This is a genomic window from Paenibacillus sp. J5C2022 (assembly GCF_025567625.1).
Lineage (GTDB): Bacteria > Bacillota > Bacilli > Paenibacillales > Paenibacillaceae > Pristimantibacillus.
In genome coordinates this window covers 1-51,144 of sequence record NZ_JAOQJC010000052.1, presented here as the reverse complement: position 1 = coordinate 51,144, position 51,144 = coordinate 1, and the positions used below count along the sequence as shown (strand labels likewise).

The 51,144-nt window shown below is 44.1% G+C and carries 37 protein-coding genes and 2 pseudogenes; 12 read left to right on the top strand and 27 right to left on the bottom strand.

The window, feature by feature from the left end:
- The 4 genes and pseudogenes from M6D81_RS28030 to M6D81_RS28015 all read right to left on the bottom strand — a co-directional run.
- Nucleotides 1-205: pseudogene (locus M6D81_RS28030) on the bottom strand (ABC transporter substrate-binding protein); the annotation flags it as partial.
- A gap of 259 nt (nucleotides 206-464) precedes the next feature.
- On the bottom strand, nucleotides 465-1,502 hold the full coding sequence (locus M6D81_RS28025; protein ID WP_262680566.1) for a LacI family DNA-binding transcriptional regulator: 1,038 nt from the start codon (nucleotides 1,500-1,502) through the stop codon (nucleotides 465-467).
- Between the two features lie 427 nt (nucleotides 1,503-1,929).
- On the bottom strand, nucleotides 1,930-2,124 hold the full coding sequence (locus M6D81_RS28020; RefSeq protein WP_262680564.1) for a hypothetical protein: 195 nt from the start codon (nucleotides 2,122-2,124) through the stop codon (nucleotides 1,930-1,932).
- A gap of 182 nt (nucleotides 2,125-2,306) precedes the next feature.
- On the bottom strand, nucleotides 2,307-6,128 hold the full coding sequence (locus M6D81_RS28015) for a DUF4838 domain-containing protein (protein WP_262680562.1): 3,822 nt from the start codon (nucleotides 6,126-6,128) through the stop codon (nucleotides 2,307-2,309).
- A 172-nt stretch (nucleotides 6,129-6,300) separates the two neighbouring features.
- On the opposite strand from M6D81_RS28015, the gene M6D81_RS28010 reads away from it, so the two are divergent.
- On the top strand, nucleotides 6,301-7,176 hold the full coding sequence (locus M6D81_RS28010) for an AraC family transcriptional regulator (RefSeq protein ID WP_262680560.1): 876 nt from the start codon (nucleotides 6,301-6,303) through the stop codon (nucleotides 7,174-7,176).
- Between the two features lie 196 nt (nucleotides 7,177-7,372).
- On the opposite strand, the gene M6D81_RS28005 is transcribed toward M6D81_RS28010, so the two are convergent.
- Complete coding sequence (locus M6D81_RS28005; RefSeq protein WP_262680559.1) at nucleotides 7,373-8,899, bottom strand: glycoside hydrolase family 31 protein; 1,527 nt, start codon at nucleotides 8,897-8,899, stop codon at nucleotides 7,373-7,375.
- A gap of 113 nt (nucleotides 8,900-9,012) precedes the next feature.
- On the opposite strand from M6D81_RS28005, the gene M6D81_RS28000 reads away from it, so the two are divergent.
- From M6D81_RS28000 to M6D81_RS31930, 8 genes and pseudogenes are all read left to right on the top strand, one after another.
- The gene (locus tag M6D81_RS28000) at nucleotides 9,013-9,882 is read left to right on the top strand and encodes an AraC family transcriptional regulator (protein WP_262680557.1); all 870 of its coding nucleotides are present in this window, start codon (nucleotides 9,013-9,015) and stop codon (nucleotides 9,880-9,882) included.
- An 84-nt stretch (nucleotides 9,883-9,966) separates the two neighbouring features.
- A complete protein-coding gene (locus M6D81_RS27995; RefSeq protein WP_262680555.1) occupies nucleotides 9,967-10,515 on the top strand; it encodes an RNA polymerase sigma factor in 549 nt (182 codons plus the stop codon).
- Nucleotides 10,508-11,215 (top strand): hypothetical protein, encoded by a 708-nt coding sequence (locus tag M6D81_RS27990; RefSeq protein WP_262680554.1) that lies wholly within the window; start codon nucleotides 10,508-10,510, stop codon nucleotides 11,213-11,215. The genes M6D81_RS27995 and M6D81_RS27990 overlap by 8 nt, the downstream gene beginning before the upstream one ends.
- Entirely contained in the window at nucleotides 11,202-12,056 is an 855-nt protein-coding gene (locus M6D81_RS27985) for an ABC transporter ATP-binding protein (protein WP_262680552.1), read from the top strand. The genes M6D81_RS27990 and M6D81_RS27985 overlap by 14 nt, the downstream gene beginning before the upstream one ends.
- 1 nt (nucleotide 12,057) lies before the next feature.
- Nucleotides 12,058-13,254 carry a hypothetical protein gene (locus M6D81_RS27980; protein WP_262680551.1) on the top strand — a complete coding sequence of 399 codons (1,197 nt, stop codon included), beginning with the start codon at nucleotides 12,058-12,060 and terminating at the stop codon, nucleotides 13,252-13,254.
- A 2-nt stretch (nucleotides 13,255-13,256) separates the two neighbouring features.
- Nucleotides 13,257-13,913: a hypothetical protein gene (locus M6D81_RS27975; protein ID WP_262680550.1), complete on the top strand. Its 657-nt coding sequence runs from the start codon at nucleotides 13,257-13,259 to the stop codon at nucleotides 13,911-13,913.
- Between the two features lie 129 nt (nucleotides 13,914-14,042).
- Nucleotides 14,043-14,297 (top strand): hypothetical protein, encoded by a 255-nt coding sequence (locus M6D81_RS27970; RefSeq protein ID WP_262680549.1) that lies wholly within the window; start codon nucleotides 14,043-14,045, stop codon nucleotides 14,295-14,297.
- A gap of 212 nt (nucleotides 14,298-14,509) precedes the next feature.
- A pseudogene (locus tag M6D81_RS31930) lies at nucleotides 14,510-14,671 on the top strand (transposase); the annotation flags it as partial.
- 60 nt (nucleotides 14,672-14,731) lie between these two features.
- Here M6D81_RS31930 and M6D81_RS27965 read toward each other — a convergent pair.
- From M6D81_RS27965 to M6D81_RS27890, 16 genes are all read right to left on the bottom strand, one after another.
- Nucleotides 14,732-15,709: an ROK family protein gene (locus M6D81_RS27965; RefSeq protein ID WP_262680548.1), complete on the bottom strand. Its 978-nt coding sequence runs from the start codon at nucleotides 15,707-15,709 to the stop codon at nucleotides 14,732-14,734.
- Between the two features lie 47 nt (nucleotides 15,710-15,756).
- Nucleotides 15,757-21,456: a DUF4962 domain-containing protein gene (locus M6D81_RS27960; protein WP_262680547.1), complete on the bottom strand. Its 5,700-nt coding sequence runs from the start codon at nucleotides 21,454-21,456 to the stop codon at nucleotides 15,757-15,759.
- Nucleotides 21,457-21,491: 35 nt separating this feature from the next.
- Nucleotides 21,492-22,376 (bottom strand): carbohydrate ABC transporter permease, encoded by an 885-nt coding sequence (locus tag M6D81_RS27955; protein ID WP_262680545.1) that lies wholly within the window; start codon nucleotides 22,374-22,376, stop codon nucleotides 21,492-21,494.
- A gap of 12 nt (nucleotides 22,377-22,388) precedes the next feature.
- Nucleotides 22,389-23,300 carry an ABC transporter permease gene (locus M6D81_RS27950; protein ID WP_410795804.1) on the bottom strand — a complete coding sequence of 304 codons (912 nt, stop codon included), beginning with the start codon at nucleotides 23,298-23,300 and terminating at the stop codon, nucleotides 22,389-22,391.
- A gap of 25 nt (nucleotides 23,301-23,325) precedes the next feature.
- Nucleotides 23,326-25,005 carry an extracellular solute-binding protein gene (locus M6D81_RS27945; RefSeq protein ID WP_262680543.1) on the bottom strand — a complete coding sequence of 560 codons (1,680 nt, stop codon included), beginning with the start codon at nucleotides 25,003-25,005 and terminating at the stop codon, nucleotides 23,326-23,328.
- A 171-nt stretch (nucleotides 25,006-25,176) separates the two neighbouring features.
- Nucleotides 25,177-26,127, bottom strand: coding sequence for a carbon-nitrogen hydrolase family protein (locus tag M6D81_RS27940; protein ID WP_262680542.1), 951 nt, complete (start codon nucleotides 26,125-26,127; stop codon nucleotides 25,177-25,179).
- 51 nt (nucleotides 26,128-26,178) lie between these two features.
- Nucleotides 26,179-27,825 (bottom strand): sensor histidine kinase, encoded by a 1,647-nt coding sequence (locus tag M6D81_RS27935; RefSeq protein WP_262680540.1) that lies wholly within the window; start codon nucleotides 27,823-27,825, stop codon nucleotides 26,179-26,181.
- 146 nt (nucleotides 27,826-27,971) lie between these two features.
- Nucleotides 27,972-30,785 carry a DUF4962 domain-containing protein gene (locus tag M6D81_RS27930; RefSeq protein ID WP_262680538.1) on the bottom strand — a complete coding sequence of 938 codons (2,814 nt, stop codon included), beginning with the start codon at nucleotides 30,783-30,785 and terminating at the stop codon, nucleotides 27,972-27,974.
- 123 nt (nucleotides 30,786-30,908) lie between these two features.
- Nucleotides 30,909-32,057, bottom strand: coding sequence for a response regulator transcription factor (locus M6D81_RS27925; protein ID WP_262680536.1), 1,149 nt, complete (start codon nucleotides 32,055-32,057; stop codon nucleotides 30,909-30,911).
- Nucleotides 32,058-32,257: 200 nt separating this feature from the next.
- Nucleotides 32,258-33,379 carry an N-acetylglucosamine-6-phosphate deacetylase gene (nagA, locus tag M6D81_RS27920; RefSeq protein WP_262680534.1) on the bottom strand — a complete coding sequence of 374 codons (1,122 nt, stop codon included), beginning with the start codon at nucleotides 33,377-33,379 and terminating at the stop codon, nucleotides 32,258-32,260.
- Between the two features lie 204 nt (nucleotides 33,380-33,583).
- Nucleotides 33,584-35,191, bottom strand: coding sequence for an extracellular solute-binding protein (locus tag M6D81_RS27915; protein ID WP_262680533.1), 1,608 nt, complete (start codon nucleotides 35,189-35,191; stop codon nucleotides 33,584-33,586).
- Between the two features lie 39 nt (nucleotides 35,192-35,230).
- The gene (locus M6D81_RS27910; protein ID WP_262680532.1) at nucleotides 35,231-36,232 is read right to left on the bottom strand and encodes a Gfo/Idh/MocA family protein; all 1,002 of its coding nucleotides are present in this window, start codon (nucleotides 36,230-36,232) and stop codon (nucleotides 35,231-35,233) included.
- A gap of 62 nt (nucleotides 36,233-36,294) precedes the next feature.
- Entirely contained in the window at nucleotides 36,295-37,251 is a 957-nt protein-coding gene (locus tag M6D81_RS27905; protein ID WP_262680570.1) for a Gfo/Idh/MocA family protein, read from the bottom strand.
- An 87-nt stretch (nucleotides 37,252-37,338) separates the two neighbouring features.
- Nucleotides 37,339-38,196 (bottom strand): carbohydrate ABC transporter permease, encoded by an 858-nt coding sequence (locus M6D81_RS27900; RefSeq protein ID WP_262680568.1) that lies wholly within the window; start codon nucleotides 38,194-38,196, stop codon nucleotides 37,339-37,341.
- A gap of 41 nt (nucleotides 38,197-38,237) precedes the next feature.
- Nucleotides 38,238-39,194: an ABC transporter permease gene (locus M6D81_RS27895; RefSeq protein WP_262680530.1), complete on the bottom strand. Its 957-nt coding sequence runs from the start codon at nucleotides 39,192-39,194 to the stop codon at nucleotides 38,238-38,240.
- Nucleotides 39,195-39,442: 248 nt separating this feature from the next.
- A complete protein-coding gene (locus M6D81_RS27890) occupies nucleotides 39,443-41,764 on the bottom strand; it encodes a helix-turn-helix domain-containing protein (protein ID WP_262680528.1) in 2,322 nt (773 codons plus the stop codon).
- 1,115 nt (nucleotides 41,765-42,879) lie between these two features.
- Between M6D81_RS27890 and M6D81_RS27885 the strand changes: the two genes are divergently transcribed.
- Both M6D81_RS27885 and M6D81_RS27880 read left to right on the top strand, forming a co-directional pair.
- Nucleotides 42,880-43,788: an AraC family transcriptional regulator gene (locus M6D81_RS27885; protein ID WP_262680526.1), complete on the top strand. Its 909-nt coding sequence runs from the start codon at nucleotides 42,880-42,882 to the stop codon at nucleotides 43,786-43,788.
- 135 nt (nucleotides 43,789-43,923) lie between these two features.
- The gene (locus M6D81_RS27880) at nucleotides 43,924-44,880 is read left to right on the top strand and encodes a phytanoyl-CoA dioxygenase family protein (protein WP_262680524.1); all 957 of its coding nucleotides are present in this window, start codon (nucleotides 43,924-43,926) and stop codon (nucleotides 44,878-44,880) included.
- Nucleotides 44,881-45,125: 245 nt separating this feature from the next.
- Here the strand turns inward: M6D81_RS27880 and M6D81_RS27875 are convergent, their stop codons facing one another.
- From M6D81_RS27875 to M6D81_RS27855, 5 genes are read right to left on the bottom strand one after another with little or no spacing between them, the layout of a single operon-like run.
- Nucleotides 45,126-46,424 carry an ABC transporter permease gene (locus M6D81_RS27875; RefSeq protein ID WP_262680523.1) on the bottom strand — a complete coding sequence of 433 codons (1,299 nt, stop codon included), beginning with the start codon at nucleotides 46,422-46,424 and terminating at the stop codon, nucleotides 45,126-45,128.
- The gene (locus M6D81_RS27870) at nucleotides 46,417-47,319 is read right to left on the bottom strand and encodes an ABC transporter ATP-binding protein (RefSeq protein ID WP_262680521.1); all 903 of its coding nucleotides are present in this window, start codon (nucleotides 47,317-47,319) and stop codon (nucleotides 46,417-46,419) included. The genes M6D81_RS27875 and M6D81_RS27870 overlap by 8 nt, the downstream gene beginning before the upstream one ends.
- Nucleotides 47,316-48,251 (bottom strand): ABC transporter ATP-binding protein, encoded by a 936-nt coding sequence (locus M6D81_RS27865; protein ID WP_262680520.1) that lies wholly within the window; start codon nucleotides 48,249-48,251, stop codon nucleotides 47,316-47,318. Before M6D81_RS27865 ends, M6D81_RS27870 begins: the two co-directional genes overlap by 4 nt.
- Nucleotides 48,248-48,652 (bottom strand): GntR family transcriptional regulator, encoded by a 405-nt coding sequence (locus tag M6D81_RS27860; protein WP_262680519.1) that lies wholly within the window; start codon nucleotides 48,650-48,652, stop codon nucleotides 48,248-48,250. The genes M6D81_RS27865 and M6D81_RS27860 overlap by 4 nt, the downstream gene beginning before the upstream one ends.
- 25 nt (nucleotides 48,653-48,677) lie before the next feature.
- Entirely contained in the window at nucleotides 48,678-49,406 is a 729-nt protein-coding gene (locus M6D81_RS27855) for a hypothetical protein (protein ID WP_262680517.1), read from the bottom strand.
- Nucleotides 49,407-49,868: 462 nt separating this feature from the next.
- Between M6D81_RS27855 and M6D81_RS27850 the strand changes: the two genes are divergently transcribed.
- Nucleotides 49,869-50,633, top strand: coding sequence for an SDR family oxidoreductase (locus M6D81_RS27850; RefSeq protein ID WP_262680516.1), 765 nt, complete (start codon nucleotides 49,869-49,871; stop codon nucleotides 50,631-50,633).
- 300 nt (nucleotides 50,634-50,933) lie between these two features.
- On the opposite strand, the gene M6D81_RS27845 is transcribed toward M6D81_RS27850, so the two are convergent.
- Nucleotides 50,934-51,144: hypothetical protein (locus M6D81_RS27845; RefSeq protein ID WP_262680514.1), on the bottom strand; the 211-nt coding region annotated here is incomplete at its 5' end.

Sequence of the window (51,144 nt, the reverse complement as noted above, 5' to 3'; positions counted from 1 at the left end):
CAATGATCTCTTTCTTTGTCACTTCATAACTGCCCGGCAGACCAATTGTTAACTTCAATTGCTTCTGAGGCTCCTCCGATGGAGCAGAAGACTCATTCCCCGGCGAAGCGGGTGGCGTATTATTGGAACCGCCGCCAGATGAACATGCTGTGAATACCAGAACCAGAGCTAACATCATAATCCATATAGCAGACCCCTTTTTCAAAACATACCAACTCCCCTTTTTTTCGTAGTAGTTGTCTGACATATCTCTCAGAAATCGATTACATTTAGAAATAAAGCAAGAAAAGAAATCGATTTCTTATTACACTATACCACGTAAGCCCTTACATGACAATCAATTTTAGTATACTTTCATTCTTTCTGTCTTATTCCCGCTCTATATTCGAGTTTATCTCAATTGTGACGGTAATCGAATTCTTTTTTTGAAGGTTACTAGCACTACCATATGATTTCTGGGTCTCTCAAGTTAACTGCTGATACTCCGCGACAGAACTTCGTTCTATCAACTCGGGCTGAAGAATTATATCGAACGCAGGAACATCTGCTCCATTCATTTTATCAAGCAGCATCTTGCAAGCCAGTCTCCCCATCTCATAATCCGGCTGTTTAACTGTGGTTAGCTGGGGGTTCATCATCTGACCAAAGTCAATCCCGTCAAATCCCATAACCGACATCTCTTGCGGCACTCGAATATTCCGTTCTGACAATTCATTAATAACACCAAATGCCATCATATCATTGCAGGCAAGTATCGCCGTCGGAGAATTTGGTACATCCAGCAACTTCTTTGTCAAGAGCTTCCCCGTATCAAATTCTGACAATGGGTTGTCGGAGAATTCTACTTTCGACTCCTTCACCATAGGTTCAAGTCCCTCTGCCTTCATGGCTTCCATATAACCAAGCAATATGCTTTTACGGCTGGGACGATCTACTTTCGAAGTCACGTAGCCAATTCGTTTATGTCCTTTGGATTGAAGATGCTTTGTTGCCAAGTAACCGCCTTTATGATAGTCGAATTCGACCTGACTAATTTGATCTTCTTCAATCTTCTGATCAATTGCAATTACATGCACGCCAGCATTGATCATGCTCTTGAGCTGTGACTTGTCGCTGGAGATCGAAGATATAACAAGACCTTTAATTTGTTTTTCCATAATCGTCCGAATGTACTCATCTTCCAGCAGTGGATCATGAAGTGAATTGCAAGCGATTACAGTAAAATCATTTTGCCGGGCAATTTCTTCAATCCCGAATAGAACAGACGAGTAGAACGGGTTCATGATCGAAGGTACAATCACTCCAATAGTCGTACTCCTGCTTCCCTTCAACTGCCTGCCAAGCAGATTGGGAACATAATTCATCTCCTTGGCAAGAGACAAGATGCGCTCTCGCTTTAATTTACTGACCGGATAGGTGCTATTGCTAAGAACACGCGACACTGTCGCTGATGAGACGTTTGCCGCTTTGGCTATATCATGTATCGTTGTTGGCTTATTCATTATATCCCTCTTTATCATCAATATTGCGATTCAATGTGACACATTAATCCCTTTACAGCAGAAAGAAAATGAAAGCAATCGTTTTCTATTTCGTTTCTATTGTAGCACCAGACCTCTGTTCACACAACCATTAACGTCGATTCGTCAGCACAAGAAAAACGCGTAGACCGTATACAGCGGCTCTACGCGTTTAATAAGTTACATTTCCATCCTTCCCCTGGAATAGCCATGCAACACTTATGCACTTCTAGAGCAGTCATTAATGACTGCCATCTGCCAGAACGTCAACCGTTTTCAGTCACAACCTTTTTCCAATAGACAACGGTTAATTTTTAGAGGGGGGGATTGTCAACAATCTGCAGAAGGGGCTGTCCCTATGAGACATCCCCTTCTGCTTCTTATTCCTACCTTGCGTCTTCTCTTATCATTATTGTTTCTTCCGGTTATTGCGCGAAATCCTCGAATAAACCACGACTGCCGCTACGATCATCCCCATGAAACCGATATTTTCCGCTAGTGCCGGCTCCATTCCCATCACGATGCACAGATTCGTAACCAGACTCTTGACTAGCAGCGCCACCGCAATCAGCAGCAGCGGACGAACAAAATTATATCTTTTCATCGTTTACAACTCCCCTGTCCATTTTGGGGTTCATTTTCCAACAGCTCCCCCGCAACGTATCAGGGTTCTTTGCTTGATAGCCATTGAAATCGCTTTCTCATTTCCCGAAGAACAATTTGTCTTCACTATTATAGCTTAAATCTCCTCCGATATTCCACCTTCTCTATCCTGTTTATTTCGCACTAATTTTCGGGTATTATTTCAAGTTTCAGATCATCAAACCATGCAGGTGCTGCAACGTTCGGCTCTAATCTTACATACACTTGTAGAATCGTTGCTTCTGCTAGTGGAACGACTTCCAACTCCATATATTCCCACTCCGGACCTGAAGTGCTAATCGGAGTATATGAATATCTCAAAGACGCTGCAGATTGATTCGTTTGGCGCAAGCCAAATCTTGCCTTGCTGTTATCACTATACACCCATCCGCTCAAGCGATATTTCACCCCTGGCGTAATCGCAATATCGTAAGAACGGGCTTCTACTTGTACTGCAGGCTGTTCTGGATTTAGCTTCGCCTTAATAGCATATTCTCCTGAGTGCACTTGCTCACTTGATCGCTCCATCGTTCTGAGGCTCCAATAATTTGCCTTCAAAGGATTCGAAAGCTCCCCCTCTTCGAAGCCGGGGTTTCTTAATAAGTTTGTATTATGCACAATTTCGATGCTCGAAAGCAGCACATCCTTATCCGCCAATCTCAAGTGGATATTTACCAGATACTCTCCTTCTTCCAGACTTTCAGGAATGGTTAGCGTTCCATTCACAGTTGAAGATTGATTCGCAGGTACATGAACAGGATTGTTAAAATTGAGCTGAATACCATCCGTAGTATGACTAGACAGTTCAAAAGCTAGAGTATCAGAATGATTATTTTTGATCAAAACAGGAATTTGGTATGTGCCTGCATGTGAAGTCGGCCATTCATTGCTTAAAGGCTCAAAATCAATTTGTTGTCTGATTAACGCGTAAGCTTCATCAATCAGATATTGCGAATCGGTTTCATTCCATACGCCATCGGATCGAAGCTGCTCCACTTCCGCTATGAAATCAACGAGAAGGGTTACATATTGTTCTATCCTATTTTGCTGAAATTGTTCTTCTGCTGACTCAAGCAATGCAAGCAGTGGCCCAGCCTGCTCGCCAGTCAACTTTTCTTCATTAACATAATAATTAGTAAGATCAACTAAATTCGCTGCGCCGTATTGGACTTGATATACCCCAATATCATCCAAATAAACGATGGCATCCTCTGCATTTCTGATTTGCGTATTGATCAGAATGCGTTCAACGTCTACCCCTTTAATTTGTTCCGGCATTTCATCAAATATAGTAAGTTCTGTCCATTGCCCAGCATGATCAGCCAGCATCAGCGCATCGGAGTAATACACCAATTTATTGCTTCCAGCATGAAGTTCAATGACGATTTGAACAGTACCTTGGCTAGCTGTATCTGCCGGTGTGAAAAACTTGACGGATGATGCCAATAAACCAGGCTTCACATCTACATATTTCCATGCACCTGCCAGCCTTGCGTTTTGGAAACGCAAGCTGTGTGTTCCATCCGAAGCCTGTTCATTCGTAACATCGATTGCAGCTGCTTTGTTAGGATCCCATAAGTTCCAGGATGGCACGCCTTCTTCCTCGAAAGAGTAGTCAGCGGCTAACGACTGTTCGAGCATACTATGATCAAACAAATAAGCATATTCGCGAAGTTTCGTCTTGGCAATATTTTGTTGAAAAGAGAGAATGCGTTGTTTGATCGCGCTCTCTTCATTCAAGTAAGCGTTATCCTCCAAGTATTGCTTTACATGCCAAAATTCATCGGGATTCCAACCAGACCAGGCTTCCCCTGCTAATATCGGATCTATAGCATATCTTTGCGTAGAGTTTTGGTTGTATTCTTGAATGAGCTCCGGTCGGCGCTTGACCATTCCCAATCGTTCTTCAAGCGTTTGTTCCAATTCATCCAAAATGGCCAGCGCCTCTTCTTCCGTCTCGGGCTTTTCCAGTGGTCGCGGATAAGTTAGTGCAGAAGCTTCATAATATTCAAATTGGTGCAACAACTGCTGCGCTCTTATTTTTTGCTCTGGCGTCTGCGTTTTCTCGATAACCGATTCAAGCAATGGACGGCTTCGACGGATTTCATCTTCTGCAAATGCCAGATAAGAATTATGTCTCATGGACAGGTAAGTATCGTACTTCGATGTCTTAAACCAATCTGATTGTAACGCTTCCGTTCTCCAGAATTGTTCCCATATTTCGAAATACGCCCGCAAGTCTGCAGCTGCCTCTGTGCCCACTGCAGATTCATACCAATGATCAAGCAAAGTATTTACATCTTTCTCCATACTCCAGCCGAGCTTAGCAATTATCCATGGCTGTGGACCATCCCCGAGCACTGGATGCATATCCCAATGATGGACCAGCACATTCTGCTCTCTTGCGTACTCATACAATTCTTCCACCAAATTCGGATAAACACGCGGCAATGGATAATAGCCGCTTAACATATAATCGTACCAGCCCAGTTGAGTTGCTCTCTCACTCCAGGTTTCAGAGTGTGCTTTGCCTTGGGCTTCAACTTCAGGATCCGCCCAAGCTAGTCGATCCTTTGTGATGACAGGAATGACTCGCGAATGCAATGGAAAAGCCGGAGGGCCCATAACTTGCTGATAAGCGTAGAGACCAAACCATTTGTCCGGATAGTCTTCCAACACACCTTCAACAACTTCGTTTACCCATTTGTAATAGATTTCGGACATATGCTGTACGCCGACTGAATTAATTTTATTCGGAAATGCGGGATGTGCGGGATTTTCCTCACAATACCCTCCTCCGTCATTAACAGCCAGAGAAAAAGATATTGCACCAGGATTTTTTCTAAAGTACTCTTTGATCCCATCGATCGCGACTGGAATCGTAGCCGGATTACTGTAACATGGCTGCCAACGATGAGGATCTCCTTGAGCGGGCGGCTTATTCTTGGGATAGAAATTAGGATACTTTTCTGTATCTCCATATTTTTCAACCGGGAAAAGTGTAAATATATTATGACCAAGCGCGATCTCGGAAGCAGAGATCGTCCGGTTCTGGCGGTACCATTCTGAACGAACCGTCCCATAAACATTTCCACTGCCCATATTCATCGTACGTCTTAATGAAAACGCCGACGGCTCATCTTTCCATGCCTTATTCGGCATACGCAGTTGTTCCAATTGTGGTACGTCAATCCATTCCTCTCCCGGAAATAACCATGTTACGCCTACGTACTTCTCCAAAAAGGCATATACGCCGTTACGTGTTCCGACCACTGTCGGGCTTGTAATAATTAATTGCGTTTTTGAAGGAGCGATTATGAAGCCGTCAGAATGAAGCGCTTTCACTTCTGCGGCAAATTCCTGATCCTCGGGATAAGAGCCTTCCCCGATACGCAACATAATTGTCGATGAATCTATGTTCAAATTCTCAAGTTGATCAATGGTGTATATGGGGAGTTCAACTCCTGTAGCACGCTCAATGTAATCCGACATAACGCTCGCTGCTTCATTGATTTCTCCGCCGCTCTGTTCAGGTTTTACAATAACCGCATTCGCGTGTCCGTCACGGACGATGTACAGCGACGGCTTCGCAGGAACCTCCTCCACTTCCAGCATCGCTGTAACCGCATCCTCCAGCTGAGTTTTTGCGGTTGCAGTCATATTTTTCTGCATGCCCTTATTGTTAAGATGCTTCAGGAAATCTTCCATCTTCTTGCCAGCCTGCTCGACCGAGCCGTTCTCCAACTGATGCTTGGCTTGCTGCAATCGGTTTTCAAGCTGCCTGGACAGCGGATGCCGCACATCTCCTGATACGATCAACTGATCCAGCAACAGCTGTACCTCATCGATCTGACTCAGCGTCAGACTGTCTGGTGCTTGAGCTGCACTTTTCTCCGTCAGACCTGTCATTGCAGCAAAGACTACGACTAAAAACAACGTCCACAACGTCCACTTCCGTTTTAACATGTTCCTCCTCCTTGTACTTAAGAAATCGATTGCTTGAACTTAAGTTACCATTGAGGATTACAAAAATCCACGCGCCATCTTGCTTTCTTTTTGTATATTATTGCTTTTGGGAATTGTTTTTTCGAAAAATAGCGTATAATCAAGATCAAACGCTTACAAGGGGGATCGTAAAGTGACAACAGAGCGACAGGTTATAGACTACAAACAACGATTCCCATTCAAAATAACACGAGTTACCCATTTGATTAACAATTATTTAGTTCTGCCGCACTGGCACGAACAACTGGAAATCATTCAAGTTGTTTCAGGCTCCGTTCAAGTTAAAGTCGACGAACTAACTTACATCGGTGAAGAAGGCGATATTTTCTTTTTCAACAGTCGCCAAGTTCATTCTGTGATGAATAAAAGTGAAAGGGGCGAGCCAGCTATTCACGGCATGCTCTTCGATCAAGTTTTGCTGTACCGAGCGATGGCCAACCAAGAAACAGAACAATGGATTTCATCCTTGCTGGGACATCGAAAAATCCGCAACCAATATACACCTGCCCATAAACTATGGCCAAAATTAAATGGAGGATTCAAAACCGTCATTGAAGAATTCACATCAAAACCCATTGGATATGAATTATTAATTATTTCAGAGATCTATTCTTTTATCATATCCATTTTACGCATATACGCTATGGAAATCAGTGTGAATCTAAGTCCAGTCCGCTATATTGAACAATACGCGAAATTGAAACCTGCAGTAGATTATATTGAAAAACATTATGCAAATAAGATGGATTTGAAAGAAATTAGTAGTCAGGCCAATATGAGCTCGTTTCACTTCACACGTGAATTTAAGAAGCTGTTCGGAATAACACCTATGCAGATGGTCATAGATGTTCGCTTACACCGTGCCAAACAATTACTGTTGGATTCCAATATTAGCGTCACGGAAGTTGCCAGCTTAATAGGATTTTACGATGTAGGTCATTTCAGCAATGTTTTTAAACAAAAAAATGGATGCACGCCATTACAATTCCGTAAAAGATTTGATTCATAATCCTGTCGCTTCGTCTATTCCATTAATGGACATAGGTTAGCCACGGCATACTCTTCGATCGTACCACAAGAGGACTCGCCATGTTTTATGCTGCCTTCGTACCCGATCATTCGACCATTCGCGACTATTTGTTGCAGCCGATACTGCAACAAGCCCGTTGAGCATCGCTCAGCGGGCTTGTCTTCATTCCTCGCTTCTATTGCTTGCGATACCAGGGCAGCCTGCCAAGCGGAACATCGATCTGAAGCTTCGCCGGTCCATGGACCATGCTCCCGTCATCGCCAAGCCAGTTGCCCGCAGGGAACAGCACGTCTCTCGCTCTTGCTCCCTTGGCAATGACCGGCGCAACCAGAAGCGAGTCGCCCAGCATGAATTGGTCCTGAACAGACTCCATACCCTCTTCGGGGAATACGTAAGCCATATGGCGCAGGATCGGCTCCCCGTTAACGGCTGCATGGCGGGCAAGCCCCAGAATTTCATCGCCGAACCGGACATGCAGCTGTGCCGCCTCCACACAATAGCGCTGGTTCTGCTCACTTAGCAGTCGCCACGGCGCCGCCGAGAACTGCATCATGGGGAACAGGGCGGAGCATTGGGCGTAACGCACAAACAGCTCCTGATCCAGTCGCTCCTCCGAGAAACTGCTATACTGCCCTCCCCCTATCATATCGGGACAGGTGAAGGCATACCCGAGAAGGCCTTGTGCCAGACCGTCCGGAATGAGAGCGTCCAGCCCGTTGCCCGTCCACTCATGGTTTTTATCCATCAGCCGCTGAACCAGGGGTTGCCCGGCAAGCTTCCAGCAGGCACGGTATTCATTGAGCCGGTACTTCAGCCCGACCTTGGCCCATGCCTCGCAATGGCCATTCCGTGTAGTTCCAGGCACATAGCTGAGATCGTCCGGCTCGTAGAACTCCGGATCGCCGGCATCCAGCTTGAACCCGTCAATCCCGTATTCACGTTGCAGCGCGTCCATCTGCTCGCGCATCCATGCCACAGCTGCAGGATTGGTGCAATCGAGCACTGCGCTGAAGCCGTTCCACCATCTTCGGAGCGCCGTCTTGCCTCCACTGTCCTTCAACAGTATGCCGCGCTTCTCGATCTGGCGGAAGGTGAGGGAATCCGGCGAGACGAAGGGACATACCCACAGCATCACCTTGAAGCCCATGGCATGCAGCTCCTGCACCATTCCCTTAGGGTCCGGGAACCGGCCGGAATGGAATGTCCACGTGCCATAGGGCTCATGCCAATTGTCATCGATCATAATTACGCCCGGAGGCATTCCCTGCGCAAGCGCATCCTTCGCATATTGCAGCACCTTATCTTGCGCAGGCTCATACAGCAGCTCGATCCACAGATTGTATTGGGGCGCGGTGAACAGCAGCTCTTCCGGAACAGTTGCTGCAGGCGGGAAGAAGGTTCGGGACACATAGCTGTACGCTCCCCGCAGGTTCTCATTACCTTCTCCCGCCACCAGCCCTCCGGCATCGCTGCTCACCAGCAAGCGGTTGCGATCGAATTGGAAAGCGAAGGGCTCATCGCTCCATACATATCTGCCTTTGCTTGAAATAAGCAGAGGGCAGGCTTGATTGCCGTTGAAGCTTACAGCCAGGTCCGCCTCGAACAACGACATGCCGTAAGGCATGCTTCTTCCGTCTGCCGCTCTCCCGCCCCACCAATGCTCGTCAGGCAGAAGCTCCAGCTCAAGCTTTTGATTCGTCATGCATCATCACTCCTTCTCTAACATGAGCTTATCGTCTGAAGGGGGCGGAGACAATCTAAAAGTTGTGCTATATACTATAACAAAATTGACTTTTCACATTGGAGGGCAGGCCTGTGCTTAAACCAGCATCCTACGGATTTCGCTCTAACGATCGCTCAATATTGACACTGGATTCTATCGGCTGGCAATTGATCAACAACCCGGAATACGCCTTCGACGGGACCTTGCGACCGGATACGGGGCATGTTATTTTCCAATATACGCTCAGCGGTCGGGGCTTCATCGAAGTGGAGGGACAACGCTACCCGTTGCCGGCGGGTACTGGCTTTATGGTCAAGGTGCCTAGCCAGCACAACTATTACTACGTTGAACAGGAGGAGCCTTGGGAGGTGATCTGGCTGAACATGCGCGGGGAGGAAGCGAACCGGATATGCGATCTCATTGTTGCCCGGGAAGGTCCCGTCATTCGCAGGGAGGCCGACTCTCCCGTCATAGCGGAGTTCTGGACCATGCTGAACGGTATCGCCGAAGGAACGCTCACCGACAAGTATCAGCTGTCGGTCCGGGTATACGAATGGATGATGTCAATGCTCAGAACAAGCAGAGAGCCTGGCACAGAACTGAGCGCAAGCACAAGCACGATCGTCGACAAGGCCAAGCGGTATATGAAGGAGCATTACGCGCAGCCGCTCACGCTGGAGACGATTGCCGCGCATTGCGGGATCAACAAACATTACCTGTGCAGACTGTTCCAGAAGTCGGAGCGCACTTCTCCGCTTGCTTACTTGCGGGATCGCAGAGTGGAAGCCGCTGTCAGATTGCTTAGAACGACCGAATGGCCCGTGCAGGAGATCGGCAAGCGATGCGGCTTCGACAGCCCCAGCTACTTCGGCAAGGTGTTCCGCGAGTATATGGCCATGACACCGCTGGAATATCGGCAGAAGAAGCTGGAGTTCCCCTATGACGCGATTTATTATGAGTAGCTGGCAGAACGATGAGTTGAGGTGAAACTATTTCGATCCCGGTTACGAATATATGAGTGAACAGGCAGAAAGGAGGCGATGTGGTTGGACGAATTGCGCCTCATCAAAAAAGTTCGTCGAAACGGCGACCTCGCCGCCGCTGACAAGCTGGTGCGCTATTACTACGATGAGATTCACAGCTTTGTGAAAAAGCAAATCTCGGATGACAATACCGCGCTTGATCTGACACAGGATATCTTTATCTCCATGCTCAAAACCATTCACCACTTCGACGTAAAGCGAAGCACGGGCTTCCGAGCCTGGCTGTACAAAATAGCATCGAATAAAATTGTAGACTGGTACCGCTCGCGTTCCTACCGAGAACTGAGCCTATCGATCCAGCTTGACGAAGAGAAGCCGATCGATGAAGCGGACTTCACACGGCAGTTGGAGAAGCGCGATTTCATGGAGAGAGTATGCCACTACATAGGAGGGCTACCGTCAGATACCCAGAAGATTTTTCGACTCTATATATTCGCCAGCCACACGTTCTCGGAGATCGCAGCGGCGGTAGATATGCCGGAGGGAAGCGTGAAGTCCAAGTATTACCGACTAGTACGCCTGCTTAGAAAGGAGTTCGCCAACGATGAATGAGACAGAGAAAAACGCAAGCATTCAATATATCCTGTCGCAAGGCGTAGTGAAGCCGATAACGGCAAAAGAACGTATGACGAAAATGCTGCGCACGATAGGATTCCGGTTCATCTTCTGGGACACGGGCTACAGCCTGCTATTTGCCTCGATAACACTAGCGGGCATAGTTGCCCTGTTCAAGCTGGCACCTGTCGATTACCGCTACTCCGCCGCGATTGCGGCTGCCCCATTACTGTTCCTGATCGTCACCTTGTTCGCCGAGACATCGGAGCGTGCCGGCGGAATATATGAGCTCAAGCAGACCTGCCATTACACCATCCGCCAAATCACTGCATTAAGGATTGCTTGCTATTCCGTCGTCGGCTCGGTGTTCACGACTATTATTGCAGCACTTCACGCTAACAACGGATATGAATTTCTCTCGCTCTTCCCGCTATGCTTGTCTGCTCTCTTTATCTGCGCCGTACTGGGGTTATCTGCTATACGTATGCTCCATAACGCATGGGGATATGCGGCCTTCTCCGCCATATGGGTATTCGTGAATATCATGCTTCCGATCTCGCTTGGCGATAAGTGGGAAGCGCTGTTGCGCGCAACGCCTGTCGTCCTTTCCACTGCTGTTGCCGTAATGGGAGCCGCTTTATTGATCTATGGAATCGTAAAAATGCTGTCGGAGGAGAAGAAATATGCTGCTGCTTAGTCAAGTAACAAAGAAATACGGAAGTTTTACCGCTCTGGAGAACATTAATCTTGCGCTCTCAAGCGGTGTGTACGCCTTGCTTGCCCCCAATGGCGCTGGCAAAACGACGCTAATCAAAATGCTCACTACACTCATCTTTCCTACAAAGGGAGAAATTCTGTGGAACGGCGATGACATTATCGGGCTTGACGCTTCGTATCGCGACATCATCGGTTATCTGCCACAGGACTTCGGCTATTACAGGAACCACTCACCGCGCGAATTCCTTCTATATATGTCAGCCGTAAAAGGAATAGAACGCGATACAGCCAAGCGCAGATCGAACGAATTGATCGACCTTGTCGGCTTATCCGACGTGCGGGATAAGAAAATGCGGAAATTCTCGGGCGGCATGATTCAACGTGTCGGAATTGCACAGGCCATGCTGAACGATCCGAAGATATTGATTCTTGATGAGCCTACAGCGGGACTTGATCCGAAGGAGCGCGTCCGCTTCCGCAATCTGATCTCCTCCTTGTCGAAGGAACGCATTGTGATCCTGTCGACGCATATCGTATCGGACATTGAGACGATCGCCAGTAAAGTGATCATGTTGAAAAACCGCAAGCTGGCCGTCAACGATACGCCGGCGTCCATCTGCGGAACACTCCTGGGCAAGGTCTATGAAACGGATGATGTAACAGCAGTAAAAGCGCCTTATCTGCCGCTCACCGAACATCAGGATCACTCCAAAACCGTCGTACGCTTCATGAGTGAAGTCGATTGCAGCCATATAGCGCGCAGTGTACCGCCGAATCTCGAGGACGTATTCCTGTACATGTACCGCGACGAGGTCGTGTAAGATGCGGCTATTCTTCTACGAACTCAAAAAGCATTGGACTTGGCCGGTTCTACTTATCATTGGGGTGCTGGGCATATTGACATGGCTGGCGTTTCTCTTGCCGCAAGTGCGGGATTACAACGCCAACTACGGAAACATCTATGGCGATTTGCAAAATGAAATGTTCGCTCAATACGGCATCACCCTCTCTGTGGAAGAGCTTGCCGACTTCGACATTGCCGGAAGACGCGCGACGCTGGAGGCGGACATGGATGCTCTCATAGCCGCCGAGCCTATATTCGCCCAATATGGCATTCGCACGTTCCATGACTATCGGAATACTTTGGCATACGACACGGATGGGATGAATGAGGAGCAGCTGTTAAAATATCGGGCCGACAGGGCGATTATGGATAATACGATCCGGGATGTGCGTAGTCAATGGCTCGGTCTGGACAGAATCGAAGGGTATTACGTCTTGTTCCTGGAACGGAATATCGGCATGAGCCGCAATGGCTACAGTCCTGTTATCACGCGGGCCGAGAATCATTACATCCATACGGACGAAAGAAACCTGACACGTTACGCCATTCATGACATATTCAGCTATTACGCCATGGTGACTGGGGTGTATGCAATCGCCGCTGTCATACTGCTTACGTCTCCGCTCGTCGTGACGGACCGATACCGGGGCATGACGGCGATGCAATACTCCTCCAGCAAGGGGCGCAGCTTGCTCAAGCTGCAAGGCGCGGCTTGCCTTTTTTCGGCTACGTTGCTCGGGCTGCTGCTGGTCGCGATCAGCTTTGGCTTATTCTTCGCGCTTACGGATGCGGGGCAATATTGGCAAGCCTATATCGGCGCTTTCGACCGCGGCATCGTCTTATACGACATCTTGTTCAGTCAATATATACTCATACTTGGAGCCATGGTAGTCGCATTATGTGTCGGAACTGCTGGATTGGCATTCGTTCTGTCTCGTTATTCTTCCAACTTGATCACGCTCATGTTGAAGCTGGTTCCGCTGGGAATAGCCATCACTTGGATTGCTGAAAGCTCGATTCATTTGGCGTTGGTTTCAATCAATACCGTGTTCAGTGTGTGGTTTCCCGCCAATTATGAGGCACCGGAGATCATTCTATGCAGTGCGGTGATGATAATCGGAATGGTATTAGCATTTATAGTCGCTGCCCGGGAACGCCGCGTCGATGTGAGGTGAGTATGATGTTGGCATGGTATGAGCTGAAAAAGCTGCTAACAACTCCTACGATCATCGTATTTGTTCTGTTGTGTATCGCCTATAATAGCGTGATCGTATTCGTAAGCGAGCATGTACGCTTAAGCGAAGTTCGGACGGATGCAGCTGCATTAACGGATATCTTTGACGGATTTGATGCGGTGGACATCATTGCCGGGCGATATGTGACGCGGCACGAATTGTCCGGGAAGTACGAGCAGAATGTGAGGGAGAAGTATGAGAAGCTGCAAGCCGTCGTCGAGAAGAAAGCGGCTAGCGACGAGAGCCTCTCTCCTTATTTCGGAGATTGGACGCAACCTATGCACAAACTGCTGTTCCAAAAGCTCCTCGGCGCTATTATCGCCCAATGCGGCTTGCTTGCCTTGTTTGCCTCGCTCATCAGTACGGGCTACGAAAACGTGCGAGCTACCGAAGGGATCGTTTATTGTTCGAAATCGGGCAGGCAGCGCATTTTGCGAGCGAAATTTGTTGCATCTCTGATTGCCGGAGGATTACTGTTTCTACTGTTGATGAGCGTTTCGCTCGCATTGTTCTTCTTCAGATTCGACTGGACAATGGTATGGGACGATCACGTATCAAGCCTGTATAATCGAGCGGTAGACGAAATCGCAAAGCCGTAAATCACTTGGCATAGCTTCAGCGTCTCAGGACTATTATGGGCGGGAATAGGCGTATCAGCCGGAGTCGTCCTGTGCTTCACCCTGTTGGGATATGCGGTGGGGACTTTTGTCCGGAGCGGATACGGAGCCATGATGACTGCCGTCTCTGTAATAGGAGTGCTATATATCCCGGAAGGACTTTTCCCATACGGTTCGAGCTTCAGAAGTGCACTTAATCTTACCCCCGTAGGCTTGTGGCTGAACGTTGGCGATTGGTTCACTGACGGCTATGCGGACATTCTGTGGGCCAACTTTGAAGTGATCGGCGTCGCGGTGTCGCTTGCGATACTGACCGCTCTGAGTGAGCTGGCCATAGCATTATTCAAGCGCAGGGACCTTACCTGAGCAGCAGTCAAGATAGAATTTTCATGATTTGTGCATTCACTTTCAGGCTGGAATCCGTCAATATACGTCACCGCGATTATCGATTGCCAAAATGTATACGATTCGCTCTTGGTAATTGACCTCAATAAAACCCGATAACCCCCTGTGTTAGGCTAGTTGTCATAGACCTTTAGAATTAGTAAAGTTAGAATAGAAGTTCTAGTGAAGAATTTAAATACTCAATAGTTAAAAGAATAATGCCACCAAAGAATGAATCGGTTAATGCAATAGCAAGGGAAACAGGACTTACAGAAGCAACATTATATAACTGGAAGAAGAATGCCAAATCTAAAGGAATGACTGTTCCTGGTGGAGAGAATGATCTCATGATGTGAATGCTGAATAAGTGGCGTAGTTGAACACTACGCCACTTATTCGAGTATCTATATATGAAATTACGATTGATCATGTATTCGCTCGAGTTGTTGCCTTGCATGAATCGAACTACCGATAATACCTGCGTCTTCATTATGTTCCGCAAGAACAATATGCAGACCATCACTATAATCAGATAACAGCAATTTGTTCAGTTCTTGGCGCAAAGGAGACATAATCCGTTCACCTGCTAGTGCACCGCCTCCGCCAACAATAATGACCTCTGGACTCAGCACTGTCACAACTGAAGCAAGTGCCTGACCAATCCACTTCCCAGCACGAGTAATGATCTCATTAGCAAGGGTATCTCCTGTATCTAGCGCTTTAGATATGTGTGCTGCAGTTAACTGATTAATAGTTTCACCTGGGAACCATTCCGTGAGAATGGTAGAACGACCTGTGGCAATGGCTTTCTTTGCCTGAGCGACCATGCCGCTAGCAGAAGCAACTGTCTCGAGACAAGCAGATAATCCGCATACACATTTCTCAGATACACCCTCCATTTGAACATGTCCAATTTCTCCAGACATCGCTTTGTATCCATAGAATAACTTCTCGTCATTAATCATAGCGGCAGAAATCCCCGTTCCAATCGTAATGCCAAGAATATGTGAATAACCACGTCCTGCACCTGCTACTGCTTCTCCGTACATATACATTCTGACATCATTATCAATGTATACGGGAAGCCCTGTCCTTTTCCTCAGAAGCTCTGCAACTGGAACGTTAAACCATTGTAGATGCCCCGCTGATACGATTACTCCTTTCTTCGGATCAACTAATCCAGGAATGCCTAGTCCCATACCAACCAATTCCCCGGTATTGACAAATTGTTGCCGGAGAGTATTAACCATATCCACTATCAAACTCAACACAGTATCCAATCCTAAGTGAGCATCCGTCGGACATTTCATCTTCTCTAATACTACTCCTGATTCATCCATGACTCCGCAAACGATATTCGTGCCGCCAACGTCTACTCCAATTGAATAACGCACCCCTATATTCACCTGCCTTCCATGTTCACAAGTTAGTAGATATGTGTTTACGGATTTTCATACAAGAAGCTATAGTCGAACTGGTAAATACCAGTATATCGTGTTGCATCGAAGAATGCGCCATCAATCGTCGTTAATGTTGTATTGTTATTATAGAAGGTGATATCCGTAACACGATACGTTCCCGTTTCCGTATCTAGTGTCGCTGGTGCAGCTACCGCTCCAGTGTAGGCTTTCAATGCATCTGCTTGTATGGTCAGATCGTAGGTCTTCGTATCTGTATCGAGATCGAAGCGCACCTTCACCCATTCATCAAGAGGCAATTTGAATAGCGGGCTTCCCGATGGAATCATATGCGGTGAGTTACTACCATTGACGACATCCCAATAGAAGAATCCTCCACTCGATGCACCTGTTAATTTAGCTGCTACCGTGTTGCCAGAGAGAACAGTTATGTCATAATTGCCTGATGGATGATTAAGCGGTTGAAACTTAAACTTCGTTTCAAACGTTACCCTGCCGCTAAGTGGTGTTGTAGCTAACTTGCTCACATAGGGCATGAATTCAAACTCATTGTTAATATCGTATCGTCCATCATGCAACTGCAATGCTTTGTTGCCATTGCCGTTTTCACTAATGTCTTCAATGCTTACAGGGGCATCGACAGCACTTACTACTGTATAGCCATTCGTCCCAGTGACTAACGTCCCTATGGACTGCTCATCGAAGAGATCAAAGTAGCCATTCGCTGTGATCGTTGCCGGTGTCGTAACACTGCCTGTTGGTCCATCTATGGAAATGTTTCCACTAGCGTCTACTGCCTCCACCGCAAATGTATAGGTCGTACTTGCTACAAGACCTATGACATCATAGGTTGGATTCGTAGTTGTTGCGATTAACTCACGGCCAGATACACCTTCTACATATAGCTTGTAGGTTAGAGCTCCTTCATTCTCTGCTTCTACTCCATCCCAGGACAATCTTGCCATTGTCGGAAGTACGAATTCTGATTCGATCGCCGCATCAACGCCCCACTCAGGCGGTATCGTATCTACAACCTCATTCTCATACAAGAAACTATAATCAAACAAGTAATTTCCAGTGTACCGCGTAGCATCGAAGAAAGCTCCATCAATGCTTGTCAGCGACGTATTATTATTGTAGAACGTGATGTCCTCAATACGAAATGTCCCTGTATCCGTATCTAGTATCGCTGGTGCAGCTACCGCTCCAGTGTAGGCTTTCAATGCATCTGCTTGTATGGTCAGATCGTAGGTCTTCGTATCTGTATCGAGATCGAAGCGCACCTTCACCCATTCATCAAGAGGCAATTTGAATAGCGGGCTTCCCGATGGAATCATATGCGGTGAGTTACTACCATTGACGACATCCCAATAGAAGAATCCTCCACTCGATGCACCTGTTAATTTAGCTGCTACCGTGTTGCCAGAGAGAACAGTTATGTCATAATTGCCTGATGGATGATTAAGCGGTTGAAACTTAAACTTCGTTTCAAACGTTACCCTGCCGCTAAGTGGTGTTGTAGCTAACTTGCTCACATAGGGCATGAATTCAAACTCATTGTTAATATCGTATCGTCCATCATGCAACTGCAATGCTTTGTTGCCATTGCCGTTTTCACTAATGTCTTCAATGCTTACAGGGGCATCGACAGCACTTACTACTGTATAGCCATTCGTCCCAGTGACTAACGTCCCTATGGACTGCTCATCAAAGAGATCAAAGTAGCCATTCACTGTGATCGTAGCCGGTGTCGTAACACTGCCTGTTGGTCCATCTATGGAAATGTTTCCACTAGCGTCTACTGCCTCCACCGCAAATGTATAGGTCGTACTTGCTTCAAGACCTATGACATCATAGGTTGGATTCGTAGTTGTTGCGATTAACTCACGGCCAGATACACCTTCTTCATATAGCTTATAGGTTAGAGCTCCTTCATTCTCTGCTTCTACTCCATCCCAGGACAATCTTGCCATTGTCGGAAGTACGAATTCTGACTCGATCGCCGCATCAACGCCCCACTCAGGCGGTATCGTATCTGTCGACTCAATCACTACAAGGTTACTTTCATCTGAGAAGTTCCCACTAGTATCCACTGCTCGAACGCTGACTTGATAGATGCCACCTGGTACTAACGAGCTCATCGTATAGGTCGTACTATCATGAGCAACCGATGCATAAGCCACACCATCAACGAAAATCTCATAGGAATGAATACCTATGTCATCGTTCGCAGCGTCCCACGCTATATCTGCTACGGTATTCCCAACGGACACGACACTCAAATTCCCAGGAGCATCCGGAGGAGTGACATCTTCTTTCGATTCTGCAAGCCCAATCCAATCCAGATTCATTGGCCCGAAAGTACTATAGATTGCTATCTCATTTAAGCCTGGTTGTAGTGGTTTTTCCAATTCAACGCGTAAACCACGCCAATTCTCAGGAACTGTCCCGTAATCTACTGTCGGAGAAGCTTCAAAATAATAACCATCTCCGTTGATTTCCACATAACGGGATGTTGTCTCGCCAGGTTGTAGGCCAAATCCGGCTACATACTTCAAGATGAGATCATATTCACCTGGTTCAGTCACATTTACATTCCAACGAATCCATTGACCCGGAGCAGCCCAATCACCCACACCTACACCACCAGATAGAAAAGATCGTGTTGTGTAAGTTGAAACATCTCCACCACCATTTGCTGAGAAGGACTCAGCTTCTTTCCATACATCCGAATTAAATCGAAGCAAGTCATAATTCGTGTATAGAACTGTCTCTACCGGAGTACCAAAATCAACAGGTTCTAGTTTAAGTCGACTTAAGTCACCCAAAACCATAATGGGTGTTTCTTCCTTTAGATAGATAAATTCTGGTTTTCCATACTGCACAAACAGAAAACCCTCTGGTGCTTGTGCTACACGGTAAAAACCTTCAGCAACATCAAGTTCACCCCAAGCAATTTCTCTACCGTACAAATCTTTGCTTGCAGATAAAGTAATCTCATCGATCACACCTGATAATTCCATTTCTAATTGTACATCCGGAAGCGTTTCTGCTTTCGAATGTTTATTTAATTTGAATAGATGATCACCATGCTCCACAGAAAGCTGCAGTAAATTAGTCCCCTTACTCCATTCTACACCATAGTTTTCTAACCCCTGATTATTGCAACATGTTTTGATTTTATTACCATCCATATCATAGAGCTTCTTAAAGTTAGGAACGTATATTTCAATAGAAGCCTCTTCTATATTGGACACGGATAGATCGTTATTATCGTAAGCAATCGTGATTACTTCATCACTTATTACACGTTCAATTTCATCTATTATTAGCTTTGTCCCGGATACAAGCAATACACTTCCATTAGGATTAATCGCTGCCGCTGCACCATCGAATACAACATCCCCGGTATCGACTTCTCCGCTTTCGGTCATCCGTACATACACGACTGTGCCATCGACCATGGTCAACTTCAGATAACTTCCATAATCAACCGATACAATTGGCTGAGCAGCATCCCCTCGACGATAGGGCTGTAGAGTCGATACTATTGTTGTCTCACTTGTCTTCTCCGTAATAAAGGTTGCATGCTGCTGATCTTGTTTAGCGATGAATCTCCCCTGTGGACGAACTTCTAGTCCCTGCAGATTTAAAAATTGATCTGTGAACGTCGTTGTCAGTTGTCCAGGCGAATGAAATTGAACACGCATTTCCGCTTTTCCTTTCGCAATGCTTGCGCCTCTACCATCCACATCAATGTCTAGGGCATCATCAGCATGAAGCTGGTATTCAAAGTTTGAGCCCTCCGCATCCGCGGAACGAAGTTGGTCTATTATGACAAACAGGTCTGGTCGTACATAAATGACACTTCGCTGCGCATTATCAAGTGCCCCCTTATAAGCAGCAGTCGCATCACCACTCGTCGCATCAAATGATGAATGTGTTACAAAACCTGTAATCGTACCGTCAGCATCAATATCATTAATCGGCTGACCTTGACGTCCATCAACTGTAATGGTGTTATGTGCATAAGACTGCCAAGAATAACCCGCATGATGGTCACTATTGTACCAGTCATAATAACCACTATCCACAGCGAGTGATTCACCAAAAGCATTTATAATGAAGCTATTCTGGTCAGCATGACTATGGTTATAGCTACCATATGGACTTGATTTGAAGTACATGGAAATTCGCTCTGGATCATAAAGTTCAGAGTGCATAGCTACCGTCCCAATATCTTCAAACCATGCTGCCTTCGGCAACTCAACAGGAGGAATTGCCTGCAAGCTATTATCACCATAATAGTAGTCATACGTAACTCCAAGCGGGTCATCTCCTACCGCTTGTGATCCCCATTGCATAACGGGATCATCATACATATCAGCTAATCTTCGCAGCATGGATACATTATAGCCACTAGGTTTAATTTCACTATCGTCACCGAAGACTCCTCTTGGCGAGCCATGTGGGAACATGTACAACGGATAGTTTCCTTCATGACGAGAGAATGCTTTATCATACAGGTTGAAATCTGTGGCATAAAGAAGCGCATCCATTAAATCCTTATTAAAGAAACTGGAAACGCGCCAATAACCTGTACCTTGCGCCCATCCGCCATCCTCACCTCCCCAAGGCGGTAAAATATTAATATAGCTAGGCACAACAGTATTAAACCAGTCCGATGCCTCTGCTAATTCGTTCATCATAGCGATGGAAATAACACCAACCATGCCAAAAGCCGTCCAGCCATGTGAATTTTGCGGAAATTCCGTGATCGGGAGATTCGTTCCCCCAACAATAGTCATAATCGTTTCGGTGCGACTCTTAATCATCTGCTTCACCGTTTGTTTTTCTGCTTCTGTCAATAGAGAATATATCCAGTCATATACGACTGCAGACTTGAGTGCAATGTCTCTGTGCACCTGATCATTAACAGAATATCCCGTTGCACCGTCTGGGTCCCATGAAGCAATGTGCAGCAACATCTCTTTCGCTCGTTCACCATACTGCAAATCGCCCGAAACCAAATATACAAATGCAGCATCATGCATACGACCAGCAAAGGTCATACCATCACGTGGATTTGCTACGGTAGGTTCCGCAGGCAACGGCGTAGCCATGTTATTATTAACCGCTTCCAGCTTAAGCTGGTAAGTAGATTCACCCGATGTTAATGCCAAGTCTCTGAAATCCGCAAGCGTTTCCAAAGTCGTCCATATCCGCGGATGGCTTGTTGGAATTTCGGCACGAATAGCTTCTACCGGAGGGACTGGAAAAGGTACAGCATCTTTCGTAATTCTGAACTTCGAAGGTGTAGTCCACTCTGACCATCCCTCGATCTTATGATAACGAACCCGCCAGAACCAGGTACCTTCATCAAATACACAGGGGAAATTATATACATTAATGTCTAATTCATCTTTCTCATAAGCGATTTCTTCAAAAGTTTTCGTCCTACTGACCTGAAGCTGATATTGATCAGCATATTCGATGTGTGGCCAGCTAAAATCCGGTGGATTTTGTGTAGTAGTCAATTGAGGTGCAGGCCTATACGGCATTACTGTACTCGTAGCAACTGGCCAGGGGAATAAACCAGTTTCTTCGGGATCTTGCTGTGTAGCCATCACAATTGGAGCTTGTAGTTGCACTAGCATACTTAAGATTAAGACCATTGTTGCAACAATCGACATCCTCCTTTTCGCAATCCCTTTTCTATTCATAATTATTCACACCCTCACATAGTTTTATATTTTCTTTAACCTTTCACGCTTCCAAGCACGATTCCTTTCATAAAATGCTTTTGTAAAAAAGGATACACAAGCAAAATGGGCAGAGCACCTATAAATATTTGTGCTGCTTTAAAGGTTCGATTAGATAACTCTTTCATCATCTCCGCTTGCGCCTCAGTGAGGATTTCTGACTCCGTATTCACGACAATCGTTTGCAGATAACTCTGCAACGGATACTTATCAGCGGAATTCATGAAGATTAATCCATCAAACCAAGAGTTCCAATGACCTACCATAGAGAATAATAACAATGTAGCCAATGCTGGTTTAGACAGCGGCACAAAAATGGACCATAACGTAGTGAAATGTCCCGCTCCATCCATAAAGGCCGATTCTTCTAATTCTTTGGGCAGACCACGGAAAAAGTTTAATAATAAGACTACACTAAATACGGGAACGGATATCGGAATAACTAATGCCCATATTGAATCAAGTAAACCGGTATATCTTATAGTCATGTAATATGGAATCAGTCCACCGCTGATCAACACCGTAATAAACACGATCCAAACGTATAAAGTTCTGAATTTGAACTTATTATCCTCTTTCGAAAGAGGGTAAGCTAGCAGCACGATCATGATCATTTGTAACGATGTACCAAGAATAACTCTTTTAACTGATACAAATAATGAGGTACTGAAAGCCTCCTTTGTCAATGCATATTCATAAGCGCTCAAAGTAAAGTCTACAGGCCATAATGTGACCTGCCCACTAGCTACTGCTTCCATGGAACTTAGTGAAATCGAGAGAACATGAATAATGGGTGCAAGACAAAGAATGGCTGTGATAGACAGAAATAAATAATTGAAAATAACGAACAGCTTTCTGCTCCATGATGCTTGCTCAACCATCTTGCTGCCTCCTTAAAAAATACGATAGTTTGCATACCGATAGGACAACCAGTAGGATAAAGAAATCAGCACAAGCGAAACGACGGATCTCATTAGTCCTACAGCTGTTGCATTACTATATTGTGCGCTTACTAACCCCATTCGATAAACAAGCGTATCGATAATATCACCAGTCTCATACACTTGAGGACTGTACAAGATAAATATTTGTTCAAAGCCTGCATTCAGTATGGATCCAAGACTCAGTGTGGCTAACAATACAATGATCATTCTCATACCTGGCAGTGTAATATTCCAAGTTTTGCGCAAATAACCTGCACCATCGATGGATGCCGCCTCATACAGATTGGGATTGATCCCCGTAAGAGCTGCAAGATAAACGATTGTACTAAAGCCGAATTCCTTCCACGTATCTGATAAGACCATCACATATGGGAACCACTCCTTATCTCCTAGGAAATAGATTGGATTGATTCCCACAAAGGACAGAACCTGATTGACGATGCCCTGTGAAGGTGACAGAACATCGATCAGAATACCTCCAAGAATAACCCAAGACAGAAAGTGAGGAATATATATTAAAGTTTGAACACCTCTTTTGAATAGCTGTTTACCTATTTCGTTAAGCAAGAGAGCGGTAACAATAGGTGCAATTAATCCCATAATGACTTTCATTGAAGCGATAAAGATTGTATTCCATAACACTTTCGAAGTATTCGGTAAGCTTAATACATATTCGAAATTGTCGAGTCCAACCCACTTGGAGTCTAGAATACCTTTGGCTGGAATATAATTTTGGAAGGCCATTACGACTCCAAACATCGGAACATATTGGAATACCAAGATAATGAGTAACCCCGGTAAAACCATAAGATGTAAAGGCCATTCCTGTTTGAAAAGTTTTTTCAATATAATTCCTCCCATCCTATCCTGGGCGAACGAGTAGATTCTACTTATTTTGATACCACTCGTTCACTTCTGCCTCTATCTCTTTTCCTCCCAGTTTATTCCAATTATCGACGAATTTATCGAATTCACTAAGCGGTCCACCCGTCACAATCTTGGTCATCATTTCGAGCTCCATATCCAATAGGTTAGGTAACTTACTGATCATCGTTGGTGTAGGTGTTGTTGTGAATTGATTAGGCATAAACTGATCGTTCTTAATGTATTCACCTAATACATAACCCGAACCTAGTGGACCATTTGCCGCATTTTGATTCCACGCTTCCTTATTGCCATCCTCGTAATCCTTAAGTCCATTATAGAAATTTCGGTATAATGGCGTTAAATCTTCAAGTTTGACCTCACCATTCTTGAACTTCTGAATTTCAAGATAACCATTATAATTGTTGAACGGACGATATATTTCTACAGGCGCAAACGTATATATAGCACCATGTCCATTCTTGTCATCTACTAATCTTTCGAATACCTCATCCGATGTGTTGAAATAGAATGCATTCATGAATAGTTCTGCCATCTTCAATACCGCTTCTGGATTCTTCGTCCCTTTCTTCACAACCCAGTAACCCGAAACATTGAGCTCATGCTGCATCTTTGCAGGATTATTATCAATGGAAGGAGAAACATACGGTCTCCACTCAGCTGTTGGTGTCTGACTTTGCAAAGCAGACGCACTGCGAATACGATATACGATTCCGAGCTTATTGGTACCAATGTCCTCGTAATATTTGCTGCTGCTCTTAACTCCGAATTCCGGATCAATCTGCTTCGTAGCATACATCTGCTGAAGCTTTGCTAAAGCATCCTTCATTTCCGGTTGTATTGAGCTGTACTTCAAACCGCCATTCCCGTCCTCAATCCAAATATTTCGATAGGCATGGTAACCATTCAAAAATCCTTGGATAGATCCAAAGTCTTTATCCATGCCTATTCCATAGGTATCATCTATCCCATTGTTATCGGGATCCTGGGTTGTGAAAGCTTCGGAAATCGCTAACAAGTCTTCCATTGTCTTAGGTTCAGGTAAATTCAGGTTCGTGCGCCAATCATCACGCACCCATACCATTGGAACGTTCTCTTGATTAAATCCTGTCCACGGGATTGCCATTAGTTTGCCGTTAATTGTTGCAGATTCGAGCACGAGCGGACCTGCTTCATCCATGACATCTGTTATCACTTTCGGTGCGTAGTTCTTGTATACATCTGTCAGATCCTCAATCAGATCAGCATCAGCTAGCTGCTGTAACTGGTCACCGCCAACCCAGAAGAAATCTGGCAGTTGTCCCGAAGCAATCGCAAGATTTATCTTCTCCGGATATGAACCCCCGTCAGCAGTCCATAGATGTTTTACAGATATGCCATATTCCTCTTCCAACATACGAATCCATACATTATGATCTGCGTCTTCTCCTTCAGGGTACTTAATCCATCCTGCAGTCGTCGTTACGGTTGTAAGTTCAATTGGTGGATCATACTTCTCTGGCAACCCGGTAGGAGCAGATTTAGCTATTGGTTCCGTATCAGTCTCCTTGTCCTTTTCTGGACTCGCTTCTGTTTGCTTAACCGTTTCATTATCAGGATCGTTGTTTCCTGAAGAACACGCGGATAAGAAAACCATAATAACTAACAATAGTACTAAACTTACCTTTGAAGAATGTTTCATTTGTTGACAACCTCCCTATTTCTAATATTGTTGTATTATATCTATGGTAAGCGCTAACACCTAGTCAAACAATGAGGTGTTACTTCGATTTATTGTTCTATTATTCGCAATCTATCGTATGAACAAGTTGTCAATGCACAATAAAGAAAGAGGGGATTTCTCCCCTCTACTTTACATCTCTATCCGCCCCGGCTCACTGCGATGTGCAAGCGAGTCATTGAAATAATCGTCTACACGTTCAAGCTGAAATTCGTCAATGATATCCTGAATACTAAAAGCTTTAGATTCTGATGAAATTTGGACAGCGCCAAGAAAACCCGGATCATAAATAATAACATCTGATCCATATTTCTCTTTGATTTCCTGGAAACGAAAATGATTGTTGTCAATATGAATAACTGCACTGTCAAGATTAACTGTCGTAGTTACAAAAGGATAATAATTGGTACTTGATGCTACAACATCACCTACGCGATTTAATATCGTACAAGGTAAGCTAGCAACAGCTCCCGCAAAAAAGGATCGACAGGAATAGGCCCAATATGGTTGCATGAGCCCACCATGATACATTGAAGAGAATACGATAATATCCGGTTTCGCCTTTTCATATTGTTGACGAAGTTGTTCAAAGTTCAGGTCGAAGCATATAGCTGATGCTACCGTACCAAAGTCTAATCGCAGAATTGGAGCAGCGTTACCATATAGAATCCCGGCTTCTTCATACTCCATGGGAACAAGGTGATTCTTATGATACACTCCGATGACCGCACCAGTCCGATCTAACCATTGTGTTGCATTTCTCCAGCTGCCATCGGCAGCCTCAACATGAGCTGAATAAGCGATATAGCAGTTGTTCTCACGACTGATTCGACTAAAGAAATCTCGCATAGCATGTTTTCTATACCGATAATATTCAAGTCGTCTCTCTAATGTATAATAATTCGATTCAGGTCGATCACAAGCTTCCGGCAGCACGATTATGTCCGGTTTATCCGGCAACACATGATCCAATTGTTTTTGCCAATGTTGGATCATCTGTTGCAACACCTCATTGAGAGGAAGTTTCATATCCATGATTGCAGGGGATGGTCCAAGACAACTGATTTTCACATAATTCGCCATTGATCTTACACACTCCCATTAGATTTATTATCAAATCCATAGTCCACTCCGTTAACCATCAAGATGTTCTTCTATTTCTAGTGGGAATATGATACTTACATTAGCCCCAATACCATCATCATTGTTAGACACATATAGTCCCGTCTTGGAATCAAAACCATAATGCATAATTAGCCGCGAATGAACATTGAGCAAGCCTATACTCGGGGTAGTGACAACTTGCTTAGATGTTGACTGCAACCGTTGTCTCAAGTTAACTAGAACATTTTCTGAGAAGCCTACTCCATTATCTTTCATATCAATTTTCACATAGTCCTCATGCAACCGATGAATTGAAATATGCAGATAGATAGATGGAACATGACTATATTTCACGCTATTCTCGGCAATAGTCTGAAGCATTGCCTTCAAACATCGAGCTTGCCTAAGACTTTCATCCATTTCAATGTGATAATGAAATCGTTCTTGAAAACGAATTTTAGAGATTTCCGCATAATTTACTAAATGCTGCAATTCATCACCTAAGGTTACTAACCTGTCATGAAAAGAGGAAGAATAGCGCAGCATTTCTGATAAACATTCCACAGTTTGCTCAATCTCTGATTCGCCTGCAAGGTGAGCCTTTGAATGAATCGTCTCCAATGTGTTATATAAGAAATGAGAATCGATTTGAGACTGTAAAGCTGACATCAACGCTTGTTTCTCCTTCACCTGAGTCTCTGCTAAGTTTCGGACGGTTACATCAAGATGATCAAGCATCAGGTTATAAGATTGGCTAAGCAAGAAAATTTCATCCGTTCCCTTTAATCCAATTCTATGTTGCCAATGACCACTTTCCATCAACTTAATTGCTTTTCTAAGAGAGTGAATACGTCTGGTGAAGGTTGTAGCGAATATATTAGATAATAGAATAGAAACAAGAACAGAGACAGCAGCTATTAACAATGTAATATTAGCTATACTTGTGAAAAATTGCGCAAACTGGTCATAAGGTACGATAACGACAGTTCGCCAAGGAAGTTTCTCAAGTGATGCATATATGACATGGAATTCCTTATCAATCGTCTTGAATGCACCCTGATCATTAACCATTCTAAATTGCATTTCTTCTGGGATTAACTCACCAATACGCCCTACATTCTGATTAGCAATAATTAGATTATGATGATCTACAATCATACCTTCCCCTTGCTTTCCGAATTCCACAGTCCGTAGAACATCAAGAACAAGTGACATATCGATATCCATGCTCACTGTCACCTGCTCACCATTCCATTGCAACTTATAGAACAGTTGGAGTACTGGTATAACCCGATTATTTCCATCGGTTTTATAATAATCCACCAAATTAGATTCAACTGAAATCCCGAATGGAACTTCTTGACGATAACGCCAATTATCAGCGTTATACAATGTATCTTCATTTATCTCGATACCGTTCGTATAGTTCAGATGTCTACCATTCGAATTTTCTATATGTATAGCCTGAATTTCCGGGTAGTGAAAAAAATATATATTCGCAAACTCTCTTTCCATTCTTCTATAAAGATTAAAATGATCCGAAAAATTTTCCTCAGGAACAATCATCCATTCTTTCAGCATTGAACTAGACGATAAAAGCACTAAGCTTTGCATATAACCATCCAAATATCGGTTCAAACCTTGATTCGCTTGTGTGATTACCTTCTCACTCCACAAATTAATGTTGTCCTCTACTTCTCGTGTGGACAAATCGTATATGAATATACCAAACAAGCTAACAACACTGACATTAACGGAGAGCATGAGCACAAACAACTTTCTTCTGAAGGAACGTCGAATAAATCTAACGATAGATATAATGATCATCCCTGCTTCTTGTTCTCTGGCTGATGGATAATTTTCTCGAGAACAATTTGTCGAGGTTCCTCATAAACAACGAAAGAAGCATTCTGTGGCAGTACTACGTTCTCCTGTCTACCGCATACATCGAATAACAAGCCTACAGGAGCATCAATGATTCGATACTCACCTTCCTCATTCGTTAAACTCCCCCATGAAAGCTGTCTGCCATACAGGTCAATGGCAGAGCGCATTCTGACCTTCTGCATGACACCATCGATGCTGACCTTCAATTCCACATCAGGACCTTCAGCGCTTGTAGGGGCGGCATTTAGTCTGAATGTATGCGCTCCACCTTCCATGGTCAATCTCGCCCCTTTTACTTGATTAGCACTACTTTGTTCAACAATAGGTTCACATTGAACACCGGACATCATCAATTGCTCACGTGTAGCATCGCCAGCTTCGACATCCACACCATTCATACGCTTGATTTTCTTCAAGTTTGGCCTATAGATACGAAGCTCCCATTCCTCCAAGCAGCTTGCAGCCAAGTCTTCATCATCGATTGCTACCGTGCATATAGAGTCACTTTCAATCAACACATGCCCATCCAAGAATAGCTTAGTGCCTCTCAACAACATCACACCTCCACTTGAATGAACAACAAGAGCAACTGCATCGAATTGATAACGATCAGCCGTTACGAGACCTTCTTCAGCCAAACGAATATAGACTGATGTACGGTCCTTAAGTGTTAAATGTAGGAAATTTCCATCATTTTCGCAACGCACCCTGTGCGGTATCTCACCTATTCTGTGAGGCTCCAGCGTAGATACGATCATTGTCTTACCTGATTGGGGTGTCATGAACGTTGCATGAAGTTGATCGGGTTGATGTGCAAATCTCCCTTCAGGTCTGACCTCCTTGCCTTGTTGATCCTTATATTTCTCCTCAACAGATGCTTGCCATTGTTCAGGATAATGCAACTTAACATTCAAACCTGCATGACCCTTATGAATACGTGCTCCCTTAGCATCCTCGTCTATAATGAGTTGTTCTGCTGCATGAAGCCGCCATTCGAACACCGCATCAGTGTCATCCGTGCAGCGAAGTCGATCGATGATGACAAATAAATTCGGCCTTATATATAGGATGTGTCGTTCCGCTTGATCTAAGCTTCCTTCGTATGCAGCGAGCGCATCTCCGCTAGCCGCATCGAATAATGGATGAGTGACAAATCCTGTAACTGTTCCGGAAGCTTCCATATCGTGAACGGGCTGCCCAACACCACCATTTAACGTTATCGCATTGTGAGCAAGAGTTTGTCGTGTGAACTTCTCATGATGTGTACTTCCATACCAATCGTACCAGCCACTATCTATCGCTAAGTCTTCACCATAGGCATGAATAATGAAACTATTCTGATCAGCATGACTGTGATTATAACTTCCATATCGACTAGATTTGAAATATAATGAAACCCGCAATGGATCATATAGCTCAGAATGCATGGCTACCCACCCAATATCTTGAAACCAGATCGCCTTGGGCCAATCATAGGGTGGGATCGGCGTCAATGAATCATCGCCATAGAAATAATCAAACATGACATTGAGCGGCGATTGTCCAAGTGCCTTCCATGCCCATTGTAATCTTGCATCCCCTTGCATTTCAGCTATTCTTCGCAATAGAGAGACGTTATAGCCATTTGGTTTGATATCATTCTCATCCCCGAATACTCCTGTTGGTGAACCGTGTGGGTATGCGTATAATGGATATCTTCCTTCATTGCGAGCATGCGCCTTATCATAAAGGTTAAATCCAGATGCATACAATAGCACATCCATCATTTCTTTATTCATGAAACTTGATACCTGCCAATACCCGGTTCCCTGGGCCCATCCACCATCCTCACCTCCCCATGGTGGAAGGAGGTTTATGTAAGCAGGAACGACTTGTTTGAACCATAGCTCCGCTTCAGGTATCTCACCTAACAAGGCCACAGCGATAATACCAATATAACCAAATGCGGTCCAACCGTGGGAATCGTATGGATTTTCTGTAATCGGAATACCCGACCCGCTTAGATCGCCAAGCATGGTCTCTGTTCGCACCTTAAGCGTTGCCAATACAAATTGTTTCTCATCTTGTGACAACAAATCATATAACCAATCGAATACAATTGCTGACCGATAAGCAATTGCCCGATGAACTTGATGATCAATTTGATAACTAGTAGCACCTGCAGGATCCCAATCAGCAATATGTAACAATTGTTTTTTTGCATGCAAGCCCATACTAACATCACCCGACACAAAATAAATCAATGCCGTCTCCTGCATCTTTCGAGTAGAGCCAATAGCTTCCTTCTTTAACCGATTGCAATCTTCTATCCATTGCTCATCCGGTACATAACCAGGCGGATAGTTGAACGTGGGCTCAGGTGTCAACCCTTCTTCCATCCGACTCATCACAGCATGGAGAGTTTTCTCGTAAATTGATTTGCCCTTGCCATTCACAAAACTACGGAACTCTTCTAATCGATCACTGGTTGCCCATATACGAGGATGTGAGTCTGGAATGCTATCCATAATCTCCTCAACAAGAGGAACAGGGAACGGAACCGCCTCTTGATTGATTCGAAACTTTCTTGGCGTACTCCATACCCACTGTTCATTCTCATTGATGGGGGAAACTCGCCAGTACCAAGTACCACTTTGAAAAGCAAACGGAAAATTATAATAATTAACACCCAAGTATTCGCATTCATAAATAACCTCGCAGAAGTCTTCCTGTCGACTGACTTGCAACCTATAGCCATTAACCTCATCCAAGTGCGGCCAGCTGAAATCAGGCGGATTCTGTGTTGTTACAAGACGGTGTCGTGGTCTATATGGCATGCATGTCCCTACAGTGGACGGCCATGAAGTGATCTTTTTTGTTTTGTAATCAACCATTCATTTTGCCCCGCTTTCCGTTTTTAATGAATGTTTGGTTTGAAACTTCTTTCTATACTCCGTAGGATTATATTTTGTATATTTTTTGAATAATTTACAGAAATGAACGTAGTTCTCATAACCTATGTTAGTAGCAATCTCATAGTTCTTCATGTTCGTTGTCAACAACAGTTCCTTGCCTCGATCTATTCTTATATCCTGTAAGTAATTCCACACCGTCATGCCTGTTGCTTGTTTGAACAGAACAGAGAGATGCGATCGACTAAACCCGACTATATTCGCTAATTGATGAATACTGATCTTCTGATCATAATGTTCATTCAGATACGATTTGATTTGCTCTGAAACGCCATAATGTAACCTGTGATCCACATCATCTAGCAATGCTTGCAGCACTTGAACCCCTCGTCTTAATAGTTGAATCGAGCATTGCCAATGACATTCTCTCCAATCTCCATGTGTCGTATGAAGAACAGCATCCGACTCTAACTCATCACTTGTGTCGTCTAGGCACATCTGTATAACCTTTTCCTCTTGCAAATCGGCATTCGTTTCCTGTAGAGACTGTATAGTTAACTTCAACCATTGCTCCGCCAGCGGAACATATAATTCATGCCGTTCATCGGCCCAATCTTCAATCGCATACATGATCTGTTGAAAGATCTCATCACCAATGTTTGCTAACTGAATCATGTTGACAAACTCAACCTGCAGTTTGCGGTATGTCATCAAGTTATTCATGATTCTTCTCGATGCATCATCTCTCCGACGGTTCTGAAGCGTGGCGATCGCCTTCCTCATCACTTCTTCCAGCTTCTGCAGTTTGAACGGTTTCAGTACATAATCGACAACTTGCAGGTCAAGACAGGCTTGGACATACTCAAAGTCATCATGACTGGAGATCATAATACAAATAAGATAAGGACGTTCACGTTTCAGGTTGGCTACAAGTGTCAATCCGTCCATTTCTGGCATACGTATGTCGGTGACAACAATATCTGCATAGTTGTCATCTAACCATTTCATTGCACATATGCCATTCTCTGCCTCTCCAGCTATCCGTAAGGGTAGATCTAGTGAATTGATTCTACTGCTTAGGCTTTGTCGAATCGCTGTTTCATCCTCAGTTAGCAACACTTGATACGACATCACGATACCTCCCATATGTACAATTAGCATTCACCTTATGAGATCGCTTACATGGATAACACCATTCAACCTGCAGACTCATCTAATCATCATATATATTTACATGCTATACCTGATTGTTCGTATGTTCAATGAGGTAATCCTTCAATTTCTTGTGATATTATTTGGGAATCAACGTATCGGTTTGTTATTCCCTCTCTTCAGATACATCGTTTTCCTTGTACAAAGGTATGTAGCACCTTATAGTTTTGATCCATCACGACTAGATCCGCGTCTTTACCTACTTCAATTGATCCCGTTCGATCATCAATTCCTAGAACGACTGCTGGTGTTAGACTCGCCATGATAGAGGCTTCACTTGGAGATACATTAAGATGAACAATTGCATTCTTAACGGCCTCACCCATCGTTATTGTGCTACCGGCTAATGTTCCAGCACTATTCCTTATAGGTTCTGTTTGCATGCCTGACATCTTAGATGCATCCGTAATTAAGGCTATCTTGCGAGGTTGTTTCAATTGAAGGAGCAGCTTAGCTGAGACGGGGTGAGAATGAACAAAGTCACAGATATATTCTGCAATCACATTCTCATTAAGCCAAGCTGAACCAAGCATACCAGGATCTCGATGAGAGAATCCTCTCATCGCATTGTAGCAATGGGTCACTTGGCGGACCCCCCATTCAATCGCCTGCTCCATCTCTTCATAGGTTGCATTAGAATGACCAGCAGATACAACGATGTTGCGCGCAATTAGTGCTTTAATAGCTACTTCTGCTCCCTGTAACTCAGGTGCTAATGTAGCAACCCGTATATGACCTTCAGCAGCTGATAAGTAAGCTAATAAAACATCCATTGAGATCTCCTGTATCGTCTCTTTACGATATGCCCCCGCATAATGTTTCGAGATAAATGGACCCTCTAGATGAATCCCTCTGATGTAAGAACCCGATCTCACAGGGAATCTACTTATTTCTTTTGCTAATGATTGCAATAAAGGTACATAGTCATCAGGAAGCAGAGGCCCTGTCGTAAGTAGTAGGGAAGTAGTTCCATGTTGTGCATGATACTGACACAATTTCTCAACTGCCAACGAATCCAGATCCGCTACATCTGCACCATTTCCACCATGAACATGCAAATCAATGAAACCTGGGAATACAAAACAACCATCTGCAGCGATCTTCTCATCATATTGCCAATCGACTAGACTGTCTGTGGACATGCCAATATGTATAATATTATTATCTTCGATATACAATGTTGCATTGGCAAGCATTCTCTTTTCCAGGATAATGTTGGCTCCCGTAATCATTGTCCTCATCTTCCATCCCTCTTCCTGGGTAGTTACAATGCTCGATCCTAGCTCAACCGCAAGATCCAATATTCTTTTAGACTTTTCAATTTCCCAATCATCCTCACACTTATCTAATTAAACCATTTTTATTTAGAAGTGATCTTCAAGTTTAACCCATCTTTCTATACCATACACAAGCTTGCTTGTATCCATCAACTAGATTTCGATCATTTAGGTATTCTCAAATCTCTCATAGGCCGATGTATAAATTTCCATATACTTTTCTAACCCCATACTATTTAAATTTTCAATATACTTACCCCATTCGGTGAATGAGGCATCGCCTGTAATGAATTTAGCAACCATTTCCCCAAGATATGCACTAATATCTCCATTCACCGCTGAGAAATCCTTACTTTCTTGTTCTGTGAATGTAAATGCCGGCCACCTATTCTCGATTAGATCATCTCTTATTTTATCTGTAGCTTCAATAATTTGAGGGCTGCTGGCACTAGGAATAAAGTCTGACTTAATTCGACCAGGATATCTGCCTCCAGGCCATACAACGTACCTAAGAAGAGCTTGCTCATAGGTTAGACCACTTGGATCATTATAGATTTCATCTAGGTAATCATACTTTCCATCCGTTGTTTCCTCATAACTTTCGCCTTCAAACCCTAGCATATACATCTTAATGAATTCATCTGTATAGAAGTTATCCATCCATCGAACGGTTTCGGCAGGATTCTTGTTCTTATCTGTAATGACAAAAGCACCAAGGTCATAGAGATAAGCATAAACACCTGAATAGATATGATCACCATATGGACCTGTCAAAGCATAAGAGCCAACGTAACCATCTTGCTTCATTAATGTTGAAGGATCTGATGTTCCCGTTGATCCATAGACACCAGTAGCACCTGTTGCGTAAAATTGTTGGCTGTTGGTCGTAAAGATATCTTTGTTCAACAAGCCTTCCGTATATAACTTGTTCATAAATTGTAGTAACTCTTTGTACTTCGGATCCGTTTGAATAAATCTTAGCTTATTCGTTTCAGGATCTAAATCTACAGTACCATGGGCAGTTCCTCGATTTCCCAGACCCCAGGCGCCTTGTAAGTAATTGATCAGATGACCTACACCTACACCTGCATATGGGATAACCTCTGGATCAGATTCTTTCATTGTCTTTAACATGTGATAGAACTCATCGACTGTTTTGGGTTCCTGCAGGCCTAATGAATCAAGCAATTCTTTTTTCAACCACACCTTACCTACCAAACTACTCTCAACAAAGGTAGGGTCTGATAATCCAGGGAAAGAATAGATATTCCCATCTACCATCGTTAGTGCTTTCTTGACTTCAGGGTACTCTTCAAACAGCTTCTTTAAATTAGGAGCATATTGATCGATCAAATCATTTAATCTAATGAAGGTCCCCTCTCCACCATACTTGGCTAGTTCAATCCCCGAGAATCCGGCACCATATATGCCATCCGGATAGTCACCACCAACCAACATCAGATTTAATTTCTCCTTCAATGTTGCGGTTGGCATCATATCCCATTCAACATTGACATTCGTCATTTTCGCAAATTCCTGCCATATCTTCACAGTGTTCCAATCAGGAGCAGTCGTTGGCGCTTGTGCAGTTGCAAACTTCAGTTGAATCGGATTCTTGACGATTTTCATCCCTTCCGTAATGAGATTACTCTCCACATCTGGTGTGTTTTTCTCTGGCGTTTGCGTACTTGTCACATCACTATTATTACTACAACCCACAATTAATGAAAGTAACATCACGACAACCACAACCAATGATAAATAATTTGTCTTCAATTCGAATGACCTCCTCAAATTGACAATACTAGTTCAAAACTAATTTGAAATTTCACTAATATGCACGGTTCTTCTTTGTTTGATGGATTCATAAGCAGCAATAGCAATAACAGCTGCATTTAATCCATCTTCTCCGGTAGTAGATACCTGTTCGTCTTCCAGTAATGCCTTAACAAAATCTCTTATTAATATAGCGGGATTGTCATCACCAGCGTAGTCCCATATCCCCGACATGGTTTGATCGTTGTACCATTCATTTTTTTGATTAAAGCAATCAATCGATATGACTCCTTCTGTCCCGATAATATCTAGGGTAAGATCAACCGGAAAGGGATATGATTTGCAACGCGACCAACTGGGGTCGAGTACTGCAACTACATCGTTCTCATAGGTAAGATGAACGATGCCTGCGTCATCGATTTCCTTATCATAGAGCAGAGCCCCTCCCTCAGCATAAACGGACTTAACCTTTGAACCTGTCACTAAATTCATAACACCAGCGATATGTACCGCATGATCCATAATTGCTCCACCACCAGCAAGATCTTTGTCTACATACCATCCGCCTGGAAACGATCCGCGATTATTCCCTTTCATGGCAATAATCTCGCCAATCTCGCCACGGTCAATAGCTTTCTTCGCCTCGACAACCGTTGAACTATAATTCGTAGGTAGGACAGCCATCAGTTGAACCTTGTTCTCCTCACATGTTGCAATCATCTTCTTCATTTCTTGTACGGATATACCTAGTGGTTTCTCGCATAAAATGTGTTTTCCAGCTCGTGCTGCATCTATCGTCATCTCAGCATGAAACACATTCTCCGACATAATAATAACAGCCTCTACATCCGTCTCTAGCAATTGGTGATGATCTTCATAATAAGGCAGCAGATATTGATCAATATAGGGCTGGACACGCGTTTTATTTGAATCAGCGATTCCTACAATTTCGACATTGTTCATATTAACCATATGATGCAGATATGCAGCTGCATGGCCACGATATGCAAAACTAATAAATCCGACTTTAAGCTTTTTCATATTTCCCAACACCACCTACTATATTTAGAATATCTATTCGCTTTATAACAATACTGCAATGATTATCTTGTGATCAGTACCGGTTCTCCCGTTTCAACTGATTGATAAGCCGCTAATGCGGTTTCTAATGCTCGATATCCGTCCTCTGACGTGACAATTGGTTCTGTATTAAATTGTATACATGCAATAAAGTGTTTGATTTCTAAGTATTGAAAACCATCATGTAGATATAATTGTGGTTCACCCTTCGATGATGGTGTCCTGACGAATACAGTTGCAGAATCATGACTGTCGAACTTGATGATTCCTTTTGATCCAGCAAACTCATAGCCATAGGTGAAGTGTCCAGAATATCCCCAGAACGATTCCATATTAGCGATCGCTCCACTCTTAAAGCGTAAAGTAACAAGTGCATAATCCATTTTATCCGTCTTCTTATTAACGGCATATACAGATTCCACTTCTCCCATAATACTTTGTAATGTTTCAATGTCATGAATCATTAAATCTATAATGACTCCACCACTTTTTTGTGGATCAGCATACCATTCCTTCCGCAATCCCGGGTAGGCACCTAGGTGCCTCATGTGGGCTACGCCAACTTTGCCAATAGCTCCAGCTGCAATCTTCTCTTGCATTTGCTTATAATAGGGAATGAATCGTTGCGCATGGCCAATGAATAACCTCACCCCATTCTGCTTACAGACTTCCATCATTTCTTTTGCATCTTCTAATGAATTGGCAATGGGTTTTTCACATATGACATGTTTCCCCCTCATTGCCGCCTCAATTGTATATTTTTTATGCAAATGTGTTGGTAAACAGATGTTTACAATATCAGGATTTGTTCGATCCATCATCTCAGCGAATGTAGCGAACGCCTCTGTTCCACTCTGATCAGCAACTGCTTGTGCCGTCTCAAAGTGTTCATCACAAACACCTACAAGTTCAACATCTTCTATATCAGTTATTGCTCGAGCGTGTATTCTGCCCATACCTCCACAACCAATCACAGCCATTTTCAACGATTTCCGCCTCCTTTTTAATTACGTTCATTTCATTTGTGAATACGCAATGCCCCACTGGCTCATTACGAACATATTCGCTCACCCTTTTATCGCACCGATCATCACTCCCTTAACAAAGTATTTTTGAAGCAATGGATACAATATCAGAATAGGGAGATTTGCAAATATAATGACTGCATATTTAATTGATTCACCTGCTAATAAGTTCTGAGCTATCGTATCATCAGCCGTACCAACCATTTCTGACAATTGATTCTGTACAAGTATTTCTCTTAGAATTAATTGCAATGGATACTTATCCCTATCTGACAAATAGATAAGAGCGTTAAAGAAAGCATTCCAATGCGCCACGCTATAGAACAAGATCATAACAGCTATTACAGGCATAGATAATGGAAGAACGATACCAATTAATGATTGCACATGAGAACTTCCATCAATCTCTGCTGCCTCGTAGACTTCATTAGGAATCGTACTCTGAAAAAAAGTTCTCATAATAATGATATTCCATATTGCAACAGCATTCGGAATAATCATGACCCAGAATGTATCCATCATGCCTAGATTTTTGATTAAGAGGTAGGAAGGTATTAGCCCTCCACTGAAGAACATAGTGAATACAAACATCATCATAATCAGATTCTTTCCGAAGAAAACTCTTCGAGACAATGGATACGCAGAAATGATTGTCATAACCAAATTAACGGCTGTCCCTGCCAGCGCATACAAAATAGTATTAAGATAACCTTTTAAAATATCTGTATTTCCGATGATTTTCTCATAACCAACTAAATTAAAGCCTTTTGGGTGCAGCCACACATCTCCCCTTAACACCATGGCAGGATCACTAAGCGATGCGATAACCACAAAGAATAATGGGTATAACACTATGAAAAGCACTAGGGACAACATGACATATATGAGAATGCCAAGCATTCTATCTGCGTAACTTTCCTGTACCAACTATTCCACCATCCTTACCATAAGCTAGTTTCACTTACTCTGCTTGAAATTCGATTAACGATAATGAGAATAATGAAATTAATAACAGAGTTGAATAATCCTATTGCAGTGGAAAAACTGTATTGGGCATCCAAAATCCCTATTCGATATACATAGGTTGCAATGACATCTGAGCTTTCCATATTCAATGGATTCTGCATAAGGAATACCTTTTCAAAACCTACACTCAGTACAGTTCCTGCATTCAGAATAAGTAGAATAATCATCGTTGGCAGAATACCTGGAATATTAACATGCCAAATTCTCTTTAACCGACTAGCACCATCTACTTTTGCAGCCTCATGCAATTGTGGATCAATACCAGCCAACGCTGCCAAATAGATGATGGAACTCCATCCCATCTGCTGCCATACACCTGAGAAAACATATATCGATTTAAACCAATCGGCATTGGACATAAAGTCAATTCTCATTCCCCCAAAATAAGAGATAACGTTATTGATTAGTCCACTTGTTTCGGACAGAAAAATCATAATCATTCCTACAATGACAACAGTGGATAAAAAATGTGGAGCATAAGTAACCGTCTGTATAATATTTTTGAAGTATTTATTGCGAACTTCATTAATAAGTAAAGCTAAAAAAATAGGGAAAGGAAATCCAACTAAAAGTTCATAAACACCAATGCCAAGTGTGTTCTTAATTAAACGCCAGAAAAAATATCCGTTAAAAAACCGCTCGAAATGTTCCATTCCAACCCACGGACTTTCCAAAATACCTTTTGAAGCAATAAAATCTTTAAAGACGATTTGGATGCCATACAAGGGCATATAGTGGAATACAAAATAATAGACAACAACAGGAAAAATAAGTGCATATAGCTGCCAATTTCTCTGGACTGACTTCGAGATTACTTTCCACCGCTTGTCCCTACTAAGTAATGAATCTACTCGCCATGCAACCTTTTTCATTTGTAGTTAACCTCCTTGATAAGTGCAACTGTACACAAGATATGATTTTGAAGTCTATCGGCAGTATTTATTGCGATCAACTTATCTTTACAAACCCACATCAATACTCCAAACAGCTCATCATCCATTCTTGTTCTCATCGGCAATTCGTTACATTACCATCAACAGCAGTGTTGAAGATGCCAAAAAGCCAGCTAATCCAAGGGTTAGCTGGCTTGATAAATATAATTTATCTGTTCGAAAGTTCATTAATATTCCGTTTTTTCAGTTTGTACTTTTGCTAAACCTCGATATTGAATCGGCGTTACCCCTTCATTTTTTTTGAATTTACGTATGAAATTAGTAGTGTCAACATAACCAATTTGATTGATAATTTCCTTCAAAGTTTCATTCGTGCTTAACAGTAGTTGTTTCGCCTTCTTCATCCTTAATTGATCGATATGATGCATCAGACTCGTACCGGTCTGATCTTTGAAGAAGCGAGTTGCATAAGACGCTGATATCCCAAATTCACTTGAAATCTTATCTAAACTTATTAATGGATCACAATAATTGGAGTTGACATACCTTGTTAAATTGTCTAATAACACGAAATTTTTACTTTCTTTTTTGCTACGAACAATCAAACAAACTTTCATACAGAAATCGGTCAATTCAGTTTGTAATTGTTCAATCGTTTCTAATTGTGTAATATCTAATCGTTTGAAGGACTGTACCTTTTTTTCCTCAAATGTAATATTGATATCCACAACACTCTTAATGATTGTATTGATAATATCAACACCTATCGATTCAGCAGCTTCTACAGACATTTTTTTATCGCGAATCCAGTTTATCGTTTCAACAATAAGATCATTAACTTCGTCACTATTCCCCTGTTTAATCGCATTTCCTATTTGTTCCACTAATGACACAGGATAAGTATATCCAATATTTTCAATAGTCTTCACATAATCGTAGCTAATGATCTGATTGGAACCTTGGACAAACCGATAACGCACTGCATAATTCGCATTCAGAAAGGATTGATTAATCTGTAATAAATCATTACTAATGTCGCTAATGCCTATCGTAACCGTGAAGTGATAATATTGATTAATAAATTGTCTTGCTTCATTAGCAAGTTTCATAAGATATCCGTGATTATTGTAGCCTTCGTTTAAATTTAATAACAGTACAACACAACCATCATTCATAAGCTCCAAGCTATAACCAGATCCTGCTTCCTCTGATAATTCTTCAACTGCTTTTGCAATGCTGTATTTGAATAGTGTTTGTGTTTGCTTGGAGTTTTCATTTACAAATTGGTTATAGTCATCAATCTGAAAGATCATAACCGCGAAATAAGGTTTATCCAATTGCAAATTGGACATGCTCACCACTTCTGCTAACTCCGCTCGATTCCTAACCTTCCCTCTAATTATCGTTTGTAAATATTGCTCCTTTAAAGCCATAGTTTGACTTTTCAGTTGGCCTATTAATCCCTTATTTTCTTTATCCATCTTACCTAGATCACCAGACAGCATACGTACCGGTTTATAATTTCGTATAGAGAATGCAATAGCCATTAACATGCCAAGTATGGATACAGAGAAAATCATTAGGATAAATATATTTCTACTCTTATTGACTTTATTAAAGAATTGGTCTGTAGGCATAACCGTTACGTAGGACCAGCCATTTTCGGTAGATTTTAATTTTATAACAGAATAATCTTTTTGATTCAGTTCCACCAAATGATAAGGCTCCTCCATTTCCAAATAGCGACTTCGTTCATACAAGGTTTCCACATCTTCAGAGGACTGCTTATTTTGGAAATGTGCTATTTTTTCGTTGTTCTCATTCAATATATATACGATTCCTTGATAATTTCTCAAGATATGTTGTATTTCTTTTTTCAACGCATTTTCTTCAATGAGATAGAACACAACTCCTAGCGTTGCTGATGAGTCCTTATCAATCGGATAAAGATAGGTAGCATATTGCCTGGTGGTCAATCGCTGCTGACTTACTGTTTCTAATGGTCTCATAATAGGCAATGTCATATCATTAACAAGCTTCATAAATGCGGAGCTGGTCCAATTCTCATACTCATTTATATAACCAAAAAACGATTCTACATTATAAGACCCACTTGCTGCATATAACAATGACGAAGAATTCGTATTATAATATACAAAAACGTCATCAATAAAGTTATTTGTAGAATTATATTTTTTCAGCTCCTCAATTGCTTGGTAAGCCCCATATCCTTTATTGTTCATCTTGTAAGGCGTTAATAACGGATTACTACTAATATGCTCCGCCATATCTCTCATCTCGGTAATTCTTACATCGAAGGACTCCTTGACCATGTTAAGCGATTGCTCCATGCCGTTTTGTACATCCTGGACAAGCGTTGATATAAAAGTTCGGTATACCACCCACCCTACAAGTATTAATAGCATCGCAACTAGCAAGATATAGGAGAATAAATAATGATAAAATCGATTTGTCCATAATTGCTCTTTGAATACCGAAGACAAAACTGAGTTTAACATCTTTTTAAAGATAGTATTAATTGCAATCATCTCCCCACTCTTTCTTAGATGAAACCTTGTTTTTAGCTAATCTACGTCATCAATTTCAAAGTGAAAATCTGTTAATCTTACAAGATCAAATGCTCACAAGTTGACACAGTTTCCCGGTCTCTGACGACTTGAAAGTATCGTACGATTATATATTTTTATTTATAATGAAATGACGGTACAGAAGCTAGATCTGAACCGTCATTTCTAATATCACTATCGTTATACTTATATTCCTAAGTCAGTTGTCACTTCGGATAATGGATTAATACATAGTAGTGATTCGCCTCTTCACCTGGATTAAAATAGGAGTGAGGGACATCTGCAGAGAAGCGTACCATACACAGACTGATTTTATTATAAGAAAGGGAATTCATATTGTCTATCGTTCAAATTTTTCTCCAAAAAAAAAAGCATTCAATATATTGAAGTGGGGCGCTTGACCACGCAATTGTCGTGGCTCAAAAAAACAGGCCTTTAATCTGTCTAGAGAAGAGCGAATCGATCTCATCGACTGGAGCTGCATTGATCATTCCAAGATTATTGGCATAGTGGCGATAATCACACGAAATTTCAACCTAACGGTCCCCACAGCGCGAATTACAATCTTTTCTCAATTGCTGAGCGGATACAAATGAAATAAGATCGATGAGGCCCCTTACAGGTTCAAATACGCTCATGATGGATATATAAGGTCGTTTACATCCGTTAGATTTTCATTCGGGTATCGGTCAACGCCACATCGATCTGTCCTTCTGCATATATAAATTACGCTTTTCCTAAATAGTTCGACAGGGGTGTTTAGGCCAGTTTCTGCAACATGTTACTGCTCGGTCATAGGCAAGAACGGGTGAATCTCCGCCTCCGACTACTTCAAGCGAGCGTACTCCTAATGTATCTACATTCTACATAAGGACCCAAATCGTTTCGTTTCATATCCTTGTGCGCTATTCTATCCAAATGAGGTGTTTCTACCAAAGGATGTCCCGCATAACTACTGTAATGTGATCGAAATCCTTTTGTGTCATTTTGCTGCATACGTGCGTTGTCTCTTTATCGATTTGGATATCTGATATAATAACTTTAGAATGGACTGCAATAAAGGAGGTCATAGAATAATGATAGGAATCGACTGGAAGAACCTTAACCCTGATGTCCATCTCGCCAATTATTTCCCTTGCTCGCCTAACTATCAATTCGGTCCCAGAATCATTCAAGACCACCAGCTTATCTATGTCATTAAAGGGAGCGGAACGGCAAACATTCAGGGTCGTGAATATCAATTAGAAAGCGGCCATTTGTTATATTATGGTCCGAACGTCGTTCATACGTTTAAAGCTTCCTGTCATGATCCGTTTGAGCTCTATGGACTTCATTTCTGCTTGTCTTCACATTTGATGGATCAGAATCCATCCGGAGCAGGTACGGCCCGTATCCAACAGATCGGCCCGTCCAACCAAAACCAAGTTATACTCCGAAGCGATAACCGTTGTGTGCTATATACGGAATCGCAATCCACCCACAGCATCCCTGAATTCACCATAACGGAGAAAGAAAGTACCCATCCTTTTTTTCATAATATAACGGGGCAATACAATAAAGGGGGATACCTGTCCTCGATCATCTGCCGTACGATGCTTACGGACCTGATCATTCGCCTTGTTGCCCCTGATGAGCATCCAGATTCCTATCTCCCCTTGCCCTCAACCATAGAAGATAAAGTGAAGATGCTGCTTAACAGCCATGCAAGACAAGGCTATGACCGTCGCTGGCTGCAGGAATGGACTTCCTATCATGAAGATTACGTCTCGCGACTATTTGCCAATCGATTCGGCTTGTCGCCGAAAGCTTATTTCCTTGCTTGCAAGCTCGAATTAGCCTCACAAATGCTTGCCATGACCGACTTCCCCATTTCACAAATTGCAAGCACTTTGCATTTCGGCTCTGTTCATTATTTTTCGAGAATATACAAAGAAAAAACAGGCTGCTCGCCTAGAGAATATAGAAAATCAAAGCGCGACATATAACTGAAGCCCCTCTGCATAACGCTTCCCTAAAGGGATGTCGGTAAAGTGCAACTTTTGTACAGCTGGCACTAAATACTTCGCAACTATCCTTTCTTATAATAGTAATACCATGAAGTGTAAAGGAAGGTGTTGCTTATGAAGAACCTCAATATGTTTGATGCAGACAAGAAGAAAATATCCAAAAAGTTTGAAGATTCCACTAGCTTGATGAAGCTCCCAGAAGAACTAAGAGCTCGAGCAGAAAAGAATGGATATTTATTTTTCAAGCATTTTTTTGAACCAGAGAAGATGCTTAAGCTTCGCCGCGAGATGCTGCAAATCGTGGATAAATTCGGTTATTTGTCGCCGAATGCAAACTTAATAGAAGGTATAGCTGACATCAATCGGATAAATAGGGTCCCTATTCAGCAAATCAACGAGAACGGAAACGGCGTACCTTTATCCCTCTACAAAGAGGTACAGAAACTGCAATCTTTCCATGCTATTACACATGATCCAAAACTAAAGGACCTCTTCCGAATGCTATTTGAAGATGAGCCCTTCCCGCATCCTCGAAACATTGCTAGAATTATGTTACCTCATAAGGATGCCAAACCGACCCCCTCTCACCAGGATTTCCTCCATATTCAAGGAACTGAGCACACTTGGACCTGTTGGGCTCCTCTCGGAGACGTTCCCATGTCTCTGGGAGGGCTGACTGTCTTGGAAGGGAGTCATAAAGCAGGATTGCTAGACGTGACAACCGGGCATGAAGGCGCGGGAGGACTGGAAACTATTCTGTGCAATCTTGGGTATGAGTGGGCAGGCACGGATTATGAAATTGGAGATATGCTCACATTTCCTAGCTTGACCGTTCACAAATCCATTCCGAATAAACAGAGAGATCGAATACGACTTTCCATTGACGTCAGGCTGCAGCCCATTAGCCAGCCTATCGAGGCAAGATCGCTCCTCCCTCATGGACCGTTCACCTGGGAAGAGCTATACGAAGGGTGGGAACGCGAGGAACTCCAATATTATTGGAGTAATATAAGCTTTGACTACATCCCATGGAATGAGAAAATTCGGTGGCAGAAGGAGAAGCTTTGTTGAAGTATGAACAAGGGAGCCAACGTTGTGGCTCCCTTGTTTTTGCTTTAAATAAATAATCAATGAACGCCCAAGCAAAAAGCTGTCTCCTCGTTTTTGGATCATCCTGCATAGGAATTGATGAAAGCAATCCTTCTCGGATACGTAATGTTCATAGCCGTAATCAAGGGGAGTATACTCGTGACTGACATGCCATTTCCCCACATATCCCATCCGATAGCCTTGCATGCTGATGGCAGCTATGTTCATTAAATCTTGTAAGCCTTCATCGCCTTGCGGATTTCCTTCCAGCTCGGACGCTTGCCGTACATCAATACGCCAGTGCGGTAAATCTTGGCCGAGATGTACACCGCTACATAGATGCCCGCTAGCAGCAGGCCGATTGACAGCAGCACTTCCCATACCGGCGGATCGGTCAAGCCCAGTCGCAGCACCATGACGAACGGCGAGAACAGGGGAATGAACGATGTCACCTTCACCAGCATGCTGTCAGGCGTGCTAATGCTGAAAATTGCAATGTAGAAGCCTGCCAGCGAGACGATCGTCATCGGCATGATCGCCTGACCGAGATCCTCCGTGCGGCTGACGATAGAGCCGATTGCGGCATACAGCGTAGCGAACAGGAAGAAGCCGGTTAAGAAGTAGATTAGCGAATAGATCAGCAGAGCCGGATCGACGCTGGACAAATCGATATTCAGGTCGCTCATCAATTCCTGGTTGTGCGGCAGGTTGATATTGATGAATATGGTCGCGACGTAAGCTATGATCTGAATCATGACCACGACGAACATGCCTGAGATTTTGCCGAACATGCTCTTCAGCGGCGACACGCTCGTAATGAGAATTTCCATGACACGCGAGCTCTTCTCCGCCGTAATCTCGGAAGCAATCATCTGACCGGAGATCATGACAGCCATGAACAGGAAAATGATGATCACATAGACGAGGGCCATGGATACGCCTTGCTCATCGGACGACTTGCCTTCCCCTACTGTGCCTGCGCCTTCCGAAGTGGAGATCTGAACGACGTCAATGTTAATCGGAGCGTTCAACTGCGCCATCTGCTTATCGGTAAGCCCCGCATCCTTCAATACGATGGCTTGGCGAATCATCTGCAGCGCTCTCTGCAAGGAAGATGTCATCTGATATTCCATCAGCTTCTCCGACTTGTAGGTCATCACCGGGAAGCCGCTTTCGGTCTTCTCGCCGAATTCCAGATAACCCTTGATCAATCCGTCGCCAATCGCTCCCTTGAGCTGTTTCTCGTTGGCGGCCGTATCTCCTTTATCCTGGAACGGCATCATGACGATGCTGGAATCTTCTATACCGTCGAAGTACGCCTTCAAGTGATCGCCGGTTGGGTCTGCCCCTTGAATATAGCCGATTTGCGATACTTTCTCCTCGTCGCCTTTGAACACTTTAATGAGATAAGGCACATTGCAGCCAATGGTCAACAGAAGGGCGAATACGAGCGTAGAGATAATGAAGGCTTTGCCCTTCACTTTATTGCGAACTGTAAATCCGACAACTGTCCAGAAACTATTCATTTCGCTCACCTACCGTTTTAATAAAGATTTCATTCAAAGTCGGTTCCATAATTTCAAAACGCGTGACGGTCGATTGCTCCATCGCCAGCTGCAAGATGCTCTTGCCAGCTTCTTCGCGGGAGATACCAATCTCGTAGCCGTATGCATGATGCTTCACGCCGGTGACGCCGTCCAGTCCCTCCAGACCGTTCACTTCTCCTGCAGTGCTCAAAATGACGCGTTCCTTCGGGAACTTCCCTTTTATCTCCTTCAGGTTGCCCTTCAATACGGCATTGCCGCGATGGAGAATGCTGATGTTGCGGCACAGCTCCTCGACATGCTCCATCCGGTGAGTAGAGAACAGGAAGCTCGTTCCGGCATCTCTCAACTCCTTCACCGTCGACTTCAGCAGCTCCACATTGACAGGATCAAGTCCGCTGAACGCTTCGTCGAGGATGACGATTTTCGGCTTGTGCAGGATCGAGGCGATGAACTGAATTTTTTGCTGATTGCCCTTGGACAGCTCCTCCACCTTTTTATTGTAATTTTCAGGGACTTCGAAGCGCTCCAGCCACATTTTCAGATTGCGATCCGCATCGCCCTTCGACATGCCCCGCAGCTGCGCCAGATAGATGAGCTGATCGCTGACCCGCACCTTCGGATACAATCCTCTCTCTTCCGGCAAGTAGCCCAGCAAGCTCAGAAGCTCATTCCCGTACGGCTTGCCATGGTACTTAATGCTGCCTCCGTCGGGATAGATCAAGCCGAGCACCATCCGCATCGTCGTCGTCTTGCCCGCACCGTTGGCGCCGAGCAGACCGTAGATTTCCCCTTCGCTTACCTCGAAGCTGATGCCGTTAACAGCTTTTTTGTCCCCGTATTGCTTCTCCACATTTTCCACTACCAATGGTTTCATTTCCCATTTCCCCTCGCTTCATATGCTCGTATTCCGAACCCGCTCTGCTCCATCAGCACAGCCAATATATCGTCCAGCTCCATGGACCCTCTGCTAACGATCGTTACATCTTCTTGCTTGCACCACTGCTCCGCTGCCATCGCCTGATCGGTCGTCACCCGATAGGTGGCGCCTCCTGCATGCTCAATCGCGCATTGACCGGGCATATTCTCCAGCAGCTTATAGGAGGTTCTCTCGCAGCTCACATACAAGCTCATCCAGTTGCTGAACAACTCATCTTTCTCGTATACGCCAAGCACCTGGCCTTGCACCATGAATACGATGTAATCGGCGAGCCTTCGCACTTCCTCGACAATATGCGTCGCCATAAGAATCGTTCGATCTCCCCGATCCATATAACGGTGAAGCACCTCGATCATCGACTTCCATGCCAGCGGATCAAGTCCCGAGGACGGCTCATCCAGCAGCAGCAACTCCGGATGATGCGCCATCGCCAGCGTGAACTCGAACTTACGTCGCATCCCTTTGGACATTTTGCTGAGCGGCTGATGATCGTGAATTTTGAACATTTGCAGCAATTCCTGATATAGATTCACATCCCAGTTACGATACCAGAAGCTGTGGAACTCCGCCTTCGCATTGCCGCGTATGCTGTCATCGTGGGAGGAGGAGTCCTCTGACAGATAGCCGATCCGCTGCTTCAGGTACTCGTCGGGATACTTGCCTACCTTCTCGCCAAGCATCGTCAAGCTGCCGGAATCCGGCTGCGTCAGGTTAAGCGCAAGTCGGAACAGCGAGCTCTTGCCGCTGCCATTAGGCCCTACGATCGCTGTAATGTATCCCTTCGGAATGTCCAGCGAGAGCGGCCCCAGCCGGAAAGTTGTTCTTCGATGCTCGATGCCTTCGAATCGCAGAGCTATTTCTTCGTTCATGTGGATTCGCCTCCCTTGTCGTAATGTTGTCGCATAGCGGCTCTGAACAATTCCTCCAGCTCTTCTCTCGTACACTGCACGCGGATTGCCGCCTGCAGAGCAAGCTCCAATGCTTCCACAACAGAAGACAAACGCTGGCGGTCGCGATCTCCTTCTCCGGCATGCGTAACGAAGGTACCTGTCCCTTGCCTTGTACGAAGCAGTCCTTCCGCTTCCAGATCGCGATATACACGCTTGACGGTAATGACGCTGCACTTCATCATCCCGGCCAGCTCGCGAATGGAGGGAAGCATTGTGCCCTCCTCCAACTGGCCGCTTACGATTAACGCTCTAAGCTGGACTTCAATCTGATGATAGAGCGGCTCTGCACTATGTTCATTGATAACGATGGGCAGCCGCATAATTTTCACCCGCTTTCCTGTGTCGTTAGCTATAGAAATTTCGCTTCTCCAGCTTGCTTTCGATCAGTCGAATGCCTGTAAATACAGCAAGCGCAGCAAGCAGCAAGCTTATAATTGTCAGATACCACCCCTTGCCTTCGACAATAAGCTCATAGCTCTTCAGCACTAAGCTGTTGCCGGTTACGAACGATGCCAGCAAGATGAGAAATAGAATGAGGAACATGGTAACTAACGTAATCACAAAGTAAGCTTTCGATGAAAAACCGAGCTCCATATAGACATAGAACATGCTAATGATTACAGCCACGCATGTTAGAACGACCGCGTGCATGATAAAGTGCAGAACGTCCACGGAGTTGTTCAACGATTTCAATCCCAGATAATACAGTACAAAAAACACTACATACCCCAACATTCCGTTCAGCAGCAACATCAGCACTCGCCCTCGCACGATCGTAGTGATCGATATGGGGAGCGTTCGCCAATAAGCCAGCCTTCTGGTGTATAGGTCCCCGCTCCAAGTCCTCGTATAATATTGAGTGGCGCTGAAGCCGAATACCGGCAAGATCGTCACCGTAATGAAATCGATCGCCCAATACTCAATGCCGTCCGCTTCCCCCTTCAATGCGCTGCTGAACCATGGAATCATCATCATCAGCATATATCCGATTATGATGAAGATGATAAGGTGCTTCCACCTCGCCCGCACTAGCTCATGCTTGGCCAAAAACCATGCGCCTCGCCATACATTCATCCCCGCTTCCTCCTTATCTGCATACCCGAACAGCCTCTTTCCTGTTTGATGTCGATGATTCCCTTGATAATCCTTCATGCTTGCAAGGCTCGACACAGCTCGCTGCCGCTTCGAGGCTTACTGCCCAGCATTGCTTACTGAAGCTTCGAAGCTTACAGCCCAACATTGCTTACTGACGCTTTGGGGCTTACTGCCCAACATTGCTTACTGAAGCTTCGAGGTGCCATGGCCGATTTTGCTGTCCTTCTGTGTATATACTGTTTATATCTATATACACAGTATATACACGGCATATCGCGATGTCAACATTTCTTTTTCATCATTCTTCATCGACTCGCATTTACTTAACAACTCGCCAAGCCTGGAAGCAATGACGCAATCGAGTCCCGAATAAGACAGCAATTAATCACACATCGGCCTGTGCTATAACTATTGTGGAAATCATATTAGGGAGATGATGGTATGGATAAGCTGAATGGGAAAGTGGCTCTGATTACAGGAGCAAGCCGAGGAATTGGCCGCAGCATCGCATTGCGTCTGGCACAGGAGGGTGCATGGATTGCGGTGCACTATAAGAACAGGCAGCATGAAGCGGAGGCTGTTGTCCAAGAAATCACTCGAGAGGGAGGAAAGGCCTTTCCTATTGGCGCCGATCTGCAAACCGTTGACGGCATTCGCTCCTTCTTCTCAGAGCTGGATGAGGAATTGCTTAAGCATACGGGGCACAATCGCATCGACATACTGGTTAATAACGCAGGCATAGGGCAAATTCTGACCTTGGAGGATATGACGGAACAGTCTTATGACGAGGTAATGAGCCTGAATGTAAAAGCACCTCTCTTCGTCACCAAGCAAGCTCTGCCTCATCTGAATGATGGAGGGCGCATTATCAATATCTCTTCGTTCGTTACGCGTGTTGCATCACCTAGCGTATTCGCATACAGCGTAACCAAAGGGGCCATCAATACGATGACGCTCGCCTTGGCCAAGCAGCTAGGCGGCCGTGGTATTACGGTTAATGCGATCCTTCCCGGCATCATTGACACGGAGATGAACGCCGGAACGCTGCAGCATGCTGACGGGCAGAGGTATGCCGCCGGCCTCTCGATCTTCAATCGATGGGGCGAGCCGGACGATGTCGCGGCTATCGCATCCTTCCTCGCCTCTTCGGACAGCCGCTGGGTAACCGGACAGTTGATCGACGCCAGCGGCGGATCTCATTTGTAGTGGCTTATGGGCGTAGCAAGCGATCGTGGTCCGCTGCGCTGGGCGAGGGCGAGTGCTGCCGGCGACCTTGATCTGCTCTGCCGGGCAAGGGTGAGTGCTGCTGGCGACCTTGATCTGCTCTGCCGGGCAAGGGTGAGTGCTGCCGGTGACCTTGATCTGCTCTACCGGGCAAGGGTGAGTGCTGCTGGCGACTGGAGAGTATTCATTTGCTGGATAGTCAATTGGTCTTTGAAATGGATTTTCTGCTATTATTTCTGTTGGAAAAGAATGATTGGCTACGGCTAAATGGATTTCTGGCTATTAATTATTCGAAATCAAGCTGAATATGTACAAATCGATGATATGTAATGTAGGAAATCCATTTAAATAGCCGCTTAAGCTAACCAGTATCGATATTAATATCAGTGAACCTCCCCCACGGGGCTTCTGAATAGTGTCAAGACGGCTGCCGCCTTCGATGTCGGTTAGCGACACCTCATTCTGGAATGCGGCGTACAGCGATTGGCGTTCC

What these genes read in the sequence shown, in the direction of transcription:
- M6D81_RS28025 (WP_262680566.1), bottom strand. Translation starts at nt 1,502, where the DNA reads ATGAATAAGCCAACAACGATACATGATATAGCCAAAGCGGCAAACGTC.
- M6D81_RS28020 (WP_262680564.1), bottom strand. Translation starts at nt 2,124, where the DNA reads ATGAAAAGATATAATTTTGTTCGTCCGCTGCTGCTGATTGCGGTGGCG.
- M6D81_RS28015 (WP_262680562.1), bottom strand. Translation starts at nt 6,128, where the DNA reads ATGTTAAAACGGAAGTGGACGTTGTGGACGTTGTTTTTAGTCGTAGTC.
- M6D81_RS28005 (WP_262680559.1), bottom strand. Translation starts at nt 8,899, where the DNA reads ATGACGAATCAAAAGCTTGAGCTGGAGCTTCTGCCTGACGAGCATTGG.
- M6D81_RS27990 (WP_262680554.1), top strand. Translation starts at nt 10,508, where the DNA reads ATGAATGAGACAGAGAAAAACGCAAGCATTCAATATATCCTGTCGCAA.
- M6D81_RS27985 (WP_262680552.1), top strand. Translation starts at nt 11,202, where the DNA reads ATGCTGCTGCTTAGTCAAGTAACAAAGAAATACGGAAGTTTTACCGCT.
- M6D81_RS27980 (WP_262680551.1), top strand. Translation starts at nt 12,058, where the DNA reads ATGCGGCTATTCTTCTACGAACTCAAAAAGCATTGGACTTGGCCGGTT.
- M6D81_RS27975 (WP_262680550.1), top strand. Translation starts at nt 13,257, where the DNA reads ATGATGTTGGCATGGTATGAGCTGAAAAAGCTGCTAACAACTCCTACG.
- M6D81_RS27970 (WP_262680549.1), top strand. Translation starts at nt 14,043, where the DNA reads ATGATGACTGCCGTCTCTGTAATAGGAGTGCTATATATCCCGGAAGGA.
- M6D81_RS27960 (WP_262680547.1), bottom strand. Translation starts at nt 21,456, where the DNA reads ATGAATAGAAAAGGGATTGCGAAAAGGAGGATGTCGATTGTTGCAACA.
- M6D81_RS27955 (WP_262680545.1), bottom strand. Translation starts at nt 22,376, where the DNA reads ATGGTTGAGCAAGCATCATGGAGCAGAAAGCTGTTCGTTATTTTCAAT.
- M6D81_RS27950 (WP_410795804.1), bottom strand. Translation starts at nt 23,300, where the DNA reads ATGGGAGGAATTATATTGAAAAAACTTTTCAAACAGGAATGGCCTTTA.
- M6D81_RS27945 (WP_262680543.1), bottom strand. Translation starts at nt 25,005, where the DNA reads ATGAAACATTCTTCAAAGGTAAGTTTAGTACTATTGTTAGTTATTATG.
- M6D81_RS27940 (WP_262680542.1), bottom strand. Translation starts at nt 26,127, where the DNA reads ATGGCGAATTATGTGAAAATCAGTTGTCTTGGACCATCCCCTGCAATC.
- M6D81_RS27925 (WP_262680536.1), bottom strand. Translation starts at nt 32,057, where the DNA reads ATGTCGTATCAAGTGTTGCTAACTGAGGATGAAACAGCGATTCGACAA.
- nagA (WP_262680534.1), bottom strand. Translation starts at nt 33,379, where the DNA reads ATGAGGACAATGATTACGGGAGCCAACATTATCCTGGAAAAGAGAATG.
- M6D81_RS27910 (WP_262680532.1), bottom strand. Translation starts at nt 36,232, where the DNA reads ATGAAAAAGCTTAAAGTCGGATTTATTAGTTTTGCATATCGTGGCCAT.
- M6D81_RS27905 (WP_262680570.1), bottom strand. Translation starts at nt 37,251, where the DNA reads ATGGCTGTGATTGGTTGTGGAGGTATGGGCAGAATACACGCTCGAGCA.
- M6D81_RS27900 (WP_262680568.1), bottom strand. Translation starts at nt 38,196, where the DNA reads ATGCTTGGCATTCTCATATATGTCATGTTGTCCCTAGTGCTTTTCATA.
- M6D81_RS27895 (WP_262680530.1), bottom strand. Translation starts at nt 39,194, where the DNA reads ATGAAAAAGGTTGCATGGCGAGTAGATTCATTACTTAGTAGGGACAAG.
- M6D81_RS27890 (WP_262680528.1), bottom strand. Translation starts at nt 41,764, where the DNA reads ATGATTGCAATTAATACTATCTTTAAAAAGATGTTAAACTCAGTTTTG.
- M6D81_RS27885 (WP_262680526.1), top strand. Translation starts at nt 42,880, where the DNA reads ATGATAGGAATCGACTGGAAGAACCTTAACCCTGATGTCCATCTCGCC.
- M6D81_RS27880 (WP_262680524.1), top strand. Translation starts at nt 43,924, where the DNA reads ATGAAGAACCTCAATATGTTTGATGCAGACAAGAAGAAAATATCCAAA.
- M6D81_RS27875 (WP_262680523.1), bottom strand. Translation starts at nt 46,424, where the DNA reads ATGAATAGTTTCTGGACAGTTGTCGGATTTACAGTTCGCAATAAAGTG.
- M6D81_RS27870 (WP_262680521.1), bottom strand. Translation starts at nt 47,319, where the DNA reads ATGAAACCATTGGTAGTGGAAAATGTGGAGAAGCAATACGGGGACAAA.
- M6D81_RS27865 (WP_262680520.1), bottom strand. Translation starts at nt 48,251, where the DNA reads ATGAACGAAGAAATAGCTCTGCGATTCGAAGGCATCGAGCATCGAAGA.
- M6D81_RS27860 (WP_262680519.1), bottom strand. Translation starts at nt 48,652, where the DNA reads ATGCGGCTGCCCATCGTTATCAATGAACATAGTGCAGAGCCGCTCTAT.
- M6D81_RS27855 (WP_262680517.1), bottom strand. Translation starts at nt 49,406, where the DNA reads ATGAATGTATGGCGAGGCGCATGGTTTTTGGCCAAGCATGAGCTAGTG.
- M6D81_RS27850 (WP_262680516.1), top strand. Translation starts at nt 49,869, where the DNA reads ATGGATAAGCTGAATGGGAAAGTGGCTCTGATTACAGGAGCAAGCCGA.